Source organism: Streptomyces sp. NPDC051136 (genome assembly GCF_044455745.1).
Classification (GTDB): domain Bacteria; phylum Actinomycetota; class Actinomycetes; order Streptomycetales; family Streptomycetaceae; genus Streptomyces.
In genome coordinates this window covers 1-56,800 of record NZ_JBITFE010000008.1, presented here as the reverse complement: position 1 = coordinate 56,800, position 56,800 = coordinate 1, and the positions used below count along the sequence as shown (strand labels likewise).

General features: G+C 74.9%; 50 protein-coding genes (1 of these 50 cut by a window edge). 30 read left to right on the top strand and 20 right to left on the bottom strand.

What is annotated here, in order from left to right:
* A protein-coding gene (locus ACIBCJ_RS23190) for a methylated-DNA--[protein]-cysteine S-methyltransferase (RefSeq protein ID WP_365978291.1) crosses the window boundary here: on the top strand, positions 1-235 show its final stretch. It extends 290 nt beyond the left edge of the window; the window shows 235 of its 525 coding nt (coding positions 291-525); its start codon lies beyond the left edge, outside the window; the stop codon is at positions 233-235.
* On the opposite strand, the gene ACIBCJ_RS23185 is transcribed toward ACIBCJ_RS23190, so the two are convergent.
* On the bottom strand, positions 198-680 hold the full coding sequence (locus ACIBCJ_RS23185; protein ID WP_362092925.1) for a DUF456 domain-containing protein: 483 nt from the start codon (positions 678-680) through the stop codon (positions 198-200). The two genes, ACIBCJ_RS23190 and ACIBCJ_RS23185, sit on opposite strands and share 38 nt — an antisense overlap.
* A 60-nt stretch (positions 681-740) precedes the next feature.
* Positions 741-1,724, bottom strand: coding sequence for a helix-turn-helix domain-containing protein (locus ACIBCJ_RS23180; RefSeq protein ID WP_362092928.1), 984 nt, complete (start codon positions 1,722-1,724; stop codon positions 741-743).
* A gap of 291 nt (positions 1,725-2,015) precedes the next feature.
* Here ACIBCJ_RS23180 and ACIBCJ_RS23175 point away from each other — a divergent pair, with 291 nt between their 5' ends.
* The 3 genes from ACIBCJ_RS23175 to ACIBCJ_RS23165 all read left to right on the top strand — a co-directional run bounded on the left by ACIBCJ_RS23175 (position 2,016) and on the right by ACIBCJ_RS23165 (position 6,167).
* On the top strand, positions 2,016-3,854 hold the full coding sequence (locus ACIBCJ_RS23175; RefSeq protein WP_365978290.1) for a protein phosphatase 2C domain-containing protein: 1,839 nt from the start codon (positions 2,016-2,018) through the stop codon (positions 3,852-3,854).
* A gap of 28 nt (positions 3,855-3,882) precedes the next feature.
* A complete protein-coding gene (locus ACIBCJ_RS23170; protein ID WP_362092934.1) occupies positions 3,883-5,625 on the top strand; it encodes a pyruvate dehydrogenase in 1,743 nt (580 codons plus the stop codon).
* A 128-nt stretch (positions 5,626-5,753) separates the two neighbouring features.
* Positions 5,754-6,167: an ATP-binding protein gene (locus ACIBCJ_RS23165; RefSeq protein ID WP_362092937.1), complete on the top strand. Its 414-nt coding sequence runs from the start codon at positions 5,754-5,756 to the stop codon at positions 6,165-6,167.
* Positions 6,168-6,223: 56 nt separating this feature from the next.
* Here ACIBCJ_RS23165 and ACIBCJ_RS23160 read toward each other — a convergent pair whose 3' ends face one another.
* Both ACIBCJ_RS23160 and ACIBCJ_RS23155 read right to left on the bottom strand, forming a co-directional pair.
* Entirely contained in the window at positions 6,224-7,288 is a 1,065-nt protein-coding gene (locus ACIBCJ_RS23160) for a DUF2637 domain-containing protein (RefSeq protein WP_362092940.1), read from the bottom strand.
* Between the two features lie 275 nt (positions 7,289-7,563).
* Positions 7,564-8,409 carry a (2Fe-2S)-binding protein gene (locus ACIBCJ_RS23155; protein WP_365978289.1) on the bottom strand — a complete coding sequence of 282 codons (846 nt, stop codon included), beginning with the start codon at positions 8,407-8,409 and terminating at the stop codon, positions 7,564-7,566.
* A gap of 168 nt (positions 8,410-8,577) precedes the next feature.
* Between ACIBCJ_RS23155 and ACIBCJ_RS23150 the strand changes: the two genes are divergently transcribed.
* The gene (locus tag ACIBCJ_RS23150) at positions 8,578-9,393 is read left to right on the top strand and encodes a GntR family transcriptional regulator (protein ID WP_365978288.1); all 816 of its coding nucleotides are present in this window, start codon (positions 8,578-8,580) and stop codon (positions 9,391-9,393) included.
* A 27-nt stretch (positions 9,394-9,420) separates the two neighbouring features.
* Here ACIBCJ_RS23150 and secD read toward each other — a convergent pair whose 3' ends face one another.
* From secD to ACIBCJ_RS23130, 4 genes are all read right to left on the bottom strand, one after another.
* Positions 9,421-11,844: a protein translocase subunit SecD gene (gene secD / locus ACIBCJ_RS23145; RefSeq protein WP_365978287.1), complete on the bottom strand. Its 2,424-nt coding sequence runs from the start codon at positions 11,842-11,844 to the stop codon at positions 9,421-9,423.
* A 65-nt stretch (positions 11,845-11,909) separates the two neighbouring features.
* Positions 11,910-12,326: a hypothetical protein gene (locus ACIBCJ_RS23140; RefSeq protein ID WP_362092952.1), complete on the bottom strand. Its 417-nt coding sequence runs from the start codon at positions 12,324-12,326 to the stop codon at positions 11,910-11,912.
* A gap of 104 nt (positions 12,327-12,430) precedes the next feature.
* On the bottom strand, positions 12,431-13,237 hold the full coding sequence (locus ACIBCJ_RS23135; RefSeq protein WP_365978286.1) for a response regulator transcription factor: 807 nt from the start codon (positions 13,235-13,237) through the stop codon (positions 12,431-12,433).
* Positions 13,238-13,244: 7 nt separating this feature from the next.
* Positions 13,245-14,192 (bottom strand): HAMP domain-containing sensor histidine kinase, encoded by a 948-nt coding sequence (locus ACIBCJ_RS23130; RefSeq protein WP_362092958.1) that lies wholly within the window; start codon positions 14,190-14,192, stop codon positions 13,245-13,247.
* 419 nt (positions 14,193-14,611) lie between these two features.
* On the opposite strand from ACIBCJ_RS23130, the gene ACIBCJ_RS23125 reads away from it, so the two are divergent.
* The 4 genes from ACIBCJ_RS23125 (at position 14,612) to ACIBCJ_RS23110 (ending at position 16,900) form a co-directional block, all read left to right on the top strand.
* Positions 14,612-14,938 carry a TraR/DksA C4-type zinc finger protein gene (locus tag ACIBCJ_RS23125; protein WP_362092960.1) on the top strand — a complete coding sequence of 109 codons (327 nt, stop codon included), beginning with the start codon at positions 14,612-14,614 and terminating at the stop codon, positions 14,936-14,938.
* Positions 14,939-15,008: 70 nt separating this feature from the next.
* Positions 15,009-15,389: a TraR/DksA C4-type zinc finger protein gene (locus ACIBCJ_RS23120; RefSeq protein ID WP_365978285.1), complete on the top strand. Its 381-nt coding sequence runs from the start codon at positions 15,009-15,011 to the stop codon at positions 15,387-15,389.
* Entirely contained in the window at positions 15,386-16,213 is an 828-nt protein-coding gene (locus ACIBCJ_RS23115) for a rod shape-determining protein (RefSeq protein ID WP_365978284.1), read from the top strand. The genes ACIBCJ_RS23120 and ACIBCJ_RS23115 overlap by 4 nt, the downstream gene beginning before the upstream one ends.
* Positions 16,214-16,243: 30 nt before the next feature.
* Positions 16,244-16,900 (top strand): hypothetical protein, encoded by a 657-nt coding sequence (locus ACIBCJ_RS23110; RefSeq protein WP_365978283.1) that lies wholly within the window; start codon positions 16,244-16,246, stop codon positions 16,898-16,900.
* A gap of 21 nt (positions 16,901-16,921) precedes the next feature.
* On the opposite strand, the gene ACIBCJ_RS23105 is transcribed toward ACIBCJ_RS23110, so the two are convergent.
* Positions 16,922-17,710 (bottom strand): hypothetical protein, encoded by a 789-nt coding sequence (locus ACIBCJ_RS23105; RefSeq protein ID WP_362092969.1) that lies wholly within the window; start codon positions 17,708-17,710, stop codon positions 16,922-16,924.
* 161 nt (positions 17,711-17,871) lie between these two features.
* Positions 17,872-19,578, bottom strand: coding sequence for a PucR family transcriptional regulator ligand-binding domain-containing protein (locus tag ACIBCJ_RS23100; protein WP_362092971.1), 1,707 nt, complete (start codon positions 19,576-19,578; stop codon positions 17,872-17,874).
* A gap of 365 nt (positions 19,579-19,943) precedes the next feature.
* On the opposite strand from ACIBCJ_RS23100, the gene ACIBCJ_RS23095 reads away from it, so the two are divergent.
* From ACIBCJ_RS23095 to ACIBCJ_RS23075, 5 genes are all read left to right on the top strand, one after another.
* The gene (locus tag ACIBCJ_RS23095) at positions 19,944-20,834 is read left to right on the top strand and encodes an FAD binding domain-containing protein (RefSeq protein WP_362092974.1); all 891 of its coding nucleotides are present in this window, start codon (positions 19,944-19,946) and stop codon (positions 20,832-20,834) included.
* Entirely contained in the window at positions 20,834-21,421 is a 588-nt protein-coding gene (locus tag ACIBCJ_RS23090; RefSeq protein ID WP_365978282.1) for a (2Fe-2S)-binding protein, read from the top strand. Before ACIBCJ_RS23095 ends, ACIBCJ_RS23090 begins: the two co-directional genes overlap by 1 nt.
* A gap of 1 nt (position 21,422) precedes the next feature.
* Complete coding sequence (locus ACIBCJ_RS23085; RefSeq protein ID WP_365978281.1) at positions 21,423-23,909, top strand: molybdopterin cofactor-binding domain-containing protein; 2,487 nt, start codon at positions 21,423-21,425, stop codon at positions 23,907-23,909.
* Positions 23,910-24,102: 193 nt separating this feature from the next.
* Positions 24,103-25,560, top strand: a complete 1,458-nt coding sequence (locus ACIBCJ_RS23080) for an NCS2 family permease (RefSeq protein WP_362092983.1) — start codon at positions 24,103-24,105, stop codon at positions 25,558-25,560.
* Positions 25,561-25,611: 51 nt separating this feature from the next.
* The gene (locus tag ACIBCJ_RS23075) at positions 25,612-26,763 is read left to right on the top strand and encodes an XdhC/CoxI family protein (protein ID WP_362092985.1); all 1,152 of its coding nucleotides are present in this window, start codon (positions 25,612-25,614) and stop codon (positions 26,761-26,763) included.
* A gap of 43 nt (positions 26,764-26,806) precedes the next feature.
* Here the strand turns inward: ACIBCJ_RS23075 and ACIBCJ_RS23070 are convergent, their stop codons facing one another.
* The 3 genes from ACIBCJ_RS23070 to ACIBCJ_RS23060 all read right to left on the bottom strand — a co-directional run bounded on the left by ACIBCJ_RS23070 (position 26,807) and on the right by ACIBCJ_RS23060 (position 29,074).
* Positions 26,807-27,685, bottom strand: coding sequence for an endonuclease/exonuclease/phosphatase family protein (locus ACIBCJ_RS23070; protein WP_365978280.1), 879 nt, complete (start codon positions 27,683-27,685; stop codon positions 26,807-26,809).
* Positions 27,686-27,815: 130 nt separating this feature from the next.
* On the bottom strand, positions 27,816-28,256 hold the full coding sequence (locus ACIBCJ_RS23065) for an SRPBCC family protein (protein WP_362092991.1): 441 nt from the start codon (positions 28,254-28,256) through the stop codon (positions 27,816-27,818).
* 29 nt (positions 28,257-28,285) lie between these two features.
* A complete protein-coding gene (locus tag ACIBCJ_RS23060; RefSeq protein ID WP_399283096.1) occupies positions 28,286-29,074 on the bottom strand; it encodes a polysaccharide deacetylase family protein in 789 nt (262 codons plus the stop codon).
* Positions 29,075-29,203: 129 nt separating this feature from the next.
* On the opposite strand from ACIBCJ_RS23060, the gene ACIBCJ_RS23055 reads away from it, so the two are divergent.
* From ACIBCJ_RS23055 to ACIBCJ_RS23000, 12 genes are all read left to right on the top strand, one after another.
* Complete coding sequence (locus ACIBCJ_RS23055) at positions 29,204-30,196, top strand: NAD-dependent epimerase/dehydratase family protein (RefSeq protein ID WP_365978279.1); 993 nt, start codon at positions 29,204-29,206, stop codon at positions 30,194-30,196.
* Positions 30,197-30,837: 641 nt separating this feature from the next.
* Entirely contained in the window at positions 30,838-32,478 is a 1,641-nt protein-coding gene (locus ACIBCJ_RS23050; RefSeq protein ID WP_365978278.1) for a carbamoyltransferase C-terminal domain-containing protein, read from the top strand.
* Positions 32,475-33,509, top strand: a complete 1,035-nt coding sequence (locus tag ACIBCJ_RS23045; RefSeq protein ID WP_365978277.1) for a glycosyltransferase — start codon at positions 32,475-32,477, stop codon at positions 33,507-33,509. The genes ACIBCJ_RS23050 and ACIBCJ_RS23045 overlap by 4 nt, the downstream gene beginning before the upstream one ends.
* A complete protein-coding gene (locus ACIBCJ_RS23040) occupies positions 33,506-34,099 on the top strand; it encodes an HAD family hydrolase (protein WP_362510300.1) in 594 nt (197 codons plus the stop codon). The genes ACIBCJ_RS23045 and ACIBCJ_RS23040 overlap by 4 nt, the downstream gene beginning before the upstream one ends.
* Entirely contained in the window at positions 34,096-35,085 is a 990-nt protein-coding gene (locus ACIBCJ_RS23035; protein WP_362093006.1) for a glycosyltransferase family 9 protein, read from the top strand. Before ACIBCJ_RS23040 ends, ACIBCJ_RS23035 begins: the two co-directional genes overlap by 4 nt.
* Complete coding sequence (locus tag ACIBCJ_RS23030) at positions 35,082-36,032, top strand: glycosyltransferase (protein ID WP_362093008.1); 951 nt, start codon at positions 35,082-35,084, stop codon at positions 36,030-36,032. The genes ACIBCJ_RS23035 and ACIBCJ_RS23030 overlap by 4 nt, the downstream gene beginning before the upstream one ends.
* A complete protein-coding gene (locus tag ACIBCJ_RS23025) occupies positions 36,029-37,249 on the top strand; it encodes a glycosyltransferase (RefSeq protein WP_365978275.1) in 1,221 nt (406 codons plus the stop codon). Before ACIBCJ_RS23030 ends, ACIBCJ_RS23025 begins: the two co-directional genes overlap by 4 nt.
* The gene (locus ACIBCJ_RS23020) at positions 37,246-37,869 is read left to right on the top strand and encodes an SIS domain-containing protein (RefSeq protein WP_362093014.1); all 624 of its coding nucleotides are present in this window, start codon (positions 37,246-37,248) and stop codon (positions 37,867-37,869) included. The genes ACIBCJ_RS23025 and ACIBCJ_RS23020 overlap by 4 nt, the downstream gene beginning before the upstream one ends.
* Before the next feature lie 17 nt (positions 37,870-37,886).
* The gene (gene rfaE2, locus ACIBCJ_RS23015) at positions 37,887-39,257 is read left to right on the top strand and encodes a D-glycero-beta-D-manno-heptose 1-phosphate adenylyltransferase (protein ID WP_365978483.1); all 1,371 of its coding nucleotides are present in this window, start codon (positions 37,887-37,889) and stop codon (positions 39,255-39,257) included.
* 281 nt (positions 39,258-39,538) lie between these two features.
* A complete protein-coding gene (locus ACIBCJ_RS23010; protein ID WP_365978482.1) occupies positions 39,539-40,597 on the top strand; it encodes a glycosyltransferase family 9 protein in 1,059 nt (352 codons plus the stop codon).
* Positions 40,594-41,553, top strand: a complete 960-nt coding sequence (locus ACIBCJ_RS23005; protein WP_362093017.1) for a glycosyltransferase — start codon at positions 40,594-40,596, stop codon at positions 41,551-41,553. Before ACIBCJ_RS23010 ends, ACIBCJ_RS23005 begins: the two co-directional genes overlap by 4 nt.
* Positions 41,550-42,446, top strand: a complete 897-nt coding sequence (locus ACIBCJ_RS23000) for a glycosyltransferase (protein WP_365978274.1) — start codon at positions 41,550-41,552, stop codon at positions 42,444-42,446. Before ACIBCJ_RS23005 ends, ACIBCJ_RS23000 begins: the two co-directional genes overlap by 4 nt.
* Before the next feature lie 28 nt (positions 42,447-42,474).
* On the opposite strand, the gene ACIBCJ_RS22995 is transcribed toward ACIBCJ_RS23000, so the two are convergent.
* Both ACIBCJ_RS22995 and ACIBCJ_RS22990 read right to left on the bottom strand, forming a co-directional pair.
* Positions 42,475-42,786 carry a DUF3040 domain-containing protein gene (locus ACIBCJ_RS22995; RefSeq protein WP_362093023.1) on the bottom strand — a complete coding sequence of 104 codons (312 nt, stop codon included), beginning with the start codon at positions 42,784-42,786 and terminating at the stop codon, positions 42,475-42,477.
* Between the two features lie 108 nt (positions 42,787-42,894).
* Entirely contained in the window at positions 42,895-43,887 is a 993-nt protein-coding gene (locus ACIBCJ_RS22990; RefSeq protein ID WP_365978273.1) for a polysaccharide pyruvyl transferase family protein, read from the bottom strand.
* A 265-nt stretch (positions 43,888-44,152) separates the two neighbouring features.
* Between ACIBCJ_RS22990 and ACIBCJ_RS22985 the strand changes: the two genes are divergently transcribed.
* A complete protein-coding gene (locus ACIBCJ_RS22985) occupies positions 44,153-45,259 on the top strand; it encodes a winged helix DNA-binding domain-containing protein (RefSeq protein WP_365978272.1) in 1,107 nt (368 codons plus the stop codon).
* Positions 45,260-45,653: 394 nt separating this feature from the next.
* On the opposite strand, the gene ACIBCJ_RS22980 is transcribed toward ACIBCJ_RS22985, so the two are convergent.
* Together ACIBCJ_RS22980 and ACIBCJ_RS22975 are read right to left on the bottom strand one after the other, a co-directional pair.
* Positions 45,654-48,485: a LuxR family transcriptional regulator gene (locus ACIBCJ_RS22980; RefSeq protein ID WP_362093032.1), complete on the bottom strand. Its 2,832-nt coding sequence runs from the start codon at positions 48,483-48,485 to the stop codon at positions 45,654-45,656.
* A 148-nt stretch (positions 48,486-48,633) separates the two neighbouring features.
* Positions 48,634-49,482 carry a helix-turn-helix transcriptional regulator gene (locus ACIBCJ_RS22975; RefSeq protein WP_362510276.1) on the bottom strand — a complete coding sequence of 283 codons (849 nt, stop codon included), beginning with the start codon at positions 49,480-49,482 and terminating at the stop codon, positions 48,634-48,636.
* 123 nt (positions 49,483-49,605) lie between these two features.
* Between ACIBCJ_RS22975 and ibuL the strand changes: the two genes are divergently transcribed.
* Both ibuL and lbuL read left to right on the top strand, forming a co-directional pair.
* On the top strand, positions 49,606-51,282 hold the full coding sequence (gene ibuL, locus ACIBCJ_RS22970) for an isobutyrate:CoA ligase IbuL (RefSeq protein WP_362093038.1): 1,677 nt from the start codon (positions 49,606-49,608) through the stop codon (positions 51,280-51,282).
* Complete coding sequence (gene lbuL, locus ACIBCJ_RS22965) at positions 51,279-52,901, top strand: linear/branched/unsaturated fatty acid:CoA ligase LbuL (protein WP_362510273.1); 1,623 nt, start codon at positions 51,279-51,281, stop codon at positions 52,899-52,901. Before ibuL ends, lbuL begins: the two co-directional genes overlap by 4 nt.
* 40 nt (positions 52,902-52,941) lie before the next feature.
* On the opposite strand, the gene ACIBCJ_RS22960 is transcribed toward lbuL, so the two are convergent.
* Positions 52,942-53,628 (bottom strand): hypothetical protein, encoded by a 687-nt coding sequence (locus ACIBCJ_RS22960; RefSeq protein WP_365978271.1) that lies wholly within the window; start codon positions 53,626-53,628, stop codon positions 52,942-52,944.
* A 147-nt stretch (positions 53,629-53,775) separates the two neighbouring features.
* On the opposite strand from ACIBCJ_RS22960, the gene gcl reads away from it, so the two are divergent.
* Entirely contained in the window at positions 53,776-55,560 is a 1,785-nt protein-coding gene (gene gcl, locus ACIBCJ_RS22955; RefSeq protein ID WP_362093047.1) for a glyoxylate carboligase, read from the top strand.
* A 114-nt stretch (positions 55,561-55,674) separates the two neighbouring features.
* Here the strand turns inward: gcl and ACIBCJ_RS22950 are convergent, their stop codons facing one another.
* Positions 55,675-56,319, bottom strand: coding sequence for a TIGR04222 domain-containing membrane protein (locus tag ACIBCJ_RS22950; RefSeq protein WP_362093050.1), 645 nt, complete (start codon positions 56,317-56,319; stop codon positions 55,675-55,677).
* A gap of 67 nt (positions 56,320-56,386) precedes the next feature.
* Positions 56,387-56,629 carry a hypothetical protein gene (locus ACIBCJ_RS22945; RefSeq protein WP_362093052.1) on the bottom strand — a complete coding sequence of 81 codons (243 nt, stop codon included), beginning with the start codon at positions 56,627-56,629 and terminating at the stop codon, positions 56,387-56,389.
* Positions 56,630-56,800: the final 171 nt, after the last annotated feature.

Sequence of the window (56,800 nt, the reverse complement as noted above, 5' to 3'; positions counted from 1 at the left end):
GACGACGTACGGCGAGATCGCCGCACGCATCGGGGCCTCGCGGCCGGCGGTCCGAGCAGTCGGCGGCGCGATCGGCGCCAACTCGCTGCTGATCCTGCGCCCCTGCCACCGGGTGATCGGCGCCGACGGCTCCCTGACCGGGTACGCGGGCGGACTGGACCGCAAGACGCGGCTGCTGGCGCTGGAGGGCGCCCCGCTCAGCCGGCCAGCACCGCTCCCAGCCACGCCCCGGTGATCAGCAGGCACGCGAACAGCTCCGTCAGCAGGTCGGCGCCCCCCTGGCGCATCGCCGTCCGCAGCGACGCCATCGCCTCGCCGTGCCGCCCCAGCCGCGACCGCTCGGCGAGGTAGATGCCGCCCATGAAGCCGGGGACCGCGCCGAGCACGGGGACGAGCACGAAACCGAGGACGGCGCCCGCGCCGGCGTACGCCGTCAGCCGGCGCATCGCCGCGTCCCGGCGTCTCCTGCGGGTGGGCAGCGCCCAGCGCACCGCCCGCGACAGCAGCAGGACGACCGTGGCACCGACGAGAACGGCCCACGCGAGCGGCTGCGGATCCTTCAGTGCCCACCACAGGACCCCGGCCCACACCAGCCACGCCCCGGGCACGCCGGGCAGCAGGACGCCGCACAGCCCGAGCAGGATGACCAGGCCGGCCAGCAGGAGGTCCGACGCTCCCATCTGTCCAGGGTGCCGGAGTCCGGCGCGCTCCGCAGAAGTCCGTGCGCGGGGAGGGGCACCTCAGGGCTTGCGGGCCACCCAGTCCCTTTCGTAGGCGTGCCAGCCCAGCTGGAGCCGGGTGGTCACCCCGGCCAGCTCCATCAGGCGCTTCACGCGTCGCTGCACGGTCCGCAGGCCCAGGTCGAGCTGTTTGGCGACGCTCGCGTCGGTCAGCCCGGCGAGGAGCAGGGAGAGGATCTCCAGGTCGGTGCCGTCGGGGCCGTCCGGGCCGTGCTCGGTCACCCCGGACGTGCCGAGACGCAGCGGGAGCGCGTCCCGCCACACCGCCTCGAACAGGCCGGACAGCAGCTCCAGCAGGCCGCTGGCGTGCACGACCAGCGCTGCGGGCTCCGAGGAACGCGCCGTGAGCGGCACCAGGGCGAGGGAGCGGTCGGCGACGATCAGCTTGGTCGGCACCCGGTCCACGACGCGGACCTGCTCGTCCCGGCCCAGTGCGGCGGTCAGCTCGGTGATGCCGGTCGGCAGGTCGAGGACCGACCGCTCGACCACCACGCGGTAGCCGACCCCGCGCCCGGTGGCCTGCTCCTCCGCGTCGTTCTCCATGCCGGTCACGGCGACCGGCCGGTCGGTGACCAGCGCGCACACCTCCTCGGTGGCACCGAGCTGGAGCTGGAGGAAGCGCCGGGCGACGGCCGCGGCGCCGGTCACCACCTCCACCAGGTCGTGCACGGCGGGCTCGGCCGCCGCCGCCCGGTACTCCTCCGCGAGGAGGGCGGCCGCCAGCTCCGCCCGCTCCAGCTCGTGCCGCTGCTGGGTGAGCAGGGCGCCCAGTGCGACGCCGGGCGGGGCCGCGACCCAGCGGCCCGGGCGGGCCGAGGACTGGGCGGCGAGCCCGTTCTGCTCCAGCCGCCGCAGTGCGCGCTCGGTGTCCTGCTCGCCGAGCTCCAGCCGCCGCGCCAGGTCGGGCACGTCGGCCGCGCCCACCGACACCAGCGCCCGGTACGCCGCCTCCTGCGTGTCCTCCAGCCCCAGCACTCCCAGCATCAGGCGTCGCCCCTCCCCGGAAAACCATGATCATCACGAGTGACGGGGAGGTCCATGGCGGAAAACGGCCACGGCGTAAACCCGCCCTCGCACATCATCGCCGTACCACGGGTCACTCTGCCAAGGTGGCGTCGCCGAGCGGTCCTCCCGTGGGGGGTGGGGCCGCTCGGCCGCGCCTGCCTCGGAGAACTGTTCGACGCGTCCCCCGACACGCCGCCCGGCCGGCTCCGGGCCGCCCGAATTTCCCGATGCCCCGTTTCCATCCGGCTCCCGCGGTGGACAATCAGGAGCATGAGCCAGCAGGGGGGAAGGCCCACCGGTCCCACGGGTCCCACGGGTCCTGAGGACGACTGGTGGGGGCAGCTGTACGACGACTCCACCGGCGACACCGGCCCCACGGCGGCACCCGATTCCCTGGACGACCGCTTCGCCTCGGCGTCCGGCACGGTGGGCGGCCGGCCCGGCCCCGGCACCGCGAACCCGACGGCTGCGCCCTCGTCGGCCCCCACCTCGCCCGAGCCCGGGGCCCCGTGGTGGGACCCGTCGGGCCCCCCGGGCGTCCCCGGCCCGCGCAGCGCGGGCCCGCGGGACGTCCCCGGGCAACGACCGGCGGCCCCGTGGGACCCCCCGCCCGCGACTCCGGCCGGCCCGGCGAGCTTCCCGCCGGGTGCCCAGCGGCCGGGCACCGCGCCGCCGGGGGACGAGCGGCCCGGCCCCATACCGCCGGGTCCCGTGCGGCCCACCACCTCGCCGGGTCCTGAGTGGTCCGGGACTACCGCGCCGGTTCCTGAGCGGCCCACCACCCCGCCCGCAGCGGCCCCGGAGGCGTCCGGCGCCGCAGCGCCCCCGCCCCCGCCACAATCGCCCTCGCAGCCCTCGCAGCCCTCGCAGCCCTCGCAGCCCTCGCAGCCCCCGGCACCCGGGGGCCGGGGGCGAGGCGGTGTCCCGCGTGGGCTCACCACCTCGGGCACCGGGCCCGCCGACCTCTCCGAACCCCCCGCCGCCGTCTCGCCTCCCCGCAGCGCGTCCGACCTGCCTCCGCTCCCGCCGCCGTTCCTCCCCTCGGCGTCCGAGCCGTGGTCCGGGGACGCCCCCGACGGCACCGACCGCGGGTACGTCGGCGCCCGGCCGCCCACCTACGACGCCGAGCCCACCGCGTTGCCGCCCGCCGAACCCGACGGCCTCGACGGGCTGGTCCCGGACACCGTGCTGGAGGGCGCCCGGTACGGGACGTGCACCCTGCGGGCCGTCTCCGTGCGCGGGGACTCCGCGCGGTACCGGGGCGAGCCCCGGCGCGACGCGCTGCTCGTCGCCCGGTTCGGCGCGGGCGAGCGGGCACTGGTCCTGGTGGCGATGGCGACGGGCACCCGCGCCACCGCCGGCGCGCACCGGGCGGCGGCCGAGGCGTGCCGGTGGATCGGCCGGGCCGTGGGCCGCAGCCACGTCCGGCTCGTCGAGGACCTGCGGGCCGCCCGGCGCGGCGACCTGAAGTCCGGTCTGCACCGTCTCACCGACCGCAGCCTCGGCCGGCTCCGAGCCGGCGCCGCCGAACAGGGCCTCGCCCCGCACGAGTACGCGGCCACCCTGCGCTGCCTGCTGCTGCCCGCCGACCCCGAGTGCCGCACCCGGGTGTTCTTCGGCGTCGGCGCGGGCGGACTGCTCCGGCTGCGCGACGGCGCCTGGCAGGACATGGAACCGGCCGTCGGCGAGGTCACCGGTGAGCCCGTCCTCGGCTTCGGCTCCGCGCCCAGGGGCGCGTTCGGGTGGACGCCCGGGGGCGGGCCCCGGCGCACGCCCGAGGACGTGCCGGACGAGACGCCCGAGGGCGACCGGCTCACCATGGACCTCGGCGTCACCACGGCCCCGGGCCCGCACCAGGGGCCGCCCGCGGAGCCGCCCCGCGAGCCCTTCCGTTTCCGGGCCTCCGTCGCCCGCCCGGGTGACGTGCTGCTGATGAGCACCGCCGGGCTCGCCGAGCCGCTGCACGGCGAGCCCGAGCTGGGCGAACTCCTCGCGCGGAGATGGGCGGCCCGCCCGGCGCCCGGGCTGGGGGAGTTCCTCGCCGACAGCGGCGTTCGGGTCAAGGGATACGCGGACGACCGTACGGCTGCCGCCGTTTGGGAGGCGTGAGGCCGCTCGCTGTGGCATAGCTGGACCCATGGCCAAACAGAACGTCGCGGAACAGTTCGTCGACATCCTCGCCCGCGCCGGGGTCGAGCGCCTCTACGGCGTCGTGGGGGACAGCCTCAACCCGGTGGTGGACGCCGTGCGCCGCCACTCCGGCATCGAATGGGTGCACGTGCGGCACGAGGAGACAGCCGCCTTCGCCGCCGGAGCGGAGGCCCAGATCACCGGGAAGCTGGCCGCGTGCGCGGGCTCCTGCGGACCCGGCAACCTCCACCTCATCAACGGGCTCTACGACGCCCACCGCTCGATGGCCCCCGTCCTCGCCCTGGCCTCGCAGATCCCCTCCAGCGAGATCGGCCTGGGCTTTTTCCAGGAGACCCACCCCGACCAGCTGTTCCGCGAGTGCAGTCACTACAGCGAGCTGATCTCCAGCCCGAAGCAGATGCCGAGGCTGTTGCAGACCGCCATCCAGCACGCCGTCGGCCAGGGCGGCGTCAGCGTCGTCTCGCTGCCCGGCGACATCGCGGACGAGCCCGCCCCGGAGAAGGCCGCCGAGACGGCACTCGTCACCTCCCGGCCGACCGTCCGCCCCGGCGACGAGGAGATCGACCGGCTGGTGCGGATGATCGACGACGCCGAGAGGGTCACCCTGTTCTGCGGCAGCGGCACCGCCGGCGCGCACGCCGAGGTGATGGAGTTCGCCGGGAAGCTCAAGGCACCGGTGGGGCACGCCCTGCGGGGCAAGGAGTTCATCCAGTACGACAACCCCTACGACGTCGGCATGAGCGGGCTGCTCGGCTACGGCGCCGCCTACGAGGCCACCCACGAGTGCGACCTGCTGCTCCTGATCGGCACGGACTTCCCGTACAACGCCTTCCTGCCGGACGACGTGCGCATCGCCCAGATCGACGTACGGCCCGAGCGCCTGGGCCGGCGCTCCAAGCTGGACCTCGCGGTGTGGGGCGACGCGCGGGAGACGCTGCGCTGCCTGATCCCGCGGGTGAAGGAGAAGAAGAGCCGCCGCTTCCTCGACCGGATGCTGAAGAAGCACGCGGACGCCCTGGAGGGCGTCGTCAAGGCCTACACCCGCAAGGTCGACAAGCACGTGCCGATCCACCCCGAGTACGTGGCCGCCATGCTGGACGAGATGGCCGACGACGACGCGGTGTTCACCGTCGACACCGGCATGTGCAACGTCTGGGCCGCCCGCTACATCTCGCCCAACGGCCGTCGCCGCATCATCGGTTCCTTCTCCCACGGCTCCATGGCGAACGCGCTGCCGATGGCGATCGGCGCCCAGTTCACCGACCGGCGCCGACAGGTCGTGTCGATGTCCGGCGACGGCGGCTTCACCATGCTGATGGGCGACTTCCTCACCCTGGTCCAGCACGACCTCCCGGTGAAGGTCGTACTCTTCAACAACTCCTCGCTCGGCATGGTCGAGTTGGAGATGCTCGTCGCCGGCCTGCCCTCGCACGGCGTCGCCAACAAGAACCCGGACTTCGCCGCCGTCGCCGAGGCCTGCGGCGCCTTCGGCGTACGGGTGGAGAAGCCCAAGGACCTGGCGGGCGCGCTGAAGGCGGCGTTCAAGCACAAGGGCCCGGCCCTCGTCGACGTCGTCACCGACCCCAACGCCCTGTCCATCCCGCCGAAGATCAGCGCCGACATGGTCACCGGGTTCGCCCTGTCCGCCTCGAAGATCGTCCTGGACGGCGGCGTCGGACGCATGCTCCAGATGGCCCGCTCCAACCTGCGCAACGTGCCCCGGCCGTGATCCACCGGACAATCGTCCGGAAACTGGATGACTGCCGAGGGCCCGAACGGGCAAGGCTTCCCCCGTGAAGATGTTCGACCCGAGCGGGACAGACGGAGGGAAGCGACATCAGCGCGCCGACGGGGGACATGAAGGAGCAGGCGGAGCCACAGCTCAGGCGACGGCTCGGCCGGGCGGACCTGCGGGCGGTGCCCGAGGCCCGGCGAGCCCTGCGTGAACTGCTGCGGCACTGGGGCGGGCCCGGGCAGTCACAGGTCGCGGAGCTGCTCACCAGCGAGCTGGTGACCAACGCGCTCGTGCACACGGACGAGGGCGCCGTCCTGACCGCGACGGTCGGGCCGCGCGCCCTGCGGGTCGAGGTGCGGGACTTCACGGGCCGGGGGCGGCAGCCCCGTCCGCGCGCCCCGCGGGAGGAGAGCACCAACGGCAGAGGACTGGTCCTGGTCGAGTCGCTCGCCGACGACTGGGGGGTGCGGCCCTGCGACGTGGGCAAGTCGGTCTGGTTCGAACTGGGCGCGGAAGCGGACACGGAAGCGGCCTGAGGCTCCGGGACGATCCCCGGTGCCTCAGGCCGTCGGCCCGCCCGTCGCGCCCCGGGCTAACCGAACTGCTGCTCCAGATCCTTGAGCTTGCGCTCCAGGGAGTCCAGACGGGGCAGGGCCTGGGTGTCGTCCTCGGCGGTGAGGTCGACGGTCTCCACGGCCGGCTGCTCAGACCCGCTGCGCACGGGTTGCAGGGAGGGACGCCGGGTCGCTGCGGGCAGCTGCTCCGGGGCCGATATGGCAGGCTCCGCGGTGGCGCGTTCCGAGCCCCGCTCGACCTGCTGCACCTCGACCTCGACCTGACGGCCGCCGCGGCCCGGGAAGCCGCGGTGGCCGTGCCCGCGGCTGATCGCCTTGAGCTGCGCCCGCTCCAGCCGCTCCTGCTCGCGCCGCCGCAGCTTCTTCTCCTCCTTCTGACGCCGGTCGTCGCGCACCTCCTCGACGGCCTCGTCCAGACTCCGCACCCCCTCCAGGAGCATCAACGACCAGGCGCGGTACGTCTCCCGAGGGGCACGCAGCCAGCGGACCATGCGGATCTGCGGCAGCGGGCGGGGCACCAGACCCTGCTCGCGCAGCGCGGCCCGGCGGGTCTGCTTCAGGGCCCGGTCGAAGAGCACCGCCGCCGAGAGGGACATGCCCGCGAAGAAGTGCGGGGCACCCGCGTGCCCCAGACCGCGCGGCGCGTGCACCCAGTTGAACCAGGCCGCGGCGAACGCGAAGGCCCACACGAGTATCCGCGAACCGAGCGCCGCGTCGCCGTGGCTGGCCTCGCGCACCGCGAGGACGGAGCAGAACATCGCCGCACCGTCGAGCCCGAACGGGACCAGGTACTGCCAGCCGTCGCTCAGGCCGAGGTTCTGCTCGCCGAAGCCGACCAGACCGTGGAAGGAGAGTGCCGCGGCGACCGCGGCGCAGCAGAAGAGCAGGACGTAGGAGAAGGTGCCGTAGAGGGCCTCCTTGCGACGGCGGCGCTCCTCCATGCGCTCCCACGAGTCGTCCGCGCCCGCGTCCTTCCCCGGGGAACGCTTGCCGCGCGCCAGCACCGCCACCGCCGCCAGCATGCCCAGGAGCAGCACGGCGCCCGGAAGCAGCCAGTTCAGCGATATGTCGGTCAATCTCATCTGGGGTCCCTTGCAGTGGGATAGGGCGTAACGCCCGCCATGGTGGCCCAAACCCGGCGGCCCTCAGGGGGTTTCGAGGCAAGAGGCCGCCAAGGAGGTGCGAGGGGGGTACCCAGGGCGGCATTCTGCTCGAACTGCCGCATGACGGGCGGGAGTTGAGTTCGAATAAGACTACCCGTACGAGTGGTTCGGCGGAAAGTTGCCGCGACGCGTGGGGAGGTTGTGAAACAGCGTCGCCGATCCTAGTCGACGATCCCGACTGTGCTGACCGGCCGTCAGCCCGCCGTGGCGAGCAGCTTGTCGACGCGGTCCGCGTCGCAGGTCCGCGGGCAGGTGGCGCAGGTGTCCTCGGGGCGCAGGGTGTAGAACATGCAGCAGCTCGCCCGGTCCCGGGTGTGCAGCGGCGTGCCGTCCGGTCCCTTCAGCTCGCGGAACGCCGCGTCCCCGACGTACGGCTTGGTCGCGCCCGGCAGCAGCAGCTCCAGCTCGTGCCGTGCCCGCTCCTGCTCGCCGAGCAGATGGGCGACGTACCACAGCCCCTCGACGACCTCGTCGGTCGCCATGCCCCACAGGGCGCGTCCGCGGCGCCGCATCCGGGGGCCGAATCCGGCCAGCACCGGCTCGAGGTGCTCGGCGGCCGCGGCCCGCACCTCGGCGCGCAGCGCCTCCTCGTCGGCGACCACCCGGGCGCCGGGCAGGCCGGCGGCCGGGTCGCCGGGCAGGCAGGCGAAAGAGGCGGGGCGCACGGCCATCAGGCCGAGGGGGAGTCCGGCGGCCGTGCGGTCGTAGGACACGTGGGCCGCGGGGAGGCGGGGCACGCGGCGGTGCAGGAACCAGGGCACGGTGATCATCAGGCAGGCCGGCCACGCGTACCGGTGCAGACCGAAGCTCGCGATCACGTCCGGCCGGGCCCGCTGCCCGTAGTCCCGCAGCACCTGGGCCTCGTCCTGGGCGAGGAACGCCGCCAGCTCCTCGCCGCCCGCGGCGAGCGAGGAGGCCGAGACCCAGCCGTCGCCGCCCGGGTCGGGGTCGGCCGCGTCCAGTTCGGTGACGCCCAGCCCGGGGAGGACCTCGGACAGGCGCGCGTAGGCGTCCGTGAAGGCCGTACGGGCGACAGGCATGCGGGACCACCGATCCACGTCGGGTCAACGGGCTGCTAAAGGTAAGCCTTACCTTACCCAAGATCCGCGGGATGTGAACTGGTGGCCCCCTGCGCTTATGGTGCTTGACGGACAGGTGACAACCCGCCGTAATGACCTCAAGTACCGACACGTCCCGCAGGAGGACCCGTGGAGCACAGCGCGCAGGGCGCCGCAGGAGCGGGTACGGGCACGGCGGCCGACGCGGTGCGGATCCCGGCGCAGCCGGGAGCGGCGGACCGGGCGCCGGCCCGCGGCCGGGCGCGCGGCGCCGGGGAGGCGGACGGCGCGGCGCGCGGTGAGCACACCCACGGCGAACCGTCCGCACCGCGCCCGCGCGGCCTCGTCCGGCGTTCCTCTGTGCGCGGGCAGATCCTCGACTTCCTCCGCTCCGCGCTGGCCACCGGCGACCTGCGGCCCGGCGAGGTGTACTCGGCGCCCGTGCTGGGCGAGCGGTTCGGCGTCTCGGCCACCCCCGTGCGGGAGGCCATGCAGCAGCTCGCCCTGGAGGGAGCCGTCGAGGTCGTCCCCAACCGCGGTTTCCGCGTCGTCGAGCGCGGCGACCGGGAGCTGGCCGAGCTGGCCGAGGTCCGGGCCCTGATCGAGGCCCCGGTGTGGCTGCGGCTCGCCCGTACGGTGCCCGCCGAGCGCTGGGCGGAGCTGCGCCCCCTCGCCGAGGCCACCGTCCGCGCCGCGTCCTCGGGCTGCCCGGCGACGTATGCCGAGGCCGACCGTGCCTTCCACCGCGCGGTGCTCGCCCTGGCGGGCAACGAACAGCTCGTCCGGGTCGCCGCGGACGTGCACCGCCGTGCCCAGTGGCCGCCGGCCGGCTCGCCCTCCGCACGGGGGCGGGCCGACCTGGTCGCCGACGCGCACGAGCACACGGCGCTGCTCGACGCGCTGATCGCCTGCGACCCGGACGTGGTGCGGGCCCTGGTGGAGGACCACTTCCCGGGCGCCCGCTGAACGCGGACGCCACGGCACCTCCTGCTGCTACGGCACCTCCTGCCGTTCGGCGCGGCCCGCGGGCGTCCGCTTCCCGGTCCGGCCGGCCTTCCCCGTCCCCTCCCTGCCACCGTCCGCGCCGCCCCTGCCCCGCGCGGAGCGGGACCGCGCGCCGCGTCCGTGCAGCTCGACGGCGAGCGGGGCGGCGGTGAGGACCGAGGAGTACGTCCCCACCACCACGCCGATCAGCAGCGCGAGCGCGAAGTCGGTCAGCGAGTCGTCGGCGAGGACGGCCAGCGAGGCGAGGATGAGCAGCGCGCCCATGCCCGTGTTGACCGTGCGCGGCAGGGTCTGCAGGATCGCGTCGTTGGTCAGCCGGGCGAACGGTGACGTCCGTTCCCGGCGCAGCAGCTCCCGCACGCGGTCGAAGAGGACCACCGAGTCGTTGACGGAGTAGCCGATCACGGTCAGCAGCGCGGCCAGGAACACCCCGTCGATCGGTTTGCCCAGCCAGGCGAACACCCCGACCAGGATCACCACGTCGTGGGCGAGCGCGCCGACCGCGGCGGTGCCGAACAGCAGCCGGAACCTGGCCGCGAGGTACGCCAGCTGGGCGGCCAGCGCCAGCCCGAGGGCGATCAGCGCGTCCCGGCGCAGCTCCGCGCCGAGGCTCGGGCCGATCAGCTCGTCGCGCACCTTCTCGGTCCCGCCGCCCAGCCCGGCGACGACCCCGGTGACCTCCGCCGCCTCGGCGTCGGTCAGCTCGTGCGTGCGCACCGTGAGGTCGCCGTCGCCGGAGGACTGGACGACGGCGCGCGGCAGGCCGGCGTCGGCGAGGGCGGCGCGGGCCCGGTCCGGGTCGACCTGTACGGCGGTGGAGTACTCGATGAGCCGCCCGCCGGTGAACTCGATGCCGAAGTCGAGGCCGCGCACCAGGATGCCGGAGCCGGCCGCCACCAGCACGGCCAGCGAGGCCGCCAGCCAGCGGCGCGGCCGGCGCATCAGGAACGGGTCGCGGCGCAGCAGGGCGTCCCGGACCGGGCCGGTGGACGAGATGCCGGTGACGCGGGGGCGCCGGAGGACCGCCGGACGGCCCACGGCGTACTCGGCCAGTACCCGGGTGATCACCAGCGCGCTGACCATCGAGGCCAGCACGCCGATGCCGAGGGTGACGCCGAAACCCTTGACCGGGCCGGAGGCCAGGAAGAAGAGCAGGGCGGCGGCGATCAGGGTGGTGACGTTGGAGTCGGCGATCGCGCTGAACGCGCTGCGGAAACCGGTGGTCAGCGCCGACCGGGTGCTCGGACGCGTGCGGGCCGCCTGTTCCTCGCGGGCCCGTTCGAAGACGAGGACGTTGGCGTCCACCGCCATGCCGATGGCCAGCACGAAGCCGGCGAGGCCGGGCAGCGTCAGGGTCGCGCCGACCGCGGCCAGCGCGGCGTAGGAGATCAGGCCGTAGCAGAGCAGCGCCACGGTCGCCAGCGCGCCCATCAGCCGGTAGACGACGACGATGAACAGCGCGGTCAGGGCGGTGCCGATGACCGCGGCCCGGGTGCCGGCCGAGACCGCCTCGTCGCCCAGGGTGGCGCCGATGGTGCGCTGCTCGACGGTCTCGACCGGCACGGGCAGGGCGCCGCCCTCGACGAGCAGGGCCAGCTCACGGGCCTCGGCGTCGTCGAAGGAACCGGTGATCCGGGTGGAGCCCCCGGTGATGCCCGCCCCGCAGGACACGGACGCGTCGACCTGCGGCGAGGAGATGATCTTGTCGTCGAGCACGACGGCGACCCGGCGCCGGGGATCACCGGCCGGATGGCAGGCCGCCTCGCCGGTCACCCGGGCCCACCGGTCGCTGCCGGCGTCCCCGAAGTCGACGGTGACGTGCCAGCCCGCGCCGCTCTGCTGGTCGAAGCGGGCGTCGGCGCCCTTGACGTCCTGCCCGGTCAGCGCGGCGTCCGCCAGCCGCAGTGACTGCCCGGACTCGTCCGGCAGCACCTGCTCGCCGTTCCCGCGGGCCTCACCGGCGGTGCCGCTCCGGCCTGCCGCGCCGTCCTCGCCGGTCCGGCCGGACGGCTGCTCGGCCGGACCGAGCACCGGGTGGACGGTGAGCTGCGCGGTGCGGCCCAGGACGTCGGCGGCCTTCTTCGGGTCCTGTACGCCCGGCAGTTCGACGACGACGCGGTTCTCGCCGGAGCGGACGATGGTCGGTTCGGCGACGCCGAGGGCGTCGATGCGGCCGCGCAGCACCTCCACGGTCCGGTCGGTGGCCTCCCGGCCGGCCTCGGCGGTCTCCGTCGACCGGGTCTCCAGCACGATCTGGGTACCGCCGCGCAGGTCGAGCCCGAGGCGGACCGGCATGGTCAGGGCGATGGCCGCGGACACGGCGAGCACGGCGAGCCCGACGAGCGCACGGACGTCGCGGGAACGGGACCGCGACCGCGGACGCGGGCGGGAAGGGGGGCGGGAGCGTTTCAACACGGGCCTCCGGCGGGCATGCCGCGGCGGCGGCCGAGCGCGGCCGCGGCGGAAGAAGGTGGGGGTCAGGGGTGTGCGGTGTCTCGGATGCCGGAGGAGACGGGAGGCGCCCGGCCGCTGTCGTGGCTCGTACGGCCGGGGGAGACCGGCACAGGGCCGGACCCGGCCGGGGCCCGGGTGCGGGCGGCGGGGACGGCGCCCGCACCCCGTGCAGGGGTGGCCGCGGGGTGATCCGGTGCCGCGGGGCGCTCGGCGAGCTGGTCGTGCCGGGCCCGGGGCTGCACGGCGCAGTCCGGTGTGCACCCGTCGTCCACGTGGAGGTCCGGGGCGGGACGCGGTACGGCGGTGGCGCCCGCCACCGCGTGGGCACCGGCGTGCCCGGCGTGGGCACCGGCGTGTCCGTCGGCCCCGGGGCCGGCCTGGACCACGGACAGCAGGAGCGTCAGCAGGACGGTGAGCACGGTCGCGAGCCGTCGGCGCATGCACCGTCCCCTTTCATGGCGGGCGGGCGGGTGAGGGGGCGGGTGGGAGCCCGGGCTCCGGCCGGGGAGTGGGCGGCCAGAGCCACGGGCGGTTCGAGGGAGCGTCAGGGCTCGATGAGCCCGGCGCGGATGGCGTACCGGGTCAGCTCCAGGCGGTCGCGCAGACCGAGCTTCTGCAGCAGGTTCGCCCGGTGGCGCTGGACGGTCTTGATGCTGATGAAGAGGATCTCGGCGATCTCCTTCGAGGAGTGGCCCTCGGCGACCAGCTTGAGGACCTCCTCCTCGCGCGGGGTGAGGATGTGGTCGGAGGTCTCCTCACCGTGCCGTACCCGGTCGAGGTAGTTGCGGATCAGCGCCGTCACCGCACCCGGGTACAGGAAGGGCTCGTCGCGCATCGCGGCCCGGCAGGCGGCGACCAGGTCCCGGTCGGCGACCGACTTGAGCACGTATCCGCAGGCCCCCGACTTCAGCGCCTGGAACAGGTACTGCTCGTTGTCGTGCATCGTCAGCATCAGGATGCGCAGCCCCGGTTTCAGCGCGGTCAGTTCGCGGGCCGCCTGGAGACCGGTGAGGCGGGGCATCGCGATGTCCAGGACGGCGAGGTCCGCCTCGTGGGCCCGCGCCATGTCGATGGCCTCCGCACCGTCCCCTGCCTCGGCGACCACCTCCAGGTCCGGCTCGCGGTCGAGGATGAGACGCACCCCGCGCCGCACCAGCGCGTGGTCGTCGGCGAGCAGGATGCGGATCTTCACCGGGGCGGACGCCCGGGACGCGCCGGGCACGGCGGAGGCCGCGTAACCGGCGTAGGCGGACGGTTCGTCCTGCGCGGACCGCTCGTACGGCTCGTACGGCTTGTTCCGCGCGGACCGCTCGGACGGCGCGGGCCCCTCGGGCAGGGACGGGTCGGTCATGGTCGGGCTACTTCCTCAGGAGGGGTGCGGTGAGCCGGATGCGGGTGCCGGAGCCGGGGGCCGACGTGATGTCGAGGGCGGCCCCGATCAGCAGGGCCCGTTCCCGCATGCCGCGGATGCCGGCGCCCTCGTGCGCCGCCTCGATGCCCCGGCCGTCGTCCGCGACGGTGAGCGTCACGGCGCCGTCGGCGCGGCCCAGCCCCACCTCCAGGCGCTCGGCGTCCGCGTGGCGGGCGGCGTTGGTCAGGCTCTCCTGCGCCACCCGGTAGAGGACCAGTTCGGTCTCGTGGTCCAGGACCGGCAGGTCGGCGTCGAACCGGCGGACCACCCGCAGACCGGTGTGGGTGGCGAAGTCGTGGGTGAGCGAGGACAGCGCGCTGACCAGGCCGAGGTCGTCCAGGACACCGGGCCGCAGCCGGCGCACCAGGCGGCGGACCTCGTCCAGGCTCTCCCGGGTGATCTCCTGCGCCTGGTGCAGCTCGCCGCGCAGCGGCTCCTGCGCGTCGTCCGCGGCCCGCCCCAGGACCAGCAGGATCGCCGTCATGCTCTGCCCCACCTCGTCGTGCAGCTCCTGCGCGATACGGCGCCGCTCCGCCTCCTGGGCGAGCAGCACGCGGGCGCTGCTCGTGGCCCGCTCGGTCTCCAGGCGGTCCAGCATGGCGTTGAACGTGCGGATCAGCTCCGGCACCTCGCCGCCGCCGGAGACCGGCAGCCGCTGGCCGGGGCGCAGCAGGTCGACGGTGGTCATCAGCTTGGTGAGCCGCCCCAGGGGTGCCAGTCCCCAGCGCAGCAGCGCGCCGTTCGCCACCAGCATCACGCCCATGCCGACCACCAGGACGACGGCCTCGGTCAGCAGGATCGGCACCGAGACGGTCACCGGAGCCCACAGCAGCAGCGCCGTGGCGAAGCCCAGCACCACCGCGTTGAGCCCGAAGATCCGCCAGAACAGGGACACCGGGGGTACGCCTCCTTCAGCGACGTGTCGACTGGTACGCCTCTACTGTCGGTCATGTCGGTCATGTCGGTCATCGCGCGCCCTCGGTGGGAGCTGCGGTCCGGGTGGCGACCGAGCAAGCGACCAGCGTGCCCTGCCGGAACCTCCCGGTCGATGGGTGGCGACCCCCATTTCCGGGTTGCCGTGCACCCACGTGGGCCTCGGGCGCACCGCCCGGTGGATCCCGGGCCCCCGGGCAAATGGGTCCTGCGCCCGATGGGTTTCCCCGGGCCGCCCGGCCATGGTTGAGGACGACCGGGACCGACCGGCCCCGGCGCCACCGCACATCCGCGGCACCCTCCGGGGTTCCGCGGCAGCCTCGCGGAACCCGCGAGCACCCCGGGAACCCGCAGCACCTTCCGAGAAGAGGACCACGCACCGTGTCGCTCGACGCCTCCCGCATCGAACCCCGCCCCGAGCGGCTGACCGCTCACGAGGCGCGCCAGCGTCTCGAACACGCCCGCAACACCCGCCTGACCCAGCTCCGGGCCCTCGACGAGAGCGGCCAGGCGGACGACCAGCTGATGTCCGCGCAGAAGGCGGCGATCGAGCGGGTGCTCAAGGAGATCGACCAGGCCTTCGCCCGGGTCGAGGACGGCACCTACGGAGCCTGCCTGGGCTGCGGCAAGCCCGTCCCGGGGGAGCGCCTGGAGATCCTCCCCTACACGCGGTACTGCGTCGCCTGCCAGCGCCGCGCCGCGGCCTGACCGACCTTCCCGCCCCCCGTTCCCGTCTCCCGTCCCCCTCTTGTCCCTCCCGCCCTGCCCAAGGGGTGAAGTGGTGAACCAGCAGATCACCGGCGACCGCGGCACGCGCCCGGCGCCCCTGTCGCCCGAGGACCTCGCCGCGCTCCGGGAAAACCTCCACGAGCAGCGGCTGTTCCGCGAGGAGCAGTTGCGGCGGCTCGCGGTGGTCCCGTCCCGCGCCGACGAGCCGGCCGAGCGGCCGTCCGCCGCGCGGGAAGAGGTCCCGGTCGAACCGGCGGCCTCGGCGCGCATGGTCCTCGCCGACGTGGAAGCCGCCCTCGACCGCATCACCGAGGGCCGCTACGGCCGATGTCACCTGTGCCGGCGTGCCATCCACCGCGACCGGCTGGCCGTAGTGCCGCAGGCCCGCTACTGCGCCCGCTGCCAGCAGGTGCGGGAGGCCGGACGATGACCGTGCTCCGGTGGCCCCGCGCCGCCCTGACCCGCCACCGGCCCTGGCCGCTGTGCCGGCGGTGCGGCGGCGTCGCCCTCGACCTGGGCAGCGCCCGTACCCGGGCCTGGGTCGCCGGGCGGGGGATGATCCTCGACGTGCCGACGGTGACCTTTCCCGGCGCCGGCGCGGTGTACCCCGTCCAGCGCGGCTCCATCGTCGACACCCAGGGCACCGCGCGGATGCTGGAGCGGCTGCTGGGCCACCGGCTGCCGCGCTTCGCCCGTCCGGTGGTCGTGGTGACCGCGCCGGTGCTGGACGGGCCGGCCTTCCGGACCGCGGCCCGAACGGCCGTGGAGGTGCTGCGTCCGCGCACCGTGCTGACCGTTCCCGGCGCGCGGGCGGTGGCCCTCGCGGCGGGCGCCGACCTGTCCGGGCCGCTGCTGGTCATGGACATCGGCGCCCATCTCACGGAGGTGGTGCTCCTCGTGGACGGCGCCGTCTTCGACGCCCGCCGCGCCGCCCTGGGCACCGGGGACGTCGACGACGACACCCCCTCCGCGCGGCTCGGCGAGGTGCTGGCCGGCATGACGACGTCCATGCTGCGGCAGGACGCCACGTCCCTCACCGTCGAGGCGCTGAACCGGGGACCGCTGCTGGCGGGCGGCGGCGCACTGCGCCCCGAGATCACCTGCCGGCTCGCCGACCTGCTGCACGTACCGCTGCGGGCGGTGCCGGCACCGCACACCGCCGCCGTGCGCGGCGCCGCGAAGCTCCTGGAGGCCACGCATCCCCACCCGCCGGTCACGGGCCCGGACTCCGCAGACGACGACCATCCGCACTGAACCCGCCCCGAGCCAGGAAGGAGCGACACCGTGGCCGGAGAGACTCCCCGGTCCCAGCCGACCCCCGCCGACCCCGGGCCCGGGTCCGAGGCCGGGGCCGTGGGGCACCCGTACCTCCTGCCGCGGCGGTGGCGCCGCAACCCGTTGCGGCGCCCGACCGACCGGCTGCGGGCCCGGATCGGGCTCGGGCTCGTGCTCGCCGTGCTGGTGGCGGCCCCGGCGGCGATGTTCCGGGTCGGGGACAGCGCCTACCGGCACTACGTGGGCACCGCCGCGCACCAGGCGCAGACCCGTGACCACCGGCCCGCGGTCCTCACCCACGACGCCCCGCGCCACCCCGAGCCGGGCTCCGACGAGGCGAAGAAGACCCGCTACCCGGTCACGGTCCGCTTCACCGGCCCGGACGGCGCCGTACGGACCGGGACGACCGAGGTGGCACCGGGGCTGCCGGCCGACAGCACCGTCCTGGTCTGGGTCGACACGGAGGGCGTGATCACCGGGCCGCCGCTGACCACGGAGGAGATCCGCAGCCGCACGATGGGCTGGGCGGTCCTCGCCTTCCTGGGCGTGGTCCTCACCGGCCTCGCGGCCCACGCCGTCACGGGGTGCGTGCTGCACCGGCGCAACCTCGCCCAGTGGGACGCGGACTGGGCCGCCACCGCCCCGCGCTGGTGCGGACTCCCGTGAGGTCCGGGGACCGCGGGCCGCTCAGGCCGTCGCCGCGTCCGCCGCCGGTGGGGCCAACTGCCGCGCCAGCCAGGTCGGTACCCCGCCGAGCAGCCGGAACAGCCGCCGCGCCTCCTCCCGCAGCCGGGACGCCTCCGGCTCCGACTCGGCGTCCGCGAGCGAGGCCAGTGCGGGCGCCGTACCGACGAGGTAGCCCAGCTCCTCGCGGATGCGCAGCGACTCGGCGAAGCCGTGCCGTGCCTCGGTCAGTTCCCCCTCGCGCAGGGCGAGTCCGGCCAGATGGCGCCAGGTGAAGGAGAGGAGCAGCGGATCGGCGTGCGCCGTCGCGCCGGCGTGCGCGCGCCGGTACGCCGCGCGGGCGGCCTGCGGCGACCCGGTCAGGTTCTCCGCGAGGAGCCCGCGCCGGAAGTCCAGGAGCGCCCGCCCCTTCGCCCCCGGCGCGATCAGCGCGGCCGCCCGGCCCAGCGCGGACCGCGCCTCGTCGGCCCGGTCACGCGTCTGGTGCACCGTGGCGGCATAGGCGAGTTGACCCCGTTCACAGGCCGCGGCCCCGCGTTCGTCGTCGCTGTGGGCCAGGGCCTCCGCGGTGCGCAACGCGTCCTCCGCCTCGGCCCAGCCCTGCTCCGTGTACAGGCACCGCTCCACCAGCAGCGCGGTCCGCTGCAAGGCGGTGTCCGCGGTGACCGGCTCCAGCAGGGCGGCCGCGTCGGCCCAGCAGCCGCGCGAGCGCAACCGCCACACCGCGGTCTGGAGCGGATCGTCACCGTCGGTCGTTCCCCAGCCAGAACCAGCCATGGCGGAATGCGCCACGTCGCCCTCCCCTTAGCACGCCATCGAGCTCTCGAGTGGTGGCCGCATCTCAGCACGGATCCGGCGGCCCGGCCAAGGGGATGGGTGAAAGATTTCACAAAGTCGTGGACTTCCCGCTCCCGGGGTTTGGGACGGGGTGCGGCCCTCGGGAGCCCCGCGCCTCAGCTCATCCGCAGGGCCAGGAAGAAGTCGAGCTTGTCCTCCAGGCGCGACAGGTCACGCCCCGTCAACTGCTCGATCCGCCCGACGCGGTAGCGCAGCGTGTTGACGTGCAGGTGCAGCCGGCCCGCACAGCGCGTCCAGGAGCCGTCGCTCTCCAGGAACGCCTCCAGCGTGGGGATCAGCTCGGCGCGGTGACGGCGGTCGTAGTCCCGCAGCGGGTCGAGCAGCCGGGCGGTGAAAGCGCGCCGCACGTCGTCGGGGACGAAGGGGAGCAGGAGCACGTGCGAGGCCAGCTCCTGGTGGCCGGCCGCGCAGACCCGCCCCGGCCGTGCCGCGGCGACCCGGCGCGCGTGCCGGGCCTCCTCCAGCGCCCCGCGCAGCCCCTCCGCCGAGTGCACGGCCGCGCTGACGCCGAGGGTGACCCGCCCGTCGCCGTCCAGACCCGCCGCCAGCGGCTCCCGTACGGAGGCGAGCAGCACGTCCGCGACGACCCCGCTCTCGGAGCCGTCGTGCTCGCTGGAGACCGCCGGAAGCGGTACGAGGGCGACCGCCTCCTCGCCGGTGTGGGCCACGGCGATGCGGTCGGACTGCTCGGGCCCGGTGGTGCGCGGGTCGACGAGGATCTCCTCCAGCAGGGTCTGCGCGATGCGGCCGGTCTGCTCGTCGCCGTCCGCCCACTCCACCCGGGCCACCACGACCTGCCAGTGCGGTGCCGCGCCGAGTCCCGGCAGCAGCACCGGTGCCGCCACCCGGAGCCGGGCCGCGATCTCGGCCGGCGCGGCGCCCGTCTGGACCAGTTCCAGGACCTCCTGGGCCAGGCGCCGCCGCACCGTGCGCGCCGCGTCCCGCCGGTCCCGCTCGACCGCGATCAGCTGGGTGACGCCGTACAGCAGGTCGAGGCGTTCCTCGGCCCAGTCCCCGGCGTCCGCCTCCACCACGAGGAGCCAGTCGGACAGCACCGTCTCGCGCACGTCCCGGCCGGCGCCGGGGCCCTGCGTCCTGGCGCCCGGGGGCGTCACCGGGGTCTGCCCGCGGCCGCGCACCGGGAAGAGGCTGTACGTCGTGGAGCCGACGGCCACCCGGTGCGGCGCGCGCCGGCCCGTGCGGGTGGCCGCGAGGTGCTCGGCCGCCAGCTTGGCGCACACCTCGGCGCTCAGCGCGGGCTCCGCGTCCTTCGGCCCGGCGACCTGCCGTCCGGTGGGGGAGAGCACCCAGGCCCGCAGGTCGAGATCGGAGCCGAGCAGATCCAGGACGACGTCGGGGCCGCCGCCCGCGGGACCGGAGGTCATCATCCGGCGGTGCCGGTCCACCACGGCAGCCAGGTCCCCGGCGCGCTCGCCGGAGACCTGGCGCACCACGTGCTCGGTGACCGTCGCGAAGGCCACCGACTCGTGCACCGCGAACAGCGGCAGCCGGTGCCGCGCGCACGCCTCCACCAGGTCCTCGGGGACGCACCCCAGCTCCGCCTCGCCGGCGGCCAGCGCGACCACCTGCGCCTGCACCAGGAGGCGGACGAAGGGCTCGGAGTCGGCGGCGTCCCGGCGCCAGGCCAGGCCGGTGAGCACCAGCTCGCCGCCCGACAGGTAGCGGCTGGGGTCCCGCAGGTCGGTGGTCATCACGCCGCGGACCGTGCGGTCCAGCTCGTCCTCGCCGCCGAGCAGCTTGAGGCCCAGCGCGTCGGTGTCCAGCAGTGCGCGCAGCCGCATTCTCGTCGCCGCCGTTCTTTGTCTCGAAGTGTTCCAGGTCACGCGGCCGTGTCGCCCGATTCCAGAGGAGAACAGGGAGGCATTTGTGCACCTCCGTTCATACGAATCTACAAGATGCCCGCCCTGGCCAGCCAACTCCTTCATGGTTTCTGCGACTGACCCTGGTGGAGCACACGACGGTGTACTGAGGCCATTCCACGTGAACAGCACATGAACGAGCCGGGCCACCGCCCACGTGGATGGCCTGATCTCTACGGCCGCCACAGGCCCGGCCACGGTACGCACGGCCACCGCACGCACGCACATCGCACGCACGGACATCGGACCCGGACACCACCGCACGCAGACGAGGAGGAGAGCCGGTCATGGACTTCCTTCGCCCCGCCCGCTGGGAGGAGGCGCTCGCCGCGAAGGCCGAGCACCCCACCGCGGTGCCGATCGCGGGCGGTACCGACGTGATGGTCGAGATCAACTTCGGTCACCGCAGGCCCGAGTACCTCATGGACCTGGGCCGGGTCACCGACCTCGCCGAGTGGGAGGTCGGCGAGGACTCCGTACGGCTCGGTGCCTCCGTGCCCTACACCAGGATCATGGAGAACCTCAGCACCGAGCTGCCGGGTCTCGCCCTCGCCTCGCACACGGTCGCCTCCCCGCAGATCCGTCACCGCGGCGGCGTGGGCGGGAACCTCGGCACCGCCTCCCCGGCCGGTGACGCCCACCCGGCCCTGCTCGCCGCCGGCGCCGAGGTCGAGGTCGAGTCGGTGCGCGGCGTGCGCCGCATCCCCATCGACGCCTTCTACACCGGCGTGAAGCGCAACGCGCTGGAGCCCGACGAGCTGATCCGCGCCGTGCACGTCAGGAAGGCCGACGGGCCGCAGCAGTTCTCCAAGGTCGGCACCCGCAACGCCATGGTCATCGCCGTGTGCGCCTTCGGCCTCGCCCTGCACCCCGGCACCCGCACCGTGCGCACCGGCATCGGCTCGGCCGCGCCCACCCCGGTCCGCGCCGGGGCCGCCGAGGAGTTCCTGAACGCGGCGCTCGAGGAGGGCGGCTTCTGGGACAACGGCAAGATCGTCACGCCCTCGGCCGTCAAGCGGTTCGCCGACCTGTGCGCCGCCGCCTGCAACCCGATCGACGACGTCCGCGGCACCGCCGGCTACCGCCGCCACGCGGTCGGCGTGATGGCCCGCCGGACGCTCACCTGGACGTGGGAGTCGTACCGGGGAGCCCGCCGCACCACGGAAGGAGCCGCGTGATGCGCGTCAACTTCACCGTCAACGGGCGTCCGCAACAGGCCGACGACGTGTGGGAGGGCGAGTCCCTGCTGTACGTGCTGCGCGAGCGGATGGGCCTGCCCGGCTCCAAGAACGCCTGCGAGCAGGGCGAGTGCGGCTCCTGCACGGTCCGCCTGGACGGCGTGCCGGTGTGCTCCTGCCTGGTCGCGGCCGGACAGGCCGAAGGCCGCGAGGTCGTCACCGTCGAGGGCCTGGCGGAGTTCGCCCGGCGCCGCGCCGGGGGCGACGCAGCCGGCGCCCGCGCCGGGGAGAGCGCCTCGCTGGACGCGGCCAGGCGCTGGCAGGCCGGCGGAACCGACTCGCAGACCGGCGAGAACATCGAACTGGCCCCGATCCAGCAGGCGTTCGTCGACGCCGGCGCCGTCCAGTGCGGCTTCTGCACCCCCGGCCTGCTGGTCGCCGCCGACGAACTCCTCGAACACCACCCGGACCCGACCGACGAGGACATCCGCGAGGCGCTGTCGGGCAACCTGTGCCGCTGCACCGGCTACGAGAAGATCATGGACGCGGTCCGCCTGGCCGCGGCCCGCCAGGGCGAGGGGGCCTGAGATGGCTGCCGACGGCGCACCCACCGGCATCACCCAGGGCACCCGGACCGGGGGCGGCATCGGTGAGTCCACGCTCCGCCCGGACGGTGTCCTCAAGGTCACCGGCGAGTTCGCGTACGCCTCCGACATGTGGCACGAGGACATGCTCTGGGGCCAGATCCTGCGCTCCACCGTCGCGCACGCCGAGATCCTCTCCGTCGACACGGCCGAGGCCCTCGCCACCCCCGGCGTGTACGCCGTCATGACGTACGACGACCTGCCCACCGACGTGCGCCACTACGGACTGGAGATCCAGGACACCCCGGTCCTCGCCCACGGCAAGGTCCGCCACCACGGCGAGCCGGTCGCGATCGTCGCCGCCGACCACCCGGAGACCGCGCGCCGCGCCGCCGCCAGGATCAGGGTGGAGTACCGGGAGCTGCCCCTCGTCACCGACGAGGCCTCCGCCACCGCCCCCGGCGCGATCCTGGTCCACGAGCACCGCGACGACCACCACTCGGGCCACGTCCCGCACCCCAACATCGTGCACCGCCAGCCCGTCGTGCGCGGCGACGCCGACGCGGCCGCCCGGCGCGCCGACGTGATCGTCACGGGGGACTACCGCTTCGGCATGCAGGACCAGGCCTTCCTCGGCCCCGAGTCCGGTCTCGCCGTGCCCGGCGAGGACGGCGGCGTCGACCTGTACATCGCCACCCAGTGGCTCCACTCCGACCTGCGCCAGATCGCCCCCGTGCTCGGCCTGCCCGAGGACAAGGTGCGGATGACCCTGTCCGGCGTCGGCGGCGCCTTCGGCGGGCGCGAGGACCTGTCGATGCAGATCCACGCCTGCCTGCTGGCCCTGCGCACCGGCAAGCCCGTCAAGATGGTCTACAACCGCTTCGAGTCCTTCTTCGGCCACGTCCACCGTCACCCGGCCCGCCTCCACTACGAGCACGGCGCCACCCGGGACGGACGGCTCACCCACGTCAGGTGCCGCATCGTCCTGGACGGCGGCGCCTACGCCTCCGCCTCCCCGGCGGTCGTCGGCAACGCCGCCTCGCTCTCCGTGGGACCGTACGTGTGCGACGACGTGGACATCGAGGCCCTGGCCCTGTACTCGAACAACCCGCCGTGCGGCGCCATGCGGGGCTTCGGCGCGGTCCAGGCGTGCTTCGCCTACGAGGCGCAGATGGACAAGGTGGCCGCGGAACTCGGCCTGGACCCGGTGGAGTTCCGCCGGATCAACGCCATGGAGCAGGGCACGGTGATGCCCACCGGACAGCCCGTCGACTCCCCGGCACCCGTGGCCGAACTCCTGCGCCGCGTCCAGGCGATGCCGATGCCGCCGGAGCGCCAGTGGGAGTCCAGCGAGGGCGCCGACGTGCGGCAGCTGCCCGGTGGCCTGTCCAACACCACGCACGGCGAGGGCGTCGTACGGGGTGTCGGCTACGCGGTCGGCATCAAGAACGTCGGCTTCTCCGAGGGCTTCGACGACTACTCCACCGCCCGGGTCCGCCTGGAGGCCGCCGGCGGCCGGCCCGTCGTCACCGTGCACACGGCGATGGCGGAGGTCGGCCAGGGCGGCGTCACCGTCCACGCGCAGATCGCCCGCACCGAGCTGGGCGTCACCCAGGTCACCATCCAGCCCGCCGACACCCGTGTGGGCTCGGCCGGCTCCACCTCGGCCTCCCGGCAGACCTACGTGACCGGCGGCGCCGTCAAGCACGCCTGCGAGCTGGTGCGCGAGCGGGTCCTGGAGATCGGGCGCCGCAGGCTCGGCCCCTACCACCCGGCCTGGGCCACCGCCGAACTGCTCCTGGAGGGCGGCAAGGTCGTCACCCGCGCCGGGGAGGTCCTCGCCGACCTCGTGGACGTCCTGGAGGACGAGGTGGTCGAGGTCGAGGAGGAGTGGCGGCACCGGCCGACCGAACCCTTCGACCGGCGCACCGGCCAGGGCAACGGACACGTCCAGTACTCCTTCGCCGCGCACCGCGCCGTCGTCGAGGTCGACACCGAACTGGGCCTGGTCAAGGTGATCGAACTGGCCTGCGCCCAGGACGTCGGCAAGGCGCTGAACCCGCTCTCCGTGATCGGCCAGATCCAGGGCGGCACCGTCCAGGGCCTGGGCATCGCGGTGATGGAGGAGATCGTCGTCGATCCGGTGACCGCGAAGGTCCAGAACCCGTCCTTCACGGACTATCTCCTCCCCACGATTCTCGACACGCCGGCCCTACCGGTCGACGTGCTCGAACTCGCCGACGACCACGCGCCCTACGGGCTGCGCGGAGTCGGCGAGGCACCCACCCTGTCGTCCACCCCGGCGGTCCTCGCGGCCATCAGGGACGCGACCGGGCTGGCGCTCGACCGCACGCCCGTACGTCCGGAACACCTCACCGGCACGGCGGGACCCGATCGGCACCCCCAGGACCCTCCGGGCGGCGCACGGAACGTCACACCCTCCGCGCCGCCCGGAGCACCGACCAAGTCCCGCTCCGCTCGCGGCACTTGAAGCACCATCGGCACCACCACGAGTATCACCGGCACCACCACGAGTACCAGCAGCACTGTCAGCACCGCCAGCCACATCCGTACCACCACACATGCGTTCGTCTCGGGCCGTCCCCCGGGTCGTGCATATCCCAAATCCCGCGGCCGCCCCAGCGGCCGGCCGGGTGCACCTATGAACCTTGGGAGACGGCCCCATGACCCAGCAGTCAGTGGAGCCCAAGATCACCGCCGAAGACGCGGGCGCGGGTTCCCGCGTCCCCGGCGGACGGTCTTGGCTCGACCGGTACTTTCACATATCCCATCGGGGATCCACGGTCGCGCGTGAGGTGCGCGGCGGTATCACCACCTTCATGGCGATGGCGTACATCGTCCTGCTCAACCCCGTGATCCTCTCCGGCAAGGACGCGGCCGGGGACACCCTGGGCCAGAAGGCCCTGATCACCGCGACGGCGTTCGCCGCCGCGCTCACCACGCTCCTCATGGGCTTCGTCGGCAAGGTGCCGCTCGCCCTGGCGGCCGGGCTCTCGGTCTCCGGCGTGATCGCCGGACAGGTCGTCCCGCAGATGACCTGGCCGCAGGCCATGGGCATGTGTGTGATGTACGGCGTGGTGATCATGCTGCTCGTGGTCACCGGGCTCCGTGAAATGATCATGAACGCGATCCCGCTCGCCCTCAAGCACGGCATCACCATGGGCATCGGCCTGTTCATCGCCATCATCGGTCTGGTCAAGGGCGGTTTCGTCCATGCCGGCAAGGCGACCCCGCTCACCCTCGGCCCCGCGGGCGAACTCGCCGGCTGGCCGGTCCTGCTCTTCGCGGGCACCCTGCTCCTGATCTTCATGCTCCAGGCCAGAAACATGCCCGGCGCCATCCTGATCGGCATCGTCACCGGCACCGTCGTCGCCGCGATCCTCAACGCCGCCGGGGTCATCGACCCCGAGCAGTGGGCCAACGGCGCCCCCGAGCTGCACGGCAGCGCGGTCTCCATGCCGGACTTCTCCCTCTTCGGCAACCTGGAGTTCGGCGGCTGGGGCGAGGTCGGCGCGATGACGGTCGGCATGATCGTGTTCACGCTGGTGCTCGCCGGGTTCTTCGACGCGATGGCCACCATCATCGGTGTCGGCACCGAGGCCAAGCTCGCCGACGAGAAGGGCCGCATGCCGGGTCTGTCGAAGGCGCTGTTCATCGACGGCGCCGGCGGTGCCATCGGCGGTGTGGCGGGCGGCTCCGGCCAGACCGTCTTCGTCGAGTCCGCGACCGGCGTCGGCGAGGGGGCCCGTACCGGACTCGCCTCGGTCGTCACCGGTGTGTTCTTCGCGGCCTGCCTCTTCTTCACCCCGATCACCGCGATCGTGCCGCAGGAGGTCGCCTCGGCGGCCCTGGTGGTCATCGGCGCGATGATGATGATGAACGCCCGGCACGTGGACTGGGCCGACCGGGCCACCGCGATCCCGGTCTTCCTGACCGTCGTCCTGATGCCGTTCACGTACTCCATCACGGCCGGTGTCGCCGCCGGCGTCATCTCCTACGTCGCGATCAAGGTCGCGCAGGGCAAGGCCAGGGAGATCGGCGCGTTCATGTGGGGCCTGACGGTGATCTTCATCGTCTACTTCGCCCTCAACCCGATCGAGAGCTGGATGGGCGTGCACTAGCCGCCACGACGGGAACCCTTCACGTACCCGTCGCCCGAGGAGGACCGGAAGATGCTGGACATCGCCGAGGAGCTGCACCGGTGGGTCGAGCAGGGACGCGACTTCGCCGTGGCCACCGTGGTGGCCGTCGGCGGCAGCGCCCCTCGGCCGACCGGCGCCGCCCTCGCGGTGGACGCCGACGGCACGGTGGTCGGCTCGGTCTCCGGCGGGTGCGTGGAGGGAGCCGTGTACGAGCTGTGCCGGCAGGCCCTCCAGGACGGGGGCACCGTCACGGAGCGCTTCGGATACAGCGACGAGGACGCCTTCGCCGTGGGGCTGACCTGCGGCGGGACCATCGACGTCCTGGTCACCCCGGTCCGGGCGGGCGACCCCGTGCGCCCCACCCTGGCCGCGGCCCTCGCCGCCGCCGCGCGCGGGGAGACGGCGGCCGTCGCCCGGGTCGTGAGCGGCCCGGCCGAGCTGGTGGGCCGCGCGCTGGTCGTCCGGGCGGACGGCTCCCGCACCGGCGGCTTCGGCGGCCATCCCGGGCTGGACCGCACGGCGGCCGCCGAGGCGGGCGCCTTCCTCGACGCCGGGCGCACCGGCACGCTGCGGATCGGCGAGCGGGGCTCGCGCTGCGGAGCCCCGCTCACCCTGCTGGTCGAGTCCTCGGTCCCGGCACCCCGCATGATCGTCTTCGGGGCGATCGACTTCGCCTCGGCGCTGGCCCGGGCCGGCAAGTTCCTCGGCTACCACGTGACGGTGTGCGACGCCCGCCCCGTCTTCGCCACCCGGGCCCGCTTCCCCGACGCGGACGAGGTCGTCGCCGAGTGGCCCCACGAGTACCTCGCCCGCACCGCCGTGGACGCCCGCACGGTGCTGTGCGTGCTGACCCACGATGCCAAGTTCGACATCCCGCTGCTCCGGCTGGCGCTGCGCCTCCCGGTGGCGTACGTCGGCGCCATGGGCTCGCGCCGCACCCACCTGGACCGCGAGGCCCGGCTGCGCGAGGTGGGCGTCGGCGACCTGGAACTGGCCCGCCTCAGGTCGCCGATCGGCCTCGACCTCGGTGCCCGCACCCCGGAGGAGACGGCCCTGTCCATCGCCGCCGAGATCGTCGCGAGCCGCCACGGGGGTACCGGCGCCGCGCTGACCGGCGCCCGCACGCCCATCCACCACGACGGCCGGACGGGCCCGGCGGGGCGCATCGGCTCGGTGGCGTAGGCCCCCGTGGGCGGCGGTGACCGGTGGCTCGGTCGAGCCGCCCTCAGTCCCGGCCGGACCTGCTCCGGGACAGGGACACCTCCGCGACCACCGGCCGGTGGTCCGAGGCCGCGGGTTCCCGAGGGACCGCGACGTCGCGCACCCGCACGCCCTCGCCCACGGCCACGTAGTCGATCCGCTTCACCGGGTCCTCGGCCGGATACGTGTCCGCGGCCCCCGCGCCCGCGTCGCGCAGCTCCTTCCACAGCGGCGCCAGCTCGGGCGCCGAGGGCTCGGCGTTGAAGTCACCGAGCAGGAACTGGCGGACACCCGGCAGTCCCGCCCGCTCCCGGGCCATGATCCGGCGGGTGTCGGCGACCTGGGCCTGCCGCACCGCCGGGTCCGCGCGGTAGTCGAGGTGGGTCACGAACACCTGGACCGGCACGCCCCGCACCTTGAGCGTCACCTCGCCGAACCCGGGCGCGGGGGCGGGCACCGGGTTCTCGTCCTGCGTGGACAGGCGCGTGATCTCGTGGTTCACCGCGGAACGGACCGGGAAGCGGGACAGCACCGCCACGCCGTACTCGCGCCGGGGCTCCCCGGCCGTCACCGGATCGAGGCTGTAGATCGGTGCGAACGACACCCGCATGCCGAGCCGTCGCGCCAGCTCCCCGGCCACGTCGAGCCCCTGACTGCGGGCTCCCCAGTGCACGTCGACCTCCTGGAGTCCGATCACGTCCGCGTCCAGGGCACGCAGCGCGGCGGCCTGCCGGTCGAGGTCGAAGACGCCGTCGGAACCGGCCCCGGCGTGGATGTTGTACGTGGCGATGCGCAGCGGCACGGGGCGGCCCTGGCCGGCGGAGGCGGGCGGCGCCTCCACGGCCACGGTCAACAGGGCTCCGGCGACGGACAGTTGGATGAGGGTGCGCGCTCTGGGAGACATGCCGGCACGGTACGCGGGAAACGACCGGGACGGGGCCCGCGCCACCTTTCCGACACCGGCCGGTCCCTCGCGGGTGGCCGGCGGTTCACGGGACGCGCGGCCGACGGTTCACGGGGCGCGCGGCCCGGGGTCACGGGCTGCGCAGCAGGTGGTCCACCGTGCGGCCGAAGACGTACCGGCCCGAGCGGCCGAGGACTCCGTCGAAGAGGGAGGGGAGGAGCCGGACGTCCAGTTCCTCGCGCCAGCCGACGCGGGTGCGGCCACCGGGCCCGGGGCGCACCTCGATCTCCGCCCAGCCCCGGACCACCCGGCCGCGCTTCTCCAGCCGGCACCGGCCGGGGGAGTCCTCCCGCGGCGGCCGCCAGACCGTCACCTCCATCGCGTCGTCGAAGACGAGCCGCCCGGCGCCCGTGCGGGCCACGACGACCGTGCCCCGGCGGGTGGGACCCGGCGGGTCGGCGGTGACGCGGGTCAGCGGCACGGTGTCGCCGTGCCGCTCCCAGCGGGTGAGCCTGCGCCAGGCCTCCTCCGGGGCGAGCGGGGCGGTGCGTACGAACGAGAAGGTGGCCACCGGACGATCGTAGGCAACGACGGGCCCTCCTACCGGTAGACCTCGCCCGGCTCGGCCTTTCCGGGGGCGAGCAACTGGGGGACCGTCACGAAGACGTAGCCGCGCTTCTTGAGCGCGTCGATGATGCCGGGTACGGCGGGCACGGTGCCGTCGTAGATGTCGTGCAGCAGGATGATGCCGTCCCGGGACGACTGGTCCAGGACCCGCTCGGTGATCAGGTCGGAGTCGTCCGTCTGATAGTCCTTGGCGGTCACGCTCCACAGCACCTCGGAAAGTCCCAGTTCACGGCAGATGTCGTGCACCGTGTCGTCCGTGCGGCCCTGCGGCGGGCGCATCAGCGTGGGGCGCTTGCCCGTCAGGCGCTCTATCTCCTTGTTCGGGCGCTCCAGCTCCTGGCGTATCTCCTCCGGGCCGGCGTCGGTGAGGATCCTGTGCGTCCAGGTGTGGCTGGCCACCTCGTGGCCCTCGTCCGCCATGCGCCTGACAAGCTCGGGGTACGTGTCGATGTGCCGCTTGCCGAGCAGGAAGAAGGTCGCCGGGACCTGCTTGTCCTTGAGTATGTCGAGCAGGCGTGCGGAGTTCTCGCTCGGTCCGGCGTCGAAGGTCAGCGCGATGCACTTGGCGTGCGCGCAGTCGGCGGTACCCAGTCCGGCCGCACGGGCCTGGGTGCCGGCGGCGTTCCGGGCGGAGCTGGGGGAGTTCGTCTCCAGCTTCGTGCAGCCGCTCAGTGCGAGGGTCAGCGAGGCGGCGGCCGCGAAGGCCGCGAGTGCACGCAACCTGTTCCCCGGTTTCGTCATCTTCCTGGTCAGTGAAGGCATGCGAGGACTATACACAGCGAGTATATACGCAGTTTATAGTCCCCCTTCGAATGCGAGTTCGGGGTAGTGGGGGTGTTCGCCGGGTTACTCAGCCGACACGCACGTGACGGCGAGAGTGAGGAGAAGCCCGTGAGCGAGAGCACCGGGGCCGTCGGCCCCAGAAGCGGACGGACCTGGCGCCGGGCCCTGGTGACCGGCGGCGCCGGGTTCGTCGGATCCCACCTGTGCGGCCGTCTGCTCGACGCCGGTACCGACGTCGTCTGCCTGGACAACCTGGCCACCGGCTCGCGCGCCAACGTGGCCGAACTGGAGCGGCGGCGTGGATTCCGGTTCGTCCGGGCCGACGCCATCGACCCGGAGGCCCTGCGCGGTGTGCCCGGCCGCTTCGACCTGGTCCTGCACTTCGCCTGCCCGGCCTCGCCCGTCGACTACCTCCGGCTGCCCCTGGAAACCCTCGACGTCGGCAGCACCGGCACCCGCAACGCCCTGGAGCGGGCCCACGCGGACGGTGCCCGCTTCCTGCTCGCCTCCACCTCCGAGGTGTACGGCGACCCGCTGGAGCATCCGCAGCGCGAGACGTACTGGGGCAACGTCAACCCGATCGGCCCGCGCAGCGTCTACGACGAGTCCAAGCGCTTCGCCGAGGCCCTGGTCACCGCCCACCGTCAGGTGCACGGCACCGACACGGCCATCGTCCGGATCTTCAACACGTACGGGCCGCGGATGCGCACCGGGGACGGCCGGGCCGTACCCACCTTCATCGCGCAGGCGCTGGACGGCATGCCGCTCACCGTCGCCGGCGACGGCGGCCAGACCCGCTCCCTGTGCTACGTCGACGACACCGTGACGGGCGTGCTGGCCCTCGCCGCGTCCGGGGAGAGCGGGCCGATGAACATCGGCGGCGCCGACGAGATCACCATGCTGGAACTGGCCCGCCGGATCGTCGAACTCACCGGCTCGGGCTCCCGTATCCGCTTCGTCGAACGCCCCGTCGACGACCCCGGCCGGCGCAAGCCGGACACCACCCTCGCCCGGGAACGGCTGGGGTGGCGGCCCGGCGTGAGCTGGAACGAGGGCCTGGAGCGGACCATCGGCTGGTTCGCACACGCCGTCGCCGCCTGAACGGCGCCGCCCGGTCCGGGCCCCGCCTCAGGCCGGCGCGTGGCCCGGGCTCTCGCCGGTGCGGCCGGGTCGAGTCCCCCTTCGTACGGCGGCCGCCGCGCTGTACCCCGCCTTCGGCCGGTGCCGCCTGACCCGGCCTCCGACCTCCCTCGTTCGGCTGGGGCTCCGATCCGGTTCTGCCTGCACGGTCCTGACCGATGCCGGTGCCGCCGTGCCTGGGCGCGCCGGGCCCCCGGCCATGCGCGGTGCGGCCTGACCGGGGCCTGCTCTCCATCGCCTGGCCAGGACCTTGGACCGGTTCTGTCTGTCCGGGCCCTGACCGGTGCGACCCGGCCCCGGCTTCGGCCGACGCTGTCCCCTTCCGGGTCCCGGCGGGCGTTGGCCCGACCGGATCCCCGGGCTGGCCGGGCCGGGCCCAGGGCCTTTGAGCCACGTCTTCGACCCACGTCTTCGACCCACAGTGCCTGGCCCTGCGCGCCCCTGTCGTGCGCCTGCCCCGGTGTCCGTCTCATCGCCGCTGGGCCGAACCCCGGCGTGTTACGGAAAGTGATGACATCCCTTTTTTCTGGAATCGACCAGTTTCCAAGTGTTTGAGGCAACTCGCCCGCGGCACCCGCGACGCCGAGAGAGGAGCCCGCCCCATGCGCATCCTTGGTGTCAACGCCCTGTTCCACGATCCGGCCGCCGCCCTCGTCGTCGACGGCCGGACCGTCGCGGCCGCCGAGGAGGAGCGGTTCAGCCGGCGCAAGCACGGCAAGCGCCCGGTGCCGTTCTCCGCCTGGGAGGTCCCGGAGCTGTCCGCGCGGTGGTGCCTGGAGCACGCCGGGATACGGCCGGGCGAGCTCGACGCCGTGGCGTACTCCTTCGACCCCAAGCTCGCCCGGCCCGCCCGGGACATGGGACTGGACGACCCCTGGGACCCGCTGCGGCTCGAATACGCCCGCCGTGCCCCCGAGTTCCTCGCCGAGGCGCTGCCCGGACTCGATCCCGACCGGGTCGTCTTCGTCCCGCACCACGTGGCGCACGCCGCCTCCGCCGGACCCGCCTCGCCGCACCCCGACAACGACGTCCTCGTCCTGGACGGCCGCGGTGAGTCCGCCTCCCACCTGGCCGGCCGCTACCGCGACGGCAAACTCGACGTCCTCGCCACCCAGACGCTGCCGCACTCGCTCGGCCTGGTCTACGAGGAACTGACCGAGCACCTGGGCTTCCTGCGCAGCAGCGACGAGTACAAGGTGATGGCCCTCGCCTCCTACGGCACCCCCCGCCACCTCGGCCGGCTCCGCGAGCACCTCCACGCCACCGGCGACGGCGGCTTCCGCGCCCACGGCGTCGACTGGGCGGCTCTCGCCCCGCCGCGCGCCGAGGGCGAGGACTGGACGAAGGACCACGCCGACCTGGCCGCGAGCACCCAGGCCGTCCTGGAGGAACTGCTCCTCGAACTCGTCCATTGGCTGCACCGCGAGGCCGGGGGCGAGGCGCTCACCATGGCGGGCGGCGTCGCGCTGAACTGCGTCGCCAACTCGAAGATCGCCGCTCGCGGACCGTACCGGCACGTGTGGGTGCAGCCGGCCGCGGGTGACGCCGGCACCGCCCTGGGCGGCGCCCTGCACGTGGCCGCCGCCCAGGAGGGCACCGCTCCCGAACCGATGCCCGGCGCCGACCTCGGCCGCGGCTGGAGCGACGACGAGATCCGCGCCTGGCTGGAGACGGCCGCGATCCCCTACGAGGAACCCGACGACATCGCGGAGACGGTCGCCGAGGAACTCGCCCGGGACGGCGTCGTCGCCTGGTTCCAGGGCCGCAGCGAGTTCGGGCCGCGCGCCCTCGGACACCGCTCCCTGATGGCCCACCCCGGACGTGCGGAGAACCTGGAACGCCTCAACCACGTCAAGGGCCGTGAGGAGTTCCGCCCCGTCGCGCCGATGGTGCTCGCCGAACGCGCCGCCGACATCTTCACCGGGCCGGTCCCCAGCCCGTACATGCTCTTCGTGCACGACGTCGACCCCGCCTGGCGCGACCGCGTCCCGGCCGTCGTCCACGTCGACGGCACCGCCCGCATCCAGACCGTCGAGGAGCGGCGCGAACCGCTCGTCGCGCGGATGCTCGCCGCCTTCGAACGGCGCACCGGGCTGCCCGTCGTCGTCAACACCAGCCTCAACACCGCGGGCCGGCCCATGGTGGACGACCCGCGGGACGCGCTGGAGTGCTTCGGTTCGGCCCCCGTGGACCTGCTGGCCATCGGCCCGTTCGCGGTGCGCCGGGGACGGGCGTTCGCATGAGCACCGCCCCCGGGACCGGCGGCCCGCGCACCGGCTACGCCGTCGTCGTCCCCACCCTCGTACGCGACACGCTCGCCGACTGCCTGGCCGCCCTGGTCGCCGCGCACGGGCCGCGCCCCGACGAGGTCGTGCTGGTCGACGACCGGCCGGACCCGGACGCCGACCCCGACGCGCTGGAACACGCCCTGACCGTCCTCGGCGACCTGCGCGAGCGCACGGTGGTGCTGCGCAGCGGCGGACGCGGTCCCGCCGCCGCCCGCAACACCGGCGCCCGGGCGGTCACCTCGCCCTGGACCGCGTTCCTCGACGACGACGTGCAGGTCGGCCCGCACTGGTGCGACCAGTTGATCCAGGACCTCGCCGAGGCGGCGCCCGACACCGGAGCCGTGCAGGGCGTGATCGCCGTGCCGCTGCCGGGGGAGCGCCGCCCCACCGACTGGGAACGCGGCACCGCCGGCCTCGCGCAGGCCCGCTGGATCACCGCCGACATGGCCTACCGCACCGACGTGCTCAAACAGGTCGGCGGCTTCGACGAACGCTTCACCCGCGCCTTCCGCGAGGACGCCGACCTGGCGCTGCGCGTCCTCGACGCGGGGTGGCGGATCCGGCGGGGCCGCCGCACCACCCGCCACCCCGTACGCTCCGCCGCGCGCTGGGTCTCCCTGAAACAGCAGCGCGGCAACGCCGACGACGCCCTCATGCGGCGGCTGCACGGCCCGAACTGGTGGGCCAAGGCGGTCGCTCCCCGGGGCCGCATCCGCCGCCACGCCGCGATCACCGCCGCCGGCGCCGCCGCCCTCGTCCTCGCGGCGGCCGGACGCCCCCGCGCCGCCGCGGTCGCCGGGGCCGGCTGGGCCGCGGGAACCGCCGAGTTCGCCTGGGCCCGCATCGCGCCGGGTCCGCGTACCCGGCACGAGGTGACGACCATGCTGGTCACCAGCGTGCTCATCCCGCCCGCCGCGACCTGGCACCGGCTCAGCGGACTCTGGCGCCACCGCGCCGCCCCCGCCTGGCGGGAGGTGGTCGCGTGAGGCCCGCCGAACGCCCGCTGAAGGCCGTCCTCTTCGACCGCGACGGCACCCTCGTCCACGACGTCCCCTACAACGGCGACCCGGAGCGGGTCCGGCCCGTCGACGGCGCCCGCGAGGCGGTGGCGCTGCTGCGCGAGCACGGCATCCGCGTCGGCGTCGTCACCAACCAGTCCGGCGTGGCCCGCGGGCTGATCGGCGACGGCGACGTCCGGCGCGTCAACCGACGCGTCGACGAACTGGTCGGCCCGTTCGACGTCTGGGCGGTCTGCCCGCACGGCCCCGACGACGGCTGCCACTGCCGCAAGCCGCAGCCGGGCATGGTCCTGTGGGCCGCCGGACGCGTCTGCACCCGCCCCGCCGACTGTGTCGTCGTCGGCGACATCGGCGCCGACATGGAGGCCGCCGAACGGGCGGGCGCCCACGGCATCCTCGTCCCCAACGACCGCACCCGCCCGGAGGAGACGGCCGCCGCGCCCCACGTGGCCCCCGACCTCCTCACCGCCGTCCGCGCCGTCCTCGAAGGCCGGCCCCGACGGGGACGGGCCCCGGCGGACGAGCGGACCGTCGACCGGCACCGGAGGCCGGCATGAGGGCGCTCGTCAGCCGGCTCGACAGCTTCGGGGACGTGCTGCTCGCCGGGCCCGCCGTACGCGCCGTCGCCGCGCGGGCCGACCACGTCACCCTGCTGTGCGGGTCACGCGGCGCACCCGCCGCCCGGCTCCTGCCCGGCGTCGACGAGGTGCTGGTGTGGGACGCCCCGTGGGGCGGATTCGCGCCGCCCGAGGTGCGGCGCGAGGACATCGACGCGCTCGTGGACCGGATCGACGCCGACACCGCGCTGGTCCTCACCTCCTTCCACCAGTCCCCGCTGCCCACCGCCCTGGTGCTGCGCCTCGCCGGCGTCCGGTACATCGCCGCGGACAGCGTGGACTACCCGGGCTCCCTCCTGGACCTGCGTCACCACCGCGCCCCGCACGCCCACGAGGCCGAGGCCGCGCTCGATCTCGCGGAGGCGGCCGGGTTCCCCCGCCCCGACGACGGACGGCTGCGCGTGCATCCGCCGCCGCGCGACGAGGCCCTCACCGGCCCCGGCCCCTACGTCGTCCTCCACCCCGGCGCCAGCGTCCCCGCCCGCGCCTGGAGCCCGGAGCGCGCCGCCGAGGCCGTACGCGAACTGGCCGCCGCCGGGCACCGCGTGCTGGTCACCGGCGGCCCCGACGAGCGCGACCTCACCGCCCGCGTCGCCGGTGAGCACGGCACCGACCTCGGCGGCCGCACCGGCGCCCCCGAACTGGCCGGCGTCCTCGCCGGGGCGGCCGTCGTCGTCACCGGCAACACCGCACCCGCCCACCTGGCCGCGGCCGTCGGCACCCCCGTCGTCTCCCTGTTCGCACCCGTCGTCCCCGCCGAGCGCTGGCGGCCGTACGGCGTCCCCTACGTCCTGCTGGGCGACCAGGACGCCCCGTGCGCCGACAGCAGAGCCCGGGACTGCCCCGTCCCCGGGCATCCCTGCCTGAACACCGTCACGGCCACCGACGTGGCCGCCGCCGTCGAGAAACTGATGGGGGAGCCGTGAGGATTCTCATCTGGCACGTGCACGGGTCGTGGACCACGGCCTTCGTGCAGGGCCCGCACACCTACCTCGTCCCCGTCACCCCCGACCGCGGACCCGACGGCCTCGGCCGCGCCCGCACCTGGGACTGGCCCGGATCCGTCGTCGAGGTACCGCCCGAACGGCTGCGGGACGAGGACGTCGACCTCGTGATCCTCCAGCGCCCGCACGAACTCGGCCTGGTCGACCGGTGGCTGGGCCGCCGGCCGCCGCTGGTCTACCTGGAGCACAACGCCCCCGACGGCGACGTGCCCCGCACCCGCCACCCGGCCGCGGACATCCCGGGCGTCACCCTCGTCCACGTCACCCACTTCAACCGGCTGATGTGGGACGCCGGTTCCACGGACACCGCCGTCGTCGAGCACGGCATCGTCGACCCCGGCCACCGCTGGACCGGCGAGCTGGAACGCGCCGCCGTCGTGGTCAACGAGCCGATCCGGCGCGGGCGTACGACCGGAACCGACCTGCTGCCCGCGTTCTCCCGCGCGGCCCCGCTCGACGTGTTCGGCATGCGCACCGAGGGTCTCGCCGCACACATCGGCGTCGACCCCGAGCGCTGCCGCACGCAGGACGTCCCCCAGAGCGACCTGCACACCGAGCTGGCCCGCCGTCGCCTCTACGTCCACCCGGTCCGCTGGACCTCCCTGGGCCTGTCCCTGCTGGAGGCCATGCACCTGGGCATGCCCGTGGTCGCCCTCGCCACCACCGAGGTCACCGAGGCCGTGCCCCCCGGCGCCGGAGTGGTGTCCAACCGCATCGACGTACTGACCGACGCCGTACGCGACTTCCTCGCCGACCCGCCGCACGCACGGGCGGTCGGCGAGGCGGCCCGCGCGGCGGCCCTGGCCCGCTACGGGCTGTCCCGCTTCCTGGACGACTGGGAGCGGCTGCTGAAGGAGGTGACCCGATGAGGATCGCCATGGTGTCCGAGCACGCGAGTCCGCTCGCCGCACTCGGCGGCGTCGACGCCGGTGGACAGAACGTCTACGTGGCCCGACTCACCGAGGAGTTGGCCAAGCGGGGCCACGACGTCACGGTCTACACCCGCCGGGACGCCACCGACCTGCCCGACCGGGTACCGCTGCCCGGCGGCGCGGTCGTCGAACACGTGCCGGCCGGACCCCCGGTGCCGGTCCCCAAGGACGAACTCTTCGCGCACATGCCCGCCTTCGGCGCCCACCTGGCCCGCGCCTTCGGCCGGGAACGGCCCGACGTGGTGCACGCCCACTTCTGGATGTCCGGCATGGCCGCGCAGATCGCCGCAGGCCCCCGCGGAATCCCCCTCGTCCAGACCTTCCACGCCCTCGGCACCGTCAAGCGGCGCCACCAGGGCATGCGGGACACCAGCCCGTACGAGCGCATCGGCATCGAGCGGCAGCTCGGCCGGGGCTGCGCACGCGTCCTGGCCACCTGCACCGACGAGGTCGTCGAACTCGGCGACATGGGCGTCCCGCCCCGGCAGGTCTCCGTGGTGCCCTGCGGGGTGGACGCCGAGCACTTCAACCCCGCCGCCGACACCGGCCGCACCCCGGAACGACGCCTGCGGCACCGGCTGCTCGCCTGCGGACGGCTCGTCCCCCGCAAGGGCTACGACCAGGCCGTCCGCGCGCTGGCCCACATTCCCGACACCGAACTCCTCATCGCCGGCGGCCCGCCGGCCGGCGCGGTGGAGACCGAACCCGAGGCACAGCGCCTGACCGGCATCGCCCACCGCGCCGGCGTCGCCGACCGGGTCAGGCTGCTCGGCGCGGTCGACCCGGACGACATGCCCGCCCTGCTCCGCAGCTCCGACCTGGTGCTGTGCACCCCGGTGTACGAGCCGTTCGGCATCGTGCCGCTGGAGGCCATGGCGTGCGGCGTCCCCGTCCTCGCCACCGACGTCGGCGGCCACCGCGACTCCGTGGCCGACGGGATCACCGGCCGCCTGGTCGCCCCGCAGAACCCGTGCGCCGTCGCGGACGCCGCCCGCGAACTCCTCGCCGACGAGCGGCTGCGCCGCCAGTACGGCAGGAACGGCCGCGAACGCGTCCTGCGGCACTACACCTGGGCCCGCGTCGCCGACGGCGTGGAACAGGTGTACCGCCTGACCCGGTCCGAGGACGCGATGACGACGGAGGTGGCGTCATGACCGTGCACCCGCCCGTCGTCGGGCACTGCGACGAACTCCTGCACGCGCTCGGGGCGTTCCGCGCCTCCGCGCACGTCACCCAGCGCTGGGGCGACCGGCTCGCGGCCGTGCTGAGCGGCGGCGGGCGGCTGCTCGCCGCGGGCAACGGCGGCAGCGCCGCCCAGGCCCAGCACCTGACCGCCGAACTCGTCGGCCGCTACCGCGACGACCGCCCGCCGTTCTCCGCGATCGCGCTGCACGCCGACACCTCCTCCACCACCGCCATCGCCAACGACTACGGCGTCGACGAGGTGTTCGCCCGCCAGGTCCGCGCCCACGGCCGCGAGGGCGACGTCCTGATGCTGCTGTCCACCAGCGGCGCCAGCGCCAACCTGCTCTCCGCCGCCGACGCGGCCCGCACGGCCGGGCTGCGGGTGTGGGCGCTCACCGGGTGCGCCCCCAACCCGCTGATGGCGGGCAGCGACGAGTCCCTGTGCGTCGACGCCCCGTCGACGGCCACCGTCCAGGAACTCCACCTGGTCGCCGTCCACATGATCTGCGCGGCCTTCGACGCGGCCCTGGAACGCGGCGCCCGCGGTGCGCGGGGAGCGGGACGCGCGGCCCAGCGGAAGCGCAGGTGAGGGGAGACATGACTGCCATGGCCGACAGGACACCGCTGGTCGTGGTCGGCGACGCGCTGCTGGACCGCGACCTCACCGGCTCCGCCGACCGGCTCGCACCGGACGCCCCGGTGCCGGTGGTCGCGGAGTGCGCCGAGCGGATCCGCCCCGGGGGCGCCGCGCTCGCCGCGTACCTCGCCGCCCGCGACGGCCGCGAGGTCACCCTGATCACCGGCGTCGGCGACGACCCGGCCGGTCGCGCCCTGCGCGAACTGCTCACGCCCTGGCTGACGCTGGTCCCGCTGCCGTTGACCGGCACGGTGCCGGAGAAGACCCGGGTCCTCGCCCAGGACCGTCCCGTCGTCCGCCTCGACCGGGGCGGCGGCCGGGTCCGCGAGGCCACGGACGAGGCCCGCGACGCACTGCGTGCCGCCCGGGCCGTCCTGGTGTCCGACTACGGCCGGGGTGCCGCGGACGCCCTGCGCGACGTGCTCGCCGCGCGCCCGCCGCTGGTCTGGGACCCGCACCCGCGCGGGGGCCCGCCGGTGCCCGGCACCCGGCTGGTGACACCCGCCGAGAAGGAGGCCCGCGGCTTCGCGCCGGAGCACGGCGGCCCGGGCGGCGGTCTGCGCGCCGCCGCGCTCGACGCCGCCGCCCTGGTACGCGACTGGCGGGTGGCCGCGGTGACGGTGACGCTCGGCTCGCGCGGCGCGCTGCTGTCCTACGGCGAACACCCGCTGCTCGTCCCCGCGCCCGCCGCCCACCACGGTGACTCCTGCGGCGCGGGCGACCGGTTCGCGGCCACCGCGGCCGGGCTGCTCGCCGACGGGGTGCTGGTGGGGGAGGCCGTCGAGGGCGCGGTGAGCGCGGCCACGGCCTTCGTCGCGGCGGGCGGCGCGGCCGCCGTACCGCCCGCCGACTCCGGCCCGGCGCCCGCCACGCCGCCCGACACGGACGACCCCGGCGTCCTCACCGCCCGGGTCCGCGCCGAACACGGCACGGTCGTCGCCGCCGGCGGCTGCTTCGACCTCCTGCACGCCGGGCACGTGGGCCTCCTCCAGGCCGCCCGCCGGCTCGGCGACTGCCTGGTGGTCTGCGTCAACTCCGACGCCTCGGTACGCCGTCGCAAGGGCGGCGGCCGCCCCGTCAACCCCCTCGCCGACCGCGTCCGCGTCCTGCGCGCCCTCGCCTGCGTCGACGCGGTGGCCGTCTTCGACGAGGACACGCCCGAACGGCTCCTGGGCGACCTGCGCCCCGACGTCTGGGTCAAGGGCGGCGACTACGCCGGCGCCGACCTCCCCGAGGCCGCGCTGCTCCAGGAGTGGGGCGGACAGGCGGTCCTCCTGCCCTACCTCGACGGCCGCTCCTCCACCGCCCTGCTGGCCCGCGCCGCCGAGGGGGCCCGATGAGGCCCGGCGCCCGGAACACCGGGGGCGCGGGGAGCGACGGAAACGCCGGGCACGGCGACGCCCCGGCTCCCGGGTCGGCGGGCGGGCCGGTCACCGGGGACCCGGTGCATCCTGCGCCCGCGGGGGTGGTGGACACGGCGGGGGCCGGTTCGGAGGGGGCTCGGCGTGAGGTCGGGGCGTGGCGAGGGGCATGGGGCCGGCGTGAGGGTGGGGCCCCGGCTGCGGGGTCGGCGGGCGGGCCGGTCACCGGGGACCCGGTGCATCCTGCGCCCGCGGGGGTGGTGAACGCGGGAGGGACAGGCTCGGAAGCGGCCCGGCACGAGGGCGGGGCCAGGCCCCGTGTCCTGGTGCTGCGGGCCCTCGGGCTCGGGGACCTGCTGGCCGGGGTTCCCGCCCTGCGGGCGTTGCGACGTGCCTACCCGGGGCACGAGCTGGTGCTGGCCTGCCCCGCGGAGCTGGCCCCCGTGGCCGCCGCGACCGGCGCCGTGGACCGGGTGCTGCCCGCCGCCGAACCCGGGCGCGCCGTCCCGCGCACCCTCGACTGGACCGGACCGCCCCCCGACGTCGCCGTCGACCTGCACGGCAACGGACCGCCCAGCCACCGCCTCCTGGCCCGCCTGCACCCGGGGAGACTGCTGGCCTTCGCCCACCCCGGCACCCCCGAGGTCGACGGCCCTCCCTGGTACGCCGACGAGCACGAACGCGACCGGTGGTGCCGCCTGCTGCGCGCCTACGGCATCGACGCCGACCCCGCCGACCTGCGGCTGCCGCGCCCCGACGCACCGTCCCCCGCCCCCGGCGCCGTCGTCCTGCACCCCGGTGCCGGCGCGCCCTCCCGCTGCTGGCCCGTGGAACGGTACGCCGCCGTCGCCGAGGCGCTGCGCGCACGCGGACGCCGGGTCGTGGTGACCGGGGGAGCGGACGAGGCGGACCTGGTGGCCCGGCTGGCCAAGCTCGCCGACCTGCCGGACACCGACGTGTTCGGCGGCGGCCTGCCGCACGACCGGCTCTCCGCCCTGGTCGCCCGCGCCCGTGCCGTCGTCAGCGGCGACACCGGCATCGCCCACCTCGCCGTCGCCCACGCCACCCCCTCCGTCACCCTCTTCGGTCCGGTACCGCCCAGCCGCTGGGGCCCGCCGCCCCACCCGCGGCACCGGGTCCTGTGGCACCCGGGCCCGGACGGCGACCCGCACGGCCGCACGACCGACCCCGCGCTGCTGCGGATCACCCCCGACGCCGTACTCGACGCGTTGGACGCACTCGACGCACTCGACGCACTCGACGCACTCGACGCACTCGACACCCTGGACACCCGGCACGCCCCGGAAGAGGGACCATGAGCCACGCCGCGCACCACGGCCCCACGGCCACCCGCGAACGGCACCACCCGGACCCCACGCCCCCCGCACCCGTCGGCATCGTCATCGCCACCCGCAACCGCCGCGCGAGCCTCTCCGTCACCGTGCGGCACCTGCTCGCCCTCCCCGAGCGGCCCGAGGTGCTCGTCGTCGACAACGCCTCCACCGACGGCACCCGCGCCATGCTGGCCCGGGACTTCCCCCAGGTCCGCCTCCTCGCCCTGCCCCGCAACCGGGGTGCCCTCGCCCGCACCCACGGGGTCCGCGCCCTGGACACCCCGTACGTCGCGTTCAGCGACGACGACTCCTGGTGGGCGCCCGGCTCCCTGAGCACCGCCGCCCGCCACTTCGACCGGCACCCCCGGCTCGGCCTGCTCTCCGCCCGCACCCTCGTCGGGCCCGCCGACACCGCCGACCCCCTCAACGACCTGCTCGTCGACTCCCCCCTCGGCACGGCCACCGATCTCCCCGGCACCCAGGTGCTCGGCTTCCTCGCCTGCGCCGCCGTCGCCCGCCGCACCGCCTACCTCGACGCGGGCGGCTACCACCCGCTGCTCTTCTTCGGCGCGGAGGAGACCCTCCTCGCCTACGACCTGGCGGCCCGCGGCTGGGGCGTCACGCACTGCCCCGACGTGATCGCCCACCACCACCCCGACCCGCGGCCCCGCACCGGACGCCCGGCCGTCGTACGCCGCAACGAACTCCTCACCGCGTGGCTGCGCCGCCCGCTCCCGTACGCGCTGGCCCGCACCCGGGCCCTGGCCGCCGACGCCCGCCGGGACCCGCACGCCCGGCACGCCCTGCGCGAGACGCTCGCCCGCCTGCCCGCCGCCCTGCGCGCCCGCAGGCCGCTGCCCCCGCACGTGGAACGGGCCGCCCGCCTCCTCGACGAACCCGGCACCGGGACAGCCGGCGAAGCCGACGGAGCGGCCTCATGACGGACTCCCGGACCACCGTCGTCGTCATCACCCACAACCGGTGCGCGGAACTCCTGCGCACCCTGGACCGGCTCGCCGAACTCCCGGAGAAACCCCCGGTCGTCGTCACCGACAACGGCTCCACCGACGGCACCGCCGCCGCCGTCGCCCGCCGGCACCCCGGCGTCCGTCTCCTGCGCCCCGGCCGCAACCTCGGCGCCGTCGGGCGCAACCTGGCGATACGTCAGGTCCGCACCCCCTACGTCGCCTTCTGCGACGACGACTCCTGGTGGGCGCCCGGCTCCCTGTCCGGCGCCGCCGACCTGCTCGACCGGTACCCGGCGGTCGGCACGGTCACCGCCCGCATCGTGGTCGAGCCCGACGGCACCGAGGACCCGATCGTCGAGGAACTGCGCCACTCGCCCGTCCCCGGCCCGGACTGGCTCCCGGGACCGGCGCTCGGCTCCTTCCTGGCCGCCGCGACCGTCCTGCGCACCGACGCCTTCCGCGCGGCGGGCGGCTTCCACCCCCGGCTGTGGCTCGGCGGCGAGGAGGAGCTGCTCGCCGCCGACCTGGCCGCCGACGGCTGGTGGCTGACCTACGCCGACCACCTGACGATCCATCATCATCCGTCCCCGGTACGTGACTCGACGGTGCGGCGGGCGCACGGCATCCGCAACACCCTGTGGTTCACGTGGCTGCGCCGCCCGGTCGGTCCCGCCCTGCGCCGCACCCTGCACCTGGCCCGCACCGTCCCCCGCGACACCGCGTCCCTGCGTGCCTTCGCGGAGGCGACGGCCGCACTGCCGTGGGTGCTGCGCGAACGCCGGGTGCTGCCGCCGGAGGTGGAGAGCCGGCTGCGTTCGCTGGAACCCGCCCAGCGCGACTCGACGGCCCGCAGCTACATCGGCTGACCCGGCCCGGCGGGCGCCCGCGAGCGGGCTACCCGCCCTCCGTCCAGCGGCACAGCAGCCGGAACGCCGCGAACAGCGTCACCGGCCACACACCGGCGAACGCCCAGATCACCCCGGGCGCGGACGAGACGATGCCGACGACCATCAGCGACACCGACACGGCGAGCAGCAGGAGAACGGTCACGGCGCGCGGGCGGTGGGCCGCCGGCCGGGCCGGGTCGGGGCAGCGGCGGACCCGCAGCGTGCGCAGACGGCGGTCGAGGCGGCGGTCGAGGCGCAGGGCGCGTTCGATCTCGTCGAGTATGCGCTGCTCGTGATCGGGGAGCCGGCCGATGGACACGATGTCTCCTCCTGGTGCGGACCGACCACCGCCGAGTGCCCCCACCGCCCCGCGCCAACCCGCCCGCCTCGCGCCGCACCCGTACCGCCCGCGCCAACCGCCCTGCGGCTAACCGCCCGGCCGTCCGGGTCGCCCCGTCTTCGCCCCGTCCGGACCCCCGGCGCCCGCCCGCAACGCTTCCACCAGGCCGTCCGCGCCGTCCGGCCACGCGGCCGGCGCCGAGTCGGCCGCCCCGAACGCCGCCCCGATCCGTGCCGCCTCCACCCGTCCGTCGGCCAGGCACCAGTCCCACCAGCGCCGCAGCTGAGCCTCGGCCGCCGCCCGGCCCGGTGTCCGGACGAGCCGTTCGGCGGGCAGCAGGGCGGGCCAGCCGCAGGCTCGGGCCTGCGCCGTCACCTTCGCACCGCCCTCGACCGGGTCCACCGCCAGCACCGGGACCCCGGCCCGCAGCGCGAGGACCAGCCCGTGCAGCCGGTCGGTGACGACCAGGTCGAGCCGGGACAGTACCGCCTCCAGCTGGGCCGGGGTGCCGCACAGCCGCCAGTCCTGGGCGTCCAGCCGGGTCTCCAGCTCCAGCCGGGCACAGTCCCGGCCGCCCAGCCAGCGCGTCAGCACGGCGGCGACCTCCTCGTGCCGTCGCCGCCCCCCGTACTCGTGCTGCCCGCGGGTGAGCACCACCCCGACGACGGGCACCGCCGGGAGCGCCGGAGCGCGGGCCGCGAGGTCCAGCCCGGGGCCGGTGCCGGCGGGGTCCCGGGCCAGCACCCGGTGGAAGCCGGTGACGGCGGGGGAGTCCGGGTCGACCACGGAGACGCCGACCGCGATCCGCACGCAGTGCGCGAACCGCCGGTGCACCTCCTCGACCTGCGCCCCGTGCACCGGCCCGCACACGAACACCAGCCGCGTGTACGCCGCCGGGTCCACATCCGCGAAGTGCGTGCCGTCGGCCCGGAAACCGGGGCTCCACACGACGTCGTAGGCCAGCCCCGCGTCCCGCAGCACCCGCTCCACGCGGGCCAGCGCCAGCACGTCCCCGGCCGTCGCCTCCCCGTGCAGGAAGCTGAACCAGCCGGTCACCAGGATTCTGTCCCGTGTGTGCACAGTGCCTCCGGGTGCCCCACCGGCGACCGGGCAACCACCGGCGGGACGACCACGCGCGACGGCCCGGAGTCGAAGGAACGGAGAATGCCGGGGCAGCGGCGGACCCGCACCGCGGGGGCCTGCACCGCGCGGACCCGCACCGCGGGGGCCTGCACCGCGAGGGCCTGCACCGCGCGGACCCGCACCGCGCGGACCCGCACCGGGACCCCCGGCTTGCCGAACCGCACCGCCGTTGCGCCCGTCGTGGTCCCGGTACCGTGCCCGTATGACGACCAAGGCAGGAACGACGGCCCCCGTCCTCGGTGTCCGGGCCCTCAACCGCGCCACCCTGGAACGGCAGTTGCTGCTGCGCCCCGCGAGGATGTCCGCCGAGGCCGCCGTCGCGCATCTCCTCGGTCTCCAGGCGCAGGCCGTCAAGCCGCCGTACTACGCGCTCGCCGCCCGCCTCGACGGCTTCACCCCCGAGCACCTCTCCGCGCCCATGGCCGACCGGCGCGTCGCCCGGCTCGTCACCCTGCGCTCGACCATCCACACCCACACCGCCGACGACTGCCTCACCCTGCGGCCCCTGGTGCAGGCCGCCAGGGACCGGGAGCTGAACGCCTTCCGCAAGCACCTGACCGGTGTCGACCTGGACCGGCTCGCGGTCCTCGCCCGCGCACTGGTCGAGGAGGAGCCGCGCACCCTGGGCCAGTTGCGCGAGGCCCTCCTCGCCGAGTGGCCCGACGCCGACCCGCAGGCCCTCTCCGTCGCCGCCCGCTGCCGGCTCCCGCTCGTACAGGTGACGCCGCGCGGACTGTGGGGCAGGAGCGGTCAGGTCACGCTCACCACCGCCGAGCACTGGCTCGGACGCCCCGCGCGGCCCGCCCCGGCACCCGACGACACCGTGCTGCGCTACCTCGCCGCGTTCGGGCCGGCGTCGGTGAAGGACATGCAGACCTGGGCGGGTCTGACCCGGCTCCGGGACACCTTCGAACGGCTGCGGCCGCGCCTGGTCACCTTCCGGGACCCGGCCGGCACCGAGCTCTTCGACCTTCCCGACGCACCCCGCCCCGACCCGGACACCCCGGCCCCGCCGCGTTTCCTGCCCGAGTTCGACAACCTGCTCCTCTCCCACGCCGACCGCAGCCGCCTCGTCCCGCCCGCGCACAAGGGCCGGACCTGGCGGAAGAACCAGGCCTTCCGCGTCCTGCTCGTCGACGGCTTCGTGGCCGGGCTGTGGAAGCTCGACGACGGCGACCTGGTCGTCGAGCCCTTCGACACCCTCTCGAAGAGCCGGCGGGAGGAGGTCGTGGCCGAGGGCGGGCGGATGCTCGCCGCGATGCACGGCGACGCCGCGTACGACATCCGCTTCGGGACGGTACGCGGCTGAGGAGGCGGCGGGGAGGCGGCGGGGGGAGGCCGGGACGCGGAGACGGAGCAGACGTGGAGAGGGAGCGTTGCGGGCCGCTCGTGGAGGCTCGCAACGCTCCCCGGTCTTGCGCCTGAGGGATGCTCAGGGGATCAAGGGGCGGCCGGTCTGGAGCGGGTGAACCGGGGCATGAGTCTCCTCAAGTGGTTGCCGGTGGGGGGTCGCCCGGGCGTGGGGGGTTGGACGGGAGTCTCGGGACAGACCCCCGTATGCCCGGGCGAGCGGCACGTGTTCACGCTAGAACCGGTGGTCCGGACCGCCCAATGAGGGAACCCCCTAAGGGCCTCGGGCAGGGAAAACCCTCGGTGTACCGCCGGTAAACCCGACGGTTGCGGAGGGGCCGGAGCGGCCGTGCTCAGTCCGGACGCCGGCCCGCCGCCAGCCGGACGATGTCGACCCGGGACCGGATCCCGAGCTTGCGGTACACCCGGGTCAGCGTCGCCTCGACGGTCTTGACGCTGACGAACAGCCGGGTGGCGATCTCCCGGTTGGTCGCGCCTTCCATGACGAGCGCGGCCACCTGGCGCTCCATCGGGGCGAGCCCCGCGAGACCGTCCGGCTCGGCGTCCGGCACCGGCGGCGGTCCGTCCGCCCGTGCCGCGGCGGCCGCCTCCACCCGCCGCAGCCAGGGCAGCGCCCGGCACCGCCGGAACAACCGCGCCGCCTCGTCGTACGACGCCGACTCCGGGGCCCGCCCGGCCCGTTCGGCGTGCAGCTCGGCCAGCGCGAGGACCGTCCGGGCCTCCTCAAGACCGAACCCCAGCGCGGCCAGCCGATCCCGCGCCGACGTCAGCCGGGTCACGGCCGCCCGGTGTTCGCCCCGCGCCGCCCGCACCAGCGCCTCCGCCCGGTCGAGCACGGCGAGCACGCTCCCGCGCCCCAGCCGCAGCGCGTCCGCCCGGGTGACCTCGACGACGTCCATCGCCTCGGCCGGCTCCCCGATGCGCACCAGCGCCTCCGCGAGGTCAGCCTGCCAGCGGCCGCGCGCCGGGTCGGTGATGCCCGCCCCGGCCTCCAGCTCCCGCACCCGCCGCAGCGCCCGCACGGCCGCCGCCGCGTCGCCCGCCACCAGGTGGGCGTGACCGAGCGCGGCCAGCGCCCGCGACAGGTACACGGCGTCGCCGTCCTCCTCCGTCCGCCGCACCGCCTCCCGCGCCAGCTCCAGCGCCCGGTCCGGATCGCCGCCCGCGGCCTCGGCGAGTGCCGCCAGCATCACGCCCGCGCCCTCGCCGATACCCGCGTCGCGGGCCAGGGTCAGGCTCTCCCGGGCCAGTTCGAGGGCCCGCCCGCAGTGGCCCGCGTGCAGTTCGGTCTCGGCGAGGAACCGCAGGTAGTGGACCTCGCTCTCGGCCATGCCGCGCCGGCGCACCTCGCGCAGCAGCGCGGTGACGGCGGTGCGCGCCTCGGCCAGCCGGTCGCTCATCACCAGCCAGCGGAACCGGGAGGAGCCCGCCCCGTTGTGGTGGCACGCCACCCGCGGGTCCTGCGGCTCCTGTAGCGCCCGCCGGATGGTCGCCTCGGCGTCCGGGTGGCCCATCAGCGTCTCAGACTGCGCCTGGAACGCCAGCGCGAGCAGTTCGGTGCTCCGGTCCCCGGCCCGCGCCGCCAGCCGGGCCGCGTGCGCGGCCTCCTCGCGGCCCTGGGCGAAGTCGCCCTGCACCACGAGGGAGCGCCAGGCCAACTGGTAGTGGACCAGGGCGAGCAGCCGCGGGTCGTCACCCGCGTCGGCCAGCGCCTGCGGGAAGACGGCGTCGACCTCGCCGATGGCCTGCCCGGCCGCCTCGATCACCGCCATCCAGGCCCGTACCCGCTCGCCGGGCTCGGTGGCCCGGGTCAGCACCTCACGGGCCACGTCCCGGGCGAGGTCCTGCTCGCCCGCGGTGATCGCGTCCTCGGCCGCCGTGAGCCGGCGCTCGTCCGGGCCCGGTGTGCCGTCCGGCGGGGTGTGGCGGGCGGCGAGCAGCCCCAGCGAGGCGGCCACCGACGGCGCCCCGCGGTCCCGGGCCAGCGCCGCGGCCTCCGCCAGCCGGGCCGCCACCCGCGGGTCGGTGCCGGTGGTGGCCAGTGCCAGGTGCCGGGCGCGTTCGATCGGGTCGGACGCGGCCGTGGAGAGCGCCGCGTGCGCCGCCCGCCGCTCCGGCGCCGGGGCCTCGGCGTACAGCGCGGCCGAGATCAGCGGATGCGCGAACCGCAGTGTCGGTCCGTCCGGGTCGGGCGCGAGCAGCCCGAGCGCCGCCGCCTGCGCGGTCTCCGCCTCGGCGTTCTCCCGGCCGGCCGCGTGCAGCAGGGCCGGGGTGGGGCGGGCGCCGGCGCTGGCCACCAGGAGGGTGCGGCGCGCCTCGTCCGACAGCATCTCCAGGCGGGACAGGACCAAGGCGCGCAGCGAGGTCGGCACCGGCAGCGGCTCGCCCGGCCGGGGTGCGGCCGGGCTCTCGGCCAGGGCGCGGCCCAGCTCCAGGGCGAACAGCGGGTTGCCGCCGCTGGTGCGGTGGATGTCGCGGACCGTGGAACGGGGCAGGCCCGCGTAGCCGCGCCCGTCCAGCAGCGTCGCGACCTGGGCGCGGGTCAGCGGCCCCAGGCGCACCGCGCGGGTGTCCGGCGGCGAGGCGCGCAGATGCCGGTCGTACTCGGCGTCCTCGCTCTCCGGACCCTCGGTGCGCACCGCGCACAGCAGACGCACCGGGGTGTCGCCCAGGCGGCGGGCGGCGAAGCCGAGGAGCTCCGCGCTGGCCGGGTCGAGCCACTGGAGGTCGTCGGCGACGACGAGTACGGGGCCCTCGGCGGCGAGGGCGCGCAGCGCGGACAGGACGGCCAGCCGCAGCGCGAGACCGTCGCGCCGGAGGGTGGACTCGCCGCGCCCGGTGAGCGCCGCCTCCAGCGCGGTGCGCTGGGCGGCGGGCAGGGCGGGGGAGACCTCGTCGAGGACCAGGCCCAGCAGATCGGCGAGGGCGAGGAAGGGAAGGTGGGATTCGGACTCGGTGGCCGAGCAGCGCAACACGGTGTGCGACGTGCGGGCGTATTCCGCGGCCAGGGTGCGCAGGACCGTCGACTTCCCGATTCCGGCGGGTCCGTGCAGCAGCACACTGCCGCCCCGGGAGAGTTGCTCACGCGCCGCGTCGAACGAGTCCTCCCGCCCGATGACCAGGTCGGAGCGGCTTCCGGCAGTCTCCGCGAAGTCCCGTGGCACGGTGACCGCTCCCCTCCGTGTGTCGTGTCCGGGCCAATATTAGGCACCGAGGCATCGCATGACGGAGATGCGACGAGGTGAGCCGGACAACAGACAACGGGGCACCGGAATCAAACACCGCCGCGACATGCGCGACCCGGCTCGCGTCCTACGGCAGCCACCCCGTTCTGCGGGCCGCCGCGACGGCCTCCGTGCGGGTGTGGGCGCCCAGCTTGCGCATCGCCGAGCGCAGATACCCCTTGACCGTCTCCGGACCCACCCCGAGCCGCTCGGCCGCCGCCCCGTTCGTCGCGCCCGCGGCCACGCAGGCCAGTACGTCCACCTCCCGCGGCGCCAGCCGGGGCCCGGGGAGGGGCCCGTCCCCGGCCGCCAGCAGACCGCACGCCCGCAGCAGCTCGTCGCGCAGTGCCGGGTCCGCGATCCTGGGCGCCAGCGCCCGCAGCGCGGCGTGCGCCTCGCGCACCTGCTCCCAGGACGCACCGTCCGCCGGACCGTGCGCGGCCGGCCGCGCCGGCGGGGGCGCGGCCGTCGCCAGCAGGCCGTCCGCCTCGTCGCGCAGCACCAGTGCCTGCTCCACGTCCCGCGCCGCCGCCACGGCCGCGCTCAGCGTGCGGTCGCCCAGCGGCTCGGCGGTGCGCAGGGCGCCGTACAGCACTCCTCGCACCCGGCGCCGTACCACGACCGGCACCGCGAGGACCGAGCGCAGGCCCTCGGCGGCGACGGGCAGGTCGTACTCGTGGCTGATCTGCCGGGAGACGGAGTAGTCGGTCACGGCGCACGGCCGCGACAGTGCCACCGCCCGGCCGCCCAGCCCGTTGCCCGCCGTCACGGCCAGCGCGCTCAGCGCGGTCGTGGCCGTGCCGCTCAGCTCGCTGATGCGCACCCGGCGCCGCCCGGGCTCCACCAGACCGCCGAAGGCGACGGGCAGCCCGGTCGTGCGCCGCAGCCGTACCAGCGCGCTGCGGATCTGCGCCGCGTCCGCCGCGTCCACCGCCACTCGTTCCGCCTCCCTCGCGACCGCCGCGGGACGCCCACCCCCGTTCGGGGGTAGTGAGACCCACATCACGGATTAGACGATGGCACGGAGCCGCCCGGCAAGGTCCGGCACCGAGGAGGACAGATGACGACGGCCACGGAGCTGTTCCGCAGCGCACGGGACTTCCTGCTGGAGCACCGCGAGGACTACCCCGCCGCCTACGAGGGGTTCCGGTGGCCCCGCCCCGACCACTTCAACTGGGCGCTGGACTGGTTCGACGTGATCGCCGACGGCAACGGGCGCACCGCCCTGCACATCGTCGAGGAGGACGGCCGGGAGGTCCGGGTCTCCTTCGCCGAGATGTCCGCCCGCTCCGACCGCGTCGCGAACCGCCTGCGCGAGTGGGGCGTCGGCCCGGAGGACCGCATCCTGGTGATGCTCGGCAACCAGGTGGAGCTGTGGGAGACCGCGCTGGCCGCGATGAAGCTGCGCGCGGTGGTCATCCCGGCCACCCCCCTGCTCGGACCCGCCGACCTGCGCGACCGGGTCGACCGCGGCCGGGTGAGGCACGTGATCGCGCGCTCCGAGGACACCGGCAAGTTCGACGACGTGCCCGGCGACTACACGCGCGTCGCGGTCGGCGGCGCTGCGCCCGCACCCGGCTGGCGGCCCTACGAGGACGTGTACTCGGCCTCCGACGGGTTCGTGCCGGACGGCCCGACCGCCGCCGACGACCCGCTGATGCTGTACTTCACCTCCGGCACCACCGCCCGCCCCAAGCTCGTCGAGCACACCCACGTGTCCTACCCCGTGGGACACCTGGCGACCATGTACTGGATCGGCCTGACCCCCGGCGACGTGCACCTGAACATCTCCTCGCCGGGCTGGGCCAAGCACGCCTGGTCGAACCTGTTCGCGCCGTGGAACGCCGAGGCGACCGTCTTCCTGTACAACTACACCCGCTTCGACGCGGGCCGCCTGATGGCCGAGATGGACCGGGCCGGGGTGACCACCTTCTGCGCCCCGCCGACCGTGTGGCGGATGCTCGTCCAGGCCGACCTCACCCGGCTCGCCACCCCGCCGCGCGAGGTCGTCGCCGCCGGCGAGCCGCTCAACCCCGAGGTGATCGAGCAGGTCCGCCGCCTGTGGGGCAGGACCGTCCGGGACGGCTTCGGCCAGACCGAGACCGCCGTCCAGGTGTCCAACAGCCCCGGCCAGCTGCTGAAGACCGGCTCGATGGGCCGTCCGAGCCCCGGCTACCGCGTCGAACTCCTCGACCCGGTGACCGGTGCGCCCGGCGCCGACGAGGGGGAGATCGCCCTCGACCTGTCCGCGCGTCCCGTCGGCCTGATGACCGGCTACCACGGCGACCCGGACCGCACGGCCGAGGCGATGGCCGGCGGCTACTACCGCACCGGTGACATCGGCGCGCGCGACGAGGACGGCTACCTGACCTACGTCGGCCGGGCCGACGACGTGTTCAAGGCCTCCGACTACAAGATCAGCCCGTTCGAGCTGGAGAGCGCCCTGCTGGAGCACGAGGCGGTCGCCGAGGCCGCGGTGGTGCCCGCCCCGGACGCACTGCGTCTGGCGGTGCCGAAGGCGTACATCGTGCTCGCGGCCGGCTGGGAGCCCGGCCCGGACACCGCGAAGGTGCTCTTCGAGCACTCCCGCCAGACCCTCGCCCCGTACAAGCGGGTACGCCGCCTGGAGTTCGGCGAACTGCCCAAGACCGTCTCCGGCAAGATCCGCCGCATCGAACTGCGCGAGGCCACGGCGGCCGGCTCCGCCGACGAGTACCGCGAGGAGGACTTCCGGTGACCGCGCCCTCGGCCCAGCCGTCCTACGCCCACGGCACCAGCACCTCCCCGCTGCTCGGCGACACCATCGGCGCCGACCTCGACCGCGCGATCGCCGCCCACCCGGGCCGCGAGGCCCTCGTCGACGTCCCGTCCGGACGGCGCTGGACCTACGCCGAGTTCGGCGCCGCCGTCGACGAGGTGGCACGCGGACTGCTCGCCAAGGGCGTCACCAAGGGCGACCGGGTCGGCGTCTGGGCGGTCAACTGCCCGGAGTGGGTCCTCGTCCAGTACGCCACCGCCCGCATCGGCGTCATCATGGTGAACGTCAACCCGGCCTACCGGGCGCACGAGCTGGAGTACGTGCTCAAGCAGTCCGGCATCACCCTGCTGGTCGCCTCGCTCGCCCACAAGAGCAGCGACTACCGGGCGATCGTGGAGCAGGTCCGCGGCCGGTGCCCGGCGCTGCGCGAGACCGTCTACATCGGCGACCCGTCCTGGGACGCATTCACGGCGGGCGCCGCCTCCGTGCCGCGGGAGCGGGTCGACGCGCTCGCCGCCGAGCTGAGCTGCGACGACCCGGTCAACATCCAGTACACCTCCGGCACCACCGGCTTCCCCAAGGGCGCCACCCTCTCCCACCACAACATCCTCAACAACGGCTACTGGGTGGGCCGCACGGTCGGCTACACGGAGCAGGACCGGGTATGCCTGCCGGTGCCCTTCTACCACTGCTTCGGCATGGTCATGGGCAACCTGGGCGCCACCTCCCACGGCGCCTGCATCGTCATCCCCGCCCCGTCCTTCGAACCGGCGGCGACGCTGGAGGCCGTGCAGCGCGAGCGGTGCACGTCCCTGTACGGGGTCCCGACCATGTTCATCGCCGAGCTGAACCTGCCCGGCTTCGCCTCCTACGACCTCACCTCCCTGCGCACCGGCATCATGGCGGGCTCGCCCTGCCCGGTGGAGGTGATGAAGCGGGTGGTCGCCGAGATGCACATGGAGCAGGTCTCCATCTGCTACGGCATGACCGAGACCTCCCCGGTGTCCCTCCAGACCCGCATGGACGACGACCTCGAACACCGCACCGGTACCGTCGGCCGCGTCCTGCCCCACATCGAGGTGAAGGTCGTCGACCCGGTCACCGGCGTGACCGTGCCCCGCGGCGAGGCGGGTGAACTGTGCACCCGCGGCTACAGCGTGATGCTCGGCTACTGGGAGGAGCCGGAGAAGACCGCCGAGGCCGTCGACCCGGGCCGCTGGATGCACACCGGGGACCTCGCGGTGATGCGCGAGGACGGGTACGTGGAGATCGTCGGCCGGATCAAGGACATGATCATCCGCGGCGGCGAGAACATCTACCCGCGCGAGGTGGAGGAGTTCCTGTACGCCCACCCGAAGATCGCGGACGTCCAGGTCGTCGGCGTACCGCACGAGCGCTACGGCGAAGAGGTGCTGGCCTGCGTCGTCGCGCGCGACGCCGCCGACCCGCTCACCCTGGAGGAGCTGCGCGCCTACTGCGACGGACGGCTCGCGCACTACAAGGTGCCCAGCCGCCTCCAGCTCCTGGACTCCTTCCCGATGACCGTCTCGGGGAAGGTGCGCAAGGTGGAGCTGCGGGAGCGGTACGCCCGCCCGTAGCGACCGCGCCGGCCGCGACGACTCAGCCGGCCGCGACGACTCAGCCGGCCGTGGCGTCCAGCGCCACGGCCGGCGCGTTGACCGGACGCGGTACTCCCGTCGGGTCGAGCACGAAGAGCGGCACGTCCAGCAGGTCGGCGCGGGCTCGGGCCTCCTCGGCGTACCCGGCCAGCGAGAAGTGGACGCCCCGCGCCGACTCCGCCATGGCCGTCAGCCACAGGCACTCCACGTCCCGCGCCGAGACGGGGCCCGCCGTCGGATCCACCTGGACGACGATGCCGGGCGCGGCCAGGCCGATGCCGGACAGGGGCCGCTGGTCGGCGCGGCGCACGTTCCGGTGACCCAGCCCCCGCAGATACAGGACGGCGGCGGTGACCGCGTCGCGGGCGGTGCGGATCGGGACGGCCCGGTGCGCCGGGACCCGTGACCCGGGGACGCGCCCGGCCCGGCCCGTCGCCACCGGGTCCACCGGCACGCACAGCACCGTCCCGCACGGGCAGCCCAGCTCCGGCCGCGGCCAGTGGCTCTCGGCCCCGCAGGCCGCGCAGCGCAACCCGATCCACTCCTCGTCCCACGCCCGGTGGGTGACCTCGGTGGCGGCCCCGAGCGGATCCAGCTCCGGGGCGACGGGCGCCCCGCAGGCGCAGGGATACGACGGTGCCGTGTAGCGGTGCCGGCGCCCGCAGGCGGTGCAGCACACCGAGATGGTCCCGGACATGACCCCCATCGTCCTCTCTTGACGGCCTCCGGCTGCCCACTTACATTACTTCCAGATCGTAGAAAACAAATTTCGCTATACGGAAGTTGCTACGGAAGAAGCTCACCGCGGGGCGCGACGGGAGTGCGAATCCGACAGCCGGAGCAGGAGTACTCGATGGCTCGTATGACCGCTGCCCGAGCGGCAGTTGAGATTCTCAAGCGCGAGGGTGTCACCGACGCGTTCGGTGTGCCGGGCGCGGCGATCAACCCCTTCTACGCGGCGCTCAAGGCGTCCGGCGGCGTCCAGCACACCCTCGCCCGCCATGTCGAGGGCGCCTCGCACATGGCCGAGGGCTACACCCGGACCAACCCCGGCAACATCGGTGTCTGCATCGGCACCTCGGGCCCGGCCGGCACCGACATGATCACCGGCCTGTACTCGGCGATCGGCGATTCGATCCCGATCCTGTGCATCACCGGCCAGGCGCCGACCGCGGTGATCCACAAGGAGGACTTCCAGGCCGTCGACATCGCCTCGATCGCCAAGCCGGTCACCAAGATGGCCGTCACCGTCCTGGAGGCCGCGCAGGTCCCCGGCGTCTTCCAGCAGGCGTTCCACCTGATGCGTTCCGGCCGCCCCGGCCCGGTCCTCATCGACCTGCCGATCGACGTCCAGCTCACCGAGATCGAGTTCGACCCGGAGACCTACGCGCCGCTGCCGGTCTACCGGCCCACCGCCACCCGCGCGCAGATCGAGAAGGCCATCGGCCTGCTCAACGCCGCCGAGCGCCCGCTGCTCGTGGCCGGCGGCGGTGTCATCAACGCCGACGCCGCCGACCTGCTGGTGGAGTTCGCCGAGCTGACCGGCACCCCGGTCGTGCCGACCCTGATGGGCTGGGGCATCCTGCCCGACGACCACGAGCTGAACGCCGGCATGGTCGGCCTCCAGACCTCGCACCGCTACGGCAACGCGACCTTCCTGGAGTCCGACTTCGTCCTCGGCATCGGCAACCGCTGGGCCAACCGCCACACCGGCAAGCTGGACGTCTACACCGCCGGGCGGAAGTTCGTCCACGTCGACGTCGAGCCGACCCAGATCGGCAAGATCTTCGCCCCGGACTACGGCATCGCCTCCGACGCCAAGGCCGCCCTGGAGCTGTTCGTCGAGGTGGCCAAGGAGCTGAAGGCGGCCGGCAGGCTGCCCGACCGCTCCGCGTGGGCGGCCTCCGCGCAGGAGCGCAAGGCGAGCCTCCAGCGCCGTACGCACTTCGACGACATCCCGATCAAGCCGCAGCGCGTCTACGAGGAGATGAACAAGGCCTTCGGCCCGGAGACCCGGTACGTCTCCACCATCGGCCTCTCCCAGATCGCCGGCGCCCAGATGCTGCACGTCTACCGCCCGCGGCACTGGATCAACTGCGGCCAGGCGGGACCGCTCGGCTGGACCGTCCCGGCCGCCCTCGGCGTCGCCAAGGCCGACCCCGACGCCCAGGTCGTGGCGCTCTCCGGCGACTACGACTTCCAGTTCATGCTGGAGGAACTGGCCGTCGGCGCCCAGCACAAGATCCCCTACGTCCACGTCCTGGTGAACAACTCCTACCTGGGCCTGATCCGCCAGGCGCAGCGGGCGTTCGAGATCGACTTCCAGGTCAACCTGGAGTTCGAGAACATCAACTCGCCCGAGCTGGGCGTCTACGGCGTCGACCACGTCAAGGTCGCCGAGGGCCTGGGCTGCAAGGCGATCCGGGTGACCGACCCCGCCGAGCTGGGCACCGCCCTGGAGCAGGCCAAGAAGCTCGCCGCCGAGCACCGGGTGCCGGTCGTCGTCGAGGCGATCCTGGAGCGCGTCACCAACATCTCCATGTCCGGCACCAACGACATCAGCAACGTCGTCGAGTTCGAGGAGCTGGCGACCGAGCCGGGCCACGCCCCGACCGCGATCAAGCCCCTGAAGGCCTGACGCACCCTGCGCCGAGCGCGCTGAACGCCGAGAGCGGTCCGTCCCCCCCGGGGGGCGGGCCGCTCTCGGCGTGCGTACGTCATGCACCGGTGTACGCGGTACGCGTCCGTGCGCTCAGTCCGAGCCCCCGCCCCCCGAGCCGCAGCCCCCCGCGTGGTCCCCGTGGCCGCTACCGCCCCAGTCGCCGGAGACCGAGTCCTCGTACTCGTCGCGCCACCTCAGGAACCTGCCGCGGCCCAGCGAGAAACGCACCCCCTCGGCCGGCCCGCCCGGATCGACGAGCCCGGTCCGCAGCGCGAAGCGCGGCAGCAGCAGACGCAGCGCGGCATCGCCGTGCAGGGCGACCGCGAGCAGCGTGTCGCCGTCCGTCAGCCCGTGCCGGACCGCCGGCAGCGGGTGCCGTTCCCGCCAGAACGCCACGCGCCGCCGGGCGCCGCGGGTCGGCCTGAGCCAGGGATGGCCCAGCAGCCCGTCCTCGGCCAGCGGGATGCGCGTCAGGGCCAGGGCGAGGCGCACGTCCGGGTGCCGGACCAGCTCCCGGGCGGTGAGCGGCTCGTGCAGACAGTCCAGGACGGTCCCCTCGAACGGTCCCAGCCCGTCCGGCTCGGGACCCGCCGCGCACAGCGTCCTGCGCGGGCCGCTCTCTACGGCGCCCAGCAGGTGCAGGGCGACCAGCGCCACCGTCACGGCGGCCGGCGGACCGCCGCCCAGCAGCGCCACCTGGTGCGGCTCCCACCCGATCTCCGTGCCACCGTCCACGACACCACCCCCGTGCGCCCCGTGCTGTGCCCGGGTTGTGCCCGCTGGGCGGGTCTCCTACGCGCGCTCAGTCCGCGTGGTGCTCGTGCAGCCCGGGCCAGTCCTCCGGCCCGCCGCCCTGCCACTCCACGAGGTCGCTGTCCTCGACGTCCGTCACGTAGAGGTCGGCCAGGCGCAGCAGTTCGGCGACGTCGTCGAGGTGCGAGGCGACGCCCAGGGTCTCCGCGCCGGAGGTGACCCGACGGGAGCCGTCGAGGGCGGGGGAGTGGACGACGATGTGCGGGTGCCCGGACGGGTGTGCCGTTGCCATGTCTCCAGGCTGCTGCGCGGCCGGGCGATCCGCACCCCGGCAGGCCCCCGGGCCCGCGGAGCAACGCCGCGGACGCGGGGGGGGGGGGGGGGGGGGGGGGGGGGGGGGGGGGGGGGGGGGGGGGGGGGGGGGGGGGGGGGGGGGGGGGGGGGGGGGGGGGGGGGGGGGGGG

Bases quoted from the DNA above. Each gene is read 5' to 3' on its own strand.
- ACIBCJ_RS23185 (WP_362092925.1), bottom strand. From the start codon at position 680: ATGGGAGCGTCGGACCTCCTGCTGGCCGGCCTGGTCATCCTGCTCGGG.
- ACIBCJ_RS23180 (WP_362092928.1), bottom strand. From the start codon at position 1,724: ATGCTGGGAGTGCTGGGGCTGGAGGACACGCAGGAGGCGGCGTACCGG.
- ACIBCJ_RS23175 (WP_365978290.1), top strand. From the start codon at position 2,016: ATGAGCCAGCAGGGGGGAAGGCCCACCGGTCCCACGGGTCCCACGGGT.
- ACIBCJ_RS23170 (WP_362092934.1), top strand. From the start codon at position 3,883: ATGGCCAAACAGAACGTCGCGGAACAGTTCGTCGACATCCTCGCCCGC.
- ACIBCJ_RS23165 (WP_362092937.1), top strand. From the start codon at position 5,754: ATGAAGGAGCAGGCGGAGCCACAGCTCAGGCGACGGCTCGGCCGGGCG.
- ACIBCJ_RS23160 (WP_362092940.1), bottom strand. From the start codon at position 7,288: ATGAGATTGACCGACATATCGCTGAACTGGCTGCTTCCGGGCGCCGTG.
- ACIBCJ_RS23155 (WP_365978289.1), bottom strand. From the start codon at position 8,409: ATGCCTGTCGCCCGTACGGCCTTCACGGACGCCTACGCGCGCCTGTCC.
- ACIBCJ_RS23140 (WP_362092952.1), bottom strand. From the start codon at position 12,326: ATGCGCCGACGGCTCGCGACCGTGCTCACCGTCCTGCTGACGCTCCTG.
- ACIBCJ_RS23135 (WP_365978286.1), bottom strand. From the start codon at position 13,237: ATGACCGACCCGTCCCTGCCCGAGGGGCCCGCGCCGTCCGAGCGGTCC.
- ACIBCJ_RS23115 (WP_365978284.1), top strand. From the start codon at position 15,386: ATGACCGTGCTCCGGTGGCCCCGCGCCGCCCTGACCCGCCACCGGCCC.
- ACIBCJ_RS23100 (WP_362092971.1), bottom strand. From the start codon at position 19,578: ATGCGGCTGCGCGCACTGCTGGACACCGACGCGCTGGGCCTCAAGCTG.
- ACIBCJ_RS23095 (WP_362092974.1), top strand. From the start codon at position 19,944: ATGGACTTCCTTCGCCCCGCCCGCTGGGAGGAGGCGCTCGCCGCGAAG.
- ACIBCJ_RS23090 (WP_365978282.1), top strand. From the start codon at position 20,834: ATGCGCGTCAACTTCACCGTCAACGGGCGTCCGCAACAGGCCGACGAC.
- ACIBCJ_RS23085 (WP_365978281.1), top strand. From the start codon at position 21,423: ATGGCTGCCGACGGCGCACCCACCGGCATCACCCAGGGCACCCGGACC.
- ACIBCJ_RS23080 (WP_362092983.1), top strand. From the start codon at position 24,103: ATGACCCAGCAGTCAGTGGAGCCCAAGATCACCGCCGAAGACGCGGGC.
- ACIBCJ_RS23075 (WP_362092985.1), top strand. From the start codon at position 25,612: ATGCTGGACATCGCCGAGGAGCTGCACCGGTGGGTCGAGCAGGGACGC.
- ACIBCJ_RS23070 (WP_365978280.1), bottom strand. From the start codon at position 27,685: ATGTCTCCCAGAGCGCGCACCCTCATCCAACTGTCCGTCGCCGGAGCC.
- ACIBCJ_RS23060 (WP_399283096.1), bottom strand. From the start codon at position 29,074: ATGCCTTCACTGACCAGGAAGATGACGAAACCGGGGAACAGGTTGCGT.
- ACIBCJ_RS23050 (WP_365978278.1), top strand. From the start codon at position 30,838: ATGCGCATCCTTGGTGTCAACGCCCTGTTCCACGATCCGGCCGCCGCC.
- ACIBCJ_RS23045 (WP_365978277.1), top strand. From the start codon at position 32,475: ATGAGCACCGCCCCCGGGACCGGCGGCCCGCGCACCGGCTACGCCGTC.
- ACIBCJ_RS23035 (WP_362093006.1), top strand. From the start codon at position 34,096: ATGAGGGCGCTCGTCAGCCGGCTCGACAGCTTCGGGGACGTGCTGCTC.
- ACIBCJ_RS23025 (WP_365978275.1), top strand. From the start codon at position 36,029: ATGAGGATCGCCATGGTGTCCGAGCACGCGAGTCCGCTCGCCGCACTC.
- ACIBCJ_RS23020 (WP_362093014.1), top strand. From the start codon at position 37,246: ATGACCGTGCACCCGCCCGTCGTCGGGCACTGCGACGAACTCCTGCAC.
- rfaE2 (WP_365978483.1), top strand. From the start codon at position 37,887: ATGGCCGACAGGACACCGCTGGTCGTGGTCGGCGACGCGCTGCTGGAC.
- ACIBCJ_RS23005 (WP_362093017.1), top strand. From the start codon at position 40,594: ATGAGCCACGCCGCGCACCACGGCCCCACGGCCACCCGCGAACGGCAC.
- ACIBCJ_RS23000 (WP_365978274.1), top strand. From the start codon at position 41,550: ATGACGGACTCCCGGACCACCGTCGTCGTCATCACCCACAACCGGTGC.
- ACIBCJ_RS22985 (WP_365978272.1), top strand. From the start codon at position 44,153: ATGACGACCAAGGCAGGAACGACGGCCCCCGTCCTCGGTGTCCGGGCC.
- ibuL (WP_362093038.1), top strand. From the start codon at position 49,606: ATGACGACGGCCACGGAGCTGTTCCGCAGCGCACGGGACTTCCTGCTG.
- ACIBCJ_RS22960 (WP_365978271.1), bottom strand. From the start codon at position 53,628: ATGGGGGTCATGTCCGGGACCATCTCGGTGTGCTGCACCGCCTGCGGG.
- gcl (WP_362093047.1), top strand. From the start codon at position 53,776: ATGGCTCGTATGACCGCTGCCCGAGCGGCAGTTGAGATTCTCAAGCGC.
- ACIBCJ_RS22945 (WP_362093052.1), bottom strand. From the start codon at position 56,629: ATGGCAACGGCACACCCGTCCGGGCACCCGCACATCGTCGTCCACTCC.